Below are 55,624 nucleotides of genomic sequence, written 5' to 3' on the forward strand. Positions count from 1 at the left end.
CTTTTGTTATGTGGTTTTACTTTAAGTTCTTTTTGATGTATTTTATTGTTTTTCTGAGCTCGTTAGGATGGGGGCGACCAAATGGGCTTGTCTGTCTCTGCTGATATAGGACTTTTCCTTTCTCATCCAGTAGGAAATAAGCCGGTTCGCCGTGGGTACCATGATCTTCATAGGGAGCCTGCTCGTCATGGTAATGAACGCCGTAGGAGGATGCGAATTCCAGATCTTCGTCCACCAGAACGGGGAAAGTAAAGCCATGGTCTTCCACCATTTTCTCCAAATCTTCCACACGATCCTGTGTAATTGACACCACACGGACGTCATGCTTCTTAAAATAGTCCAGGCTGTCCTGGAATTCATCCAATTCGCTCATGCAGGCAGGGCACCAGGAACCACGGAAGAATGTAATCAGGTACCACTGATCCTGAGATTCCAGCGCCTCGGAGAGGCTGAAGCTGCCACCTGATATTTTCGGTAATTTGAAATCAGGCGCGTCCTGATTCAGTTTGAATGTTTGAGTCATTGAAATGACACTCCTTCCCTATTACGTACGACATCCTTTACCCTGTTTCTTTTATAGTTAACCTATGTAGTGTGGAAGCATGTCGAAGAGCGGAGCAGTAAAGACCGCTCCGCTTCATGGTTTACTTAACGTACGCTACTCCAACGATGATGAGAAGGATGAACAGCACGACAATCAATGCAAAGCCGCCGCCATAACCACCACAGCCGCCGCCATAACCTCCGCATCCGTATCCGCCGTAACCTCCCCAGCCGAATCCGCCATATCCGAAGCCCATGTAAAACACTCCTTCATTAATAGAATAGAGGCAATGAATACCAGCCTCACTACTCTTATACTATGTAGTCGCCTTCGATTCGGGTGTGTGCTCGTCTAGAAGTCTTCAAATAATTACAATAATTTTGGTATAATAGAAAAAAGAGGAATAGAAAGGGGCGTGGATGTTGGATATTAATCAAGCAAGAAGGGAATTGGCGGACTACAACAGGAAAGGGGTTCCTGTTTTATGGAGTGCACTCCTTTACTGGACGGCCCTGCTTCTTTTATCTTTCTTCATTACGGACGAAAAGCTGCTTGCCATCATTTATTTGTACGGCACCGGGTTATTGCTTCCGATCGGTGTCCTGTTTGCTAAATGGATGGGTATCGAGCTGTTTCGAAAATTAAATCCGCTTTCCGGACTTTCCGGTGTCCTGGCAGCTGTTCCTGCAATAATGGGACCTCTCACCGTGTACATATTTTTCTCAGATCCAGGGGCGCTTCCTTTTGCCATTGCTATTATCACAGGCGGCCATTTCTTTCCGTTTGCGTGGCTGTATGAATCAAAAGCTTATATTTTTCCCCCCGTCGCAATGATGATTTTCTGCTTATGCAGCATAATCGTTTACCCCGAGCTTCAATTTCTTCTTGTTCCAATCATTGTGATTGTATCTATCTCCGCTATCATTGTTGGAACAAAGATGGAGTCAAGAAACAAAAAGCTGGAAATGGACGGTTATTCTGCCGCTGATCCAAAAAAGGAGAGAAGGATATGACGTTAAAATATATTAAGGAGGAAAGCCGGACTCTGATCGGCTTCCATATTCTGTGTTCAGAAGCTGCTTATGGAAAGGAAATCGCTTCTGCCTCCCGTGTTCTTTCAAAGGAATTTCCAGCTTCCACATGTCAAATCGGAGCATTCATTCCTGGTCCGTGCGAAAAGGATGAGGATGGGTATTGGCTTGGGGTACCTCTAGAGGAGGCGGGAGAAAAAAGAGCTGGAATGTCGGTACTTACAATACCAGCCCAGACTTACGCCGTCATGACGCATACGGGCTCAGGTGTGGATATTCGACGTACATATGAAACTTTACATTCTATTATGGATGTAAACGGCTACGAAAGGATTTTTACTTCTTTTTGTATGGAAGTTTACCGGCGGTGGGGTAACCAAGAAGAGCTTGTTGTAGACCTGTATGAGCCCGTCGCGGCAAAGGGGGATATCTTACATGATTAAGTGGAAGGAAGAAAGGAAGGTACGTGAGAACATCGAGGACGTCTGGGTGTTGTTTTCCGATGAAAATATAAAGCGTATTATGCCTAAAGTGGTCGAACACCAGCTGATAAAAGGAACAGAAACAGAGGCAGGCGCAGTCCACCAACAGACATATAAAGAAGGAGATCGGTTGGAATCCTATGAAGTAAGGACGCTCGCATATGAGGACATTCCACAAAAGAAACATAAAAAATTCAATTTGTAATCAGCGGTATGTTTGAAGTGACGGCTGATTTTCAACTAAGTGAATCCGAAGACGGGCTAACGATGTTTCAATATTCGGGCCGAAATAAGGGAATCACCGTTTTATCAAAACTGATGTTATTATTCGCCAATAGAAAAGGGAATGCACGTGTTGTTAGGGAATTCATGGATCGTGTGGAAAGAGAAGCGGAGATGAAACATTAAAGAAGCTGCCTCAATGAGGCAGCTTCTTTCGTGTTAAACGGTAACGGCTTTGCCATGGTATGCAGCGGTGAATAGATCTTTCATTTCTTCTTTGGATGTTTCACGCGGGTTGGTGCCCGTGCACGGATCCTCCACAGCATTTTCGGCCATTTTGTCCACGTGGTCATGGAACAATGCTTCTTCAATGCCGAAGTCCTTCAAGTTGTTCGGCACTTCCATTGCCTTATTTAAATCCCGGACCCACTCAATGAGAGAATCAACAAGCTCTTTATCGTTACTTCCGACAAGGCCGATTCGTCGAGCGAGTGCAGCGTATCGATCTTCTACTACGGAGCGGTTGAATTGGATGACATAGGGAAGGTAGATACCATTTGCACAACCATGCGGGATTCCGAATGTAGGTCCGCTTTTATGAGCCATACTGTGTACATTCCCCAGCACAGCATTAGCGAATGCCATACCAGCCATCGCTTGAGCGTAATGGACTTTCTCACGTGCTGCTTCCTCCCCGTTATAAGAAGCCAGCAGATTCTGATTTAATATGTCCAGTGCTTCGATGGACAGGGAATCGGTGAATGTAGTCCGTGGTTTAGCTACATAGGCTTCAATACTATGGGTCACTGCATCCATTCCACTGTATGCAATGACCTCTTTAGGCATGGATTCCACCATGACCGGATCGATAATCGCAAGGTCGGGAGTGAGCTCGAAGCTTGCGAGAGGATATTTGACGCCGGTTTCTGAATCGGTAATGACAGATAGGTTGGATATTTCAGAGGCCGTTCCGCTTGTCGTGGGAATGCCTATGAATTTGGTTTTATTCCTTAGCTCCGGAAGCTGAAAAGGTTCTACAGCTTCTTGGAAGGTCAAATCCGGATGTTCGTAAAAGAGCCAAAGGGCTTTTGCTGCATCCATCGGAGAACCGCCGCCTACTCCAATGATCCAATCAGGGGCAAAATCATTCACCTCGTCCAGATACTTATTTATTAAATCAGTCGAAGGTTCTTCTGTGACGCCTTCCAAAACTTTCGTTTCCAAACCAGCCTCCGATAAGTATCCTTCAATTTGATCCAGGTTTCCGTTCTTCTTGACGGAGCCTCCTCCGATTACGATCAATGCTTTCTTTCCTGCTACCGTATTCAGCACTTCCAATGCGTTCTCGCCAAAATATATGTCTCGGGGTATGGTAAATCGGTTCATTATACATCCTCCTATGCTGAGTTTCTTGCCTACCTTCCTGTGCATTGCCGATTGCTGATACATGTAAACATAGCAATATGGAAAAAAGGAACATTCAGACCATTTGTCTACCATGTACCTAGGTAATAAGGGGTGAAATGAAGCTTATTATATCGTGATTGCGAGTATTTAACTTCCAAAACACGGAAAGTATTCGTATAATGTTCATTATAATTAACAAGTGAGGTGATGGGATGCTGCAACTTGTGTTCATCCTTGTTGGAGTCCTTTTTGCTCTTCAAGTTTTTTTGCTTTGCTATTTATTGGTTATGAAAGCAAACAGATTGAGGATCCAGGAACACCGGAATGATCTTTATGCTTTTTACTATGGTAGTTTTCGATCCTTCCTTGCCGGTGAGGAGGAAGAGCCGGAGTACATCATGTCAAAAACAGACAAGGTTAACCTGATCGAACGAATGCTCAATGATATCGTCGATCGCAAGGACCCGGCTGTTTCAGAAGAGCGGGTGGAAGAATCTTCTCATAAACACCTTGCCCAGTCCTACCAGCTTTTACTAAAGAAGGGAAGCTGGTCTCAGCGCGTAAACACTCTGTTCTACATAGAAGACTTTCATATGACCCAATTAAAGGATGACGTATGGGAACATTTCCAATCGTTAAGAAAAATAGATGAAGAATATCGGCAGACCCTAAGGACGGCTGCTGCACTTGGGGATGAGAGAGTCATTCGAGTTATTCTTGAAACTCCACACATGACTCAGAGGCTTGCAAAGCAAATGCTCAGGCGTATGCCCGCTGATTTTCTTAGTACATTAATCTATTTGATAGAGGAAGGAGCGGATACAAAAAGAGATGTAATTATTGGAATCCTTACCTACTGCGGAGAAACAAAAAATCAGGAACATGTCGCTTTTATTAAGGGATGGCTTCAGGATGAGGATAAGGAAATACGTTTAAAAGCACTTCGCAGCTATGCTGATGCGGATGCGGACGTGGAAATGAGCGTAATCGCCTCTTTCTTCCAATCAAATTATTGGGAGGAACGAATGTTAGTGGCACGACTTGCAGGCATGCGTAGAGTAAAGGAGAGCAGAGAAGCGCTTCATGATCTGACCGGGGACAGAGAATGGTGGGTGCGGTACACCGCATGTCAAGCTATCCGGCAGCTGCCTGCCGGACAGGATATGTTGGCTCGTATAGCGGAGGAGCATCCCGATGGTTTTGCTCGTGATATGGCTCGTCAATTTATGAGCATGAAAGTGAGGGAAAGCGTATGATGCAGGAAATATTATCGGTTATCGTAGATGTAACTGCGGTGTTTGTCATTCTCTATATGGTAATCGTTGCCGTATTATATGGGGTATTATTTCTTCTCGCCGGGCCGAAAATTAAAAAGGAGAAAGAGCTGGACAGGGAAGAATTGATTGAAGACACGGCTGTTAATACAGATACGTTCCCTGTATCTGTTCTCGTGCCGGCTTATAATGAAGAAGTGGGTATTCTTAATACGGTGGAATCGATGCTTGCTTTACACTATCCTCAATATGAAGTCATCGTCATTGATGACGGATCCAAAGACCGGACGGCAGAGAAAATGATCCATACGTTCGAGATGGAGCCGTTTAATCTAGCTACACGACGGCACTTTCAAACGAAGGATGTGACCGCTGGGTATCAATCCACTCTTTATCCTCATGTCTATCTATTAAGAAAAGAAAATGGAGGAAAAGCCGATGCCTTGAATGCCGGCATTAATTTCTCCAAGTATCCCTATTTTGCAGCAATCGACGGTGACTCTTTATTAGACAGGGATGCCTTACTTAAGACGATGAAACCGATCATTGACTCAAACGGGGAGGTGACCGCTACTGGGGGGACCGTCCGGATCGCCAACGGATCCCTTATCGTGAAAAGTGTGGTGGAAAAGATCGGTCTTGCCAGAGAACCGATGGTGCGAATGCAGATCATTGAGTATTTTCGAGCATTCCTGATTGGGAGACTAGGCCTCAGCCGTTTAAATATCCTGCTGATTATATCCGGTGCTTTTGGTGTGTTTGAAAAGAAACGGGTGATTAAAGCCGGTGGTTACGATACGAATACAGTTGGAGAGGATATGGAATTGATCGTTCGTATGCACCGTACTATTAAGGAAGAGAACTCAAAGCAGCGAATTGAATACATTCAGGATCCTGTATGCTGGACAGAGGCTCCATCTACGATTTCCTCTCTTTGTGCGCAAAGAAAGCGCTGGCAGCGTGGGCTTGCAGAGACAATATGGAAGCATCGGGACATGCTTTTTAATCCTAAATACAAAGGAATTGGAATGTTTTCTCTTCCCTATTATCTCTTCGTCGAATTGTTGAGTGCGGTTTTCGAATTACTGGGGTATGCCATTATCGTAATCGGTTTGATTTTTTCCTTTATATCTATTGAAGTGAGTATTGCTATGGGGCTGTTAACCATATTCTATGGTTCCATGTTGTCCTCACTGGCGGTCCTTCTTGAAGAGTGGACCTATCACAAGTACCCTGATTTGAAAAGTGTCGTCGTGTTATTTCTTTACGCACTTACAGAGAGTTTCTGGTATCGGCCTATGCTTGTTTGGTGGCGCGTCGCAGGCCTTTATCAAGCAATCTGTAAGAAAAAAGGAAGTTGGGGAGATATGAATCGGAAAGGTTTATCTCAAACCAATGCAGAGTCTTAGTCCCAAGACGGTGCTTTCCTTGGGGCGCTGATAAAACAAAGAACCACAGTGGTTTACTGTGGTTCTTTGTTTTATTTCACATCTTTAAATAGCTGCTGGATGATCGGGTAGGAGTCCTTCAGCCGCTCTTCATATTGTGGAAGGTCCCAGTTGTCCCACGTGTAAAGAGCCGGCCCGTCAGGGAATTTCTCTACGTTTGAATTGTCATCTGTAATCGCGGCAGCAACTTCCACCCCGTCCACTTTGATGGAGGCGTCTATTCCGTTCTTATATATATCCCCCATAAACTCTTTCTGACTGGGGTCTTTTGCGTTAACGAGCATCCACGGTATACGGATTTCTATTCGTCCATCCTTTGTGAAAAAGTAGTCGGCGAGGGAATCGTAATCATCTGCATTTGGATTTCCGTTTCCAAAGCGGAAGACGCCCGTTTCGTAGGATTCAAATGGAATCTCTTCTCCAGTATCCGGACGGACAAGTCCTTTGTTCAAGGCGAGATGGATGGGGCGGAAAATCTTCTCTTTCCTCTCCAGTTCTTTCTCCGGTACCTTGACCATGTTCAAATCTTCGGTGTAGTGAAACAGGAATGGATCATAATCTCCGGCTGTTTCGAGGACTGCCTCATCCTTTCCACGAATCGTCAGGCGGAAGTCTGCTCTCATCGATGCGTCACCAAAGACATCGATGCCCTTTTCCGGCCTTATGCTGAAATAAAGGTTGATGTGATGATTGTCCCAAAACGTATCGGAAAGTGTCTCAAGCTCGGTTTTTATGTAGAGGTAACGTTCATCATGGTCTACCGCTAAGCTCTGCAGGCTGCCTTCATTTTTGGAAAGGAGCGTTTTCGATGCATCCCAATCGTTCTTTCCGTCGACTTTAATTTTGTGTCTGTCAAAACTTAGTAGTCCGAATTGTTGTTCGTTAGTCTGCGCGTTGGACCAATAGGGGCGTCTGTCCGGGTTATCATAATCCATAGTGTTCCACGTCCGTTTAAACCACTCATCCTGCCAAGTAAAGATAAGTCCTCCCATCATATTTTCTTCCAGGATATCTTCATAGAGCCGTTTGACAATCTGCCCTTGCTCTTTTTCGGAGTGAAAGCCCTGGTTCCAACCGAAAGGGTTACGATGGGTTAGACCCCGGGATGCAGGAACTCCGAATTCCGCAATCAGGACCGGCATATCATTCGCTTCGGATAAATCATGCAGGTAGCCTGCATAATTATTACGTTCACCTCTGTGATCCAAATACTTTGTGTACTTTTCTTCCAGGTTCATAAAGTCAGGGTAATAGGGGTAGACGTGATAGGAAGCGAACATTCCCGGTTTTGTACCGGCTCCTTTTCGGTGAAAGTGATTGGGATCTATAGACGCCAAATCTTCTTCTTCCAACGGCTCTGCCGGCTGATCTATGTGATCTGTGGTTACCCAGTTCGTAAAACTGATGGGACGCATGCTTTTGTAATTTTCGCTTTCATAGGCTGTGAGGGTTTCCAGTTGGACGGCAAGCCAGTGTTCCATCGGACTCGCGCCTTCAGTGAAAACATACTCTCCGTCGAAGTCACCAAGATCAGGATACGCGCGATCCATAGAATCCACCATTTTAGGGTGCCATTCAATTCCGATAATCCAACCGATCACATATGGGGAAACATCGATGTCATAAACCCCGGATGCATGTCCAGGAGAAGGTTTTACTTCCGCTTGACCGTGAATGGCATCGGCTATTTTCTTCATTTCGTTCTGAAAGGAATCTGTTATTTCTTTATGAAAAGCATCCTCTGTTTCCTCTAGCGGAGTTTCATCGACCCATACGCCGTGCAGGACATAGAGCGGCTGTTCTGCCTGAGCATTATAGGCGGCCAGTGCTTTGTAAAAGCCCGGGGGATGAAGGGTATAAATCCGTATGGCGTTCGCGTTCATGTCCCCAATCTGCTGGAACCAACGCAGGTATTCATCCTCGTCAATGGCTGCTTCACCAGGAAAGTGCCCAGGCTTGCCCATACCAATGTTCACCCCTTTAATGGTAATAGGCACCCACTTTTCATCCTTATATACGTGCATTCGGTTATCTTCTATTTTGGATGGATAAGACAAGTCGTCGACAGAGGCCAGTTCCACTTTCTTCATCTCCTCATTCAAAGATTTGTTCGATGGAAGCTTACTTTCCGGCTCGGTTGAGAGATTCTGCCAAAAAAGAACGCCCCCTGTCACGATCATTACAGCCAAAAAAAGAATATAAGTAAGTTTTTCAAAAAAACAGCTCCTTAGAGGAAAAAATTTCTACTTTTATATGTTCATTATAATAGCTCGTGATAAAATTGGGTAGATGGATGGATGATTTTAAGTGTTCACGTAGTAGGGATAGATGGATGACAGGAGAGATTACAGGGATGGTGTATATATTGAAAGAATTAGTGGCTAATTTAGCAATTATGATAGCCGGGTTCTATCTGGCAGGAAAAATTATTAAAGAACCGATCGGCAGGCAGTCAGGCAGATGGGATCGATGTCTTATGAGTGTGTTAGCAGCGGGTATAGGCTTGGTTCTCATGTTCTTCTCTATAGAAGTTGGAGACAATATCATGATCGACCTCAGGCATATTCCGATCATTATTCTTGCTTACTATGCAGGGTTTGTCCCGACGATGGTATCTGCCGCGCTGATCGGCATATCACGGCTTTTATTCGGTTTTGATGAGACGTCGCTTTTCGCTTTAATGACTACTCTTATCTTCGGCTTGATCGTAGGAGTTGCCAGCAGATTTATTTCCTTAGGGACAACCAAAAAGATATCCGTCCTGAACATCATCAGTCTGCTGATCATCAGTACACATTTGTATGTAGTTATGGGAGGAGATAGGGAATATTGGGAAGTGTTGATATATTATTGGTTTATTGCTGTTCCAGCCGGCGTTTTTGCAGCAGTTTTCTTTCAGGACATCCAATATTCCAAGCGCATGTTTCAGCAGTTGAAAAATGATTCAAAGACGGACTTCTTGACCGGTTTAAGCAACGTACGTCACTTTCACTTTACCCTGAACGATTTATTTAAGAAGAGCGGTAATCAAGTGAAAGGTGTATCTTTACTGCTCATGGATCTTGACCATTTTAAACGCGTTAATGATACATACGGACATGACGCCGGGGATGCCGTCCTTAAACAACTGGGTGGGCTTCTGCAGGCAAATGCCAGACCGACAGACCAGATAGCAAGAAACGGGGGGGAGGAGTTTTCCGTGCTGCTTCCCGACTGTTCTAGGAAAGATTCCTTGGAAATTGCAGAAAGAATCCGGGCCGCGGTGGAAAGGCACCGTTTCGTGCTGCCGGAGGGAGATGAAATCAAACTTTCGATTTCAATAGGGGTCAGCCAATTAGAAAAAGAAATGAAGAAGCCGGATGATTTATACAAGAACGCGGATAAAGCTTTATATAAGGCAAAAACCACTGGCAGGAACCGGGTCGTTTACTGAATAAAAAAGGAGCCTCTATGGCTCCTTTTTTGTATGGATTTTATTTGAGTTTTTTAGAAGACTTTATCTCCGTTAAAGATCGAGTTCTTCACAATGACATAGTCGACGTGGCGGATAGCGTTTAAGTCCGTGCCTCCTGCGTAACTGACAGCTGATTGGAGATCCTGCTCCATTTCGTCAAGTGTATCCTGTAGGTTTCCTTTGTGCTCTACATGCATTTTCTTGCCTTCTACGTTCTTTTTCTCCCCTTTTTGGAACTCAGACGCAGATCCAAAGTATTCTTTATACAGTTTTCCATCTACTTCGATGGTATCTCCTGGAGATTCTTCGTGCCCGGCAAATAAGGAACCGATCATGACCATAGAGGCTCCAAAACGAACAGATTTTGCAATGTCTCCGTGGGTTCGGATTCCTCCGTCAGCGATAATCGGCTTCTTAGCAGCTTTGGCGCACCAACGAAGAGCTGCAAGCTGCCACCCTCCGGTACCAAAACCGGTCTTTAATTTCGTAATGCATACTTTCCCCGGGCCGATCCCTACTTTAGTTGCATCCGCTCCGGCATTTTCCAGTTCCCTGACTGCTTCCGGAGTACCGACATTACCTGCAATAACGAAAGTCGACGGTATATGTTCCTTTATGTGTTGAATCATTTCAATAACAGCTGTTGAGTGTCCGTGTGCAATATCAATGGTAATAAATTCTGGAACAAGACCTTTATTTGCAAGGCCTGTAATAAATTCATATTCTTCATCCTTCACCCCGACACTTATGGAAGCGATTAAATTTTTCTGCTTCATCGTGTGGATGAATGCTTCCCGTGTTTCCGGCTGGAACCGGTGCATTACATAGAAATATCCGTTTTCCGCGAGGGTCGCAGCGATGGATTCATCGATGATCGTCTGCATGTTTGCAGGTACTACAGGAAGTTTAAATGTGTAAGACCCTAAAGTAACGGAGGTATTACATTCTGAGCGGCTGTTCACTATACACTTAGCAGGAATTAATTGAATATCTTCGTAATCAAATACATTTTCCATTTAAAACACTCCTAAAACCGAATGTTATTCGATTTAATATCTTTTATCGTTCGTACATATTGTAATTTACAGCATTTTCTTTTGAAAGTCAAAATAAAAACCTCCAAGGAATGGGAGGTTTTTTATGATTTCATTCGCTTCATGAAGTTTTCCAGATGATCTCTCGATTTCAAATTCTTGTTGCACGTTTGACTGTCTACGCAAATATAGTTACCCCGACTCACCATTTCACCATTTGTTTGTCGTGATACGACGGATGTAAGAAGTCCCACATTTCCCTGTTCATGACAAATGGAACAGATTCCATGCTTAACGGATGATGAGAAATGTCCGGATAAACCAACCAGTCTGTCATCGATTGTAGTAACGATAAATTTCTTTACTGTTCCATAATCATTCCATCCTATATACGACAGTTCCGTCCACTCCAGCTTATTAAGGTCTGGAATAGTCAATTTCTTTGTTTTAGGAAAAAGCAGCTGGATGGTTTCCTCTGTGATATCTGCAAGTGGATTAACATATTGCTTGATACGAGAAAAATAAAGGATGGCATCCGTTTCATCCTGCACATTTTTTATTTGATCTATAATTTGCTTTTGAGGCAGTGTGAGGCTTTGAAAAGCTTCAAGAACTTTTTCATGGGTCATCTCTTTCAAAGCATTGGTGACGGCAGCATCTTTCGAGATGAGGTTGTTTTTATATAAATGATGTGCACAAGACTGAATGAAATGGTATTGGTCGGGACGAATGAATTTTTCCATGAATCCTGCCTCCGTTCATTGTGGTGACTCTTATTATTTCAGGTCAGGGACTTTCTATCAACTTATTCACCTTCTTAAAAAGAATAGTTTGTTTTATGTATGCAGAACAGGAAATTGAAACAAGCTAGGAAGAAAAACTGATGAAAGGGGAAGAACTATGATTTTTCGAAATTTCCGCAAGTTTAAAGAGGTGTGGTTTCTCCTGTTTCTGCTTTCTTTTACGATCTTACATAATATAGCAGATCGAATCTTTAAAGAGGACTGGAATTCTACTGCTTATCTGTTTACCTTTTTCCTGTCCTATGCTCTTTTTTTATGGATGAGGAATTCTGTTCATTGGTTGAGGCTCCCGCTCCCGATATCAGCATGGATCGGTTTATATGCAGCGGGGATGTTTCTGCTGGGAGTGGTTTTTATCTCTGTTTAAGATGGAAATTCCATTATAGAGGGAGGGAGAAGGCCGCGGCTTTCTTCCTTTTGTACGGTGAATGAGTGGGTATTGGAGGGAGTGTTTATGGTCCTTGTTGATTTCCTTTTGCGTGGTTTTATTATGTTTGCCCTATTGTATATACTGGCAAGAATTTTAAGTAAAAAGCTTATATCCCAACTGACCTTATTCGATTTTATTGCGGGTATTACGTTAGGATCTATGACTTCCAACACATTTCTTACCCCGGATCTCCCTTTATGGCACGGGATTGCTGCTCTCGTTTTGTTTTCCGCTCTGGTAATGATTATGGATATATGGACAATCAAGTCGTTCCGTGTAAGAAAATGGTTGAACAGTGAACCGACGCTGCTGATCGACAACGGAAAAATTTTAGAGGAGGGGATGGCGAAAGTGCGTTTCACGGTGGATGAATTGATTGGGGAGTTGAGGAAAAGTGGCGTATTTCACTTCCGTGATGTTCAAGTCGCAGTCCTGGAAACGGATGGAACCGTGAGCGTATTAAGAAAATCACAGTATACGCCATTGACTCAAGGGGATATTGGAATGAAGGGAAACGAACAATCTTTTCCGCAGGTAGTTATTATACAAGGGAATCTTCTGCCTAACAGTTTAGCTGCTACCGGTTACAGTGAGGAATGGATAGAGGATAAGATAGCAGAGAGGGGAATATCGGACTGGGCAGAAATCGTCACGGCACAGCTGGATACAGAAGGGAATCTTTATATAGATCGGAGCGAAGACAGCCTTGGTTTGACACGAAAAGACATGTAGAAATCAGTCTGTTATACCGATTTTTCTTTAGTACGGCGCTTTTGTGTGGCTTGCTTCTTAGATAAGTATAAGGCTTCCTCTAATAGATTAATCTGCGAATTGAGTATCGACAGGTGAGAGGAATCCTGTGTTTTTTGTTTCAGGCATCGCAAGGAATGCTTATCTCTTTCCAGCAGCAATATTTCTGTATTATCTAATGTTAGTTGATCCTCCATTCGGCAGAACTCCCGTCTCATTCATATCTGAAGATATCAATTCCCACGATTTCATAGAACTAAACGTAATAATTGCAGAGTCAAGTTTTAATATGCGGAAATTTCGATGTTTTTCGTTTTTTTGTCATTCTATCACCTAAAAATGTTTAATGATGTAATAATAAGGAAATAGGGACTTTGGTGGGGAAAGTGGATGCATCTTTTGTCCCTTACATACATAATGACTGCTGCTCTTTCACCAAATTTGATAGGGGAGTGTTTGGATGGCGAAAAAATGGGTAAGTCTGTCGTTGATTTTGGTGGTTTTGTTCGTATTACCGATGCAGATATCCGCAGAGGAGATGGAAGCAGAGGAGATTCTGAAGAAATCCAATAAGGCTATGATGGAACTTGATAGTTACAAAATCCATACCGTATCGGAAATGACGGATGGTTCAAGCGAAGAAGCCGTTAAGACAGAAATGTCGGCGGATGTTCAAAACAATCCGTTAGTCATGCATATTCAGACTATGCTTGATGGGGAGACGATCGAATCCTATCTATCGGAAGAGGGTTATTTTACAGAAATTCCTGGAGAAGGATGGGTTAAAGTAACGGATGGTACCATGATCAAGAATGCGATGATGGCACAAGCGCAGGTGGATCAGGCGGCCGGCCTTGCTAAAGACATGAGTGTGGAAGAGTCGGATGATGGCTATGTTTTAACTTATGAAGGAGATGGACAAGAACTTTTGGAAATGTCCATGAAGATGATGGAGTCCAATATGTCTTCCGGAGAAGACAGCGGGGAAATGCAGAAAATGATGGAACAACTGCAGGATCAGATGACAATCAATGATGTGTCCTATAAAATAACTGTAGATAAAGAAAACCATTATTTAACCAGTGTGGATATGATGATCGATATGAGCCTTTCCATGGAAGGCCAAACGATGAATATTTCCCAGTCATCTAAAACAACGGTCAGCGAGTTTAACAATGTCGGGACCGTAGAAATACCACAGGAAGTAATAAACGGAGCGGAGCCTTTGGAGGCAGCGGGCGGGGAAATGCCGGATACGGCTACATCCGAACCAGCGTTTACGCTTCTTGGAGCTATTCTTGCTTTAACTGCAGGCGGTGTGTTGGTGTTTAGAAGAAAACAGAACGCTTAATATGGAAGGGGAGACCGGTTTGTCGGTTTCCCCTCTATACATAATGGAAGGAGATCGACTTTTGAATAAGATACTTGCTGCTGTAATGGCTGCCGGAATTGTCATAGCATTCTTTTTCGGCTTCCAGTGGTGGAGCTCGATCCAGGCGGTGGAAGAAGTACCACTGGAGGAAATTGAGCAATGGGATCAGGTCAAAGATGCTCCATCTATGGAAAAACAAACAATCGAGAGGAAAGAAAAACCTCCTGTTTATACGGAAGATCTGGAGACGTTTAAGCAAGGGGATGAAGTGGGGAGAGTGATCATTCCCAAGCTGGAGAAAGGGTTCAAAGTTTATTGGGGAGCCGATGAAGAATCCTTGAAAAGAGGGGTAGGAATGTATGTTAGTCAATGGACAACGACTCCCAAAGAACAACGCCATACGGTTTTGAGCGGCCATAGAGAGACTGTTTTTACGGGGCTTGGAGAAGTGGAGGAAGGAGACAGTATATTTGTGGAATTCCAAAACAAGCGATACGAATACCGCGTGGCCAAGACTTGGGTCACCGATGCAAAAGATCGCACTGTCATTGTTGATAAGGATGAACCTGTCCTGACGCTTACTACCTGTTATCCCTTTGAATTCGTTGGAGACGCCCCGGACAGGTATATTATTGAGGCGACTCTCGAAAGTGTGAATAAAATAGAATAATGGTTTTTTATGGGGGAGAAGAATAGATGCCCGTTCTTATACATCATCAGTACATCCACGCACCTGTGGAGATTTGCTTTAATATGGCCAGAAATGTAGATGTACATACAGAAACAACGAAGAAGAGCCTGGAGAGTGCAATCAGTGGAGTGACCAGTGGCATTATGGGGCTTGGAGATCAGGTAACGTGGAGAGCCAAGCACCTTGGTGTTTGGCAGTCATTGACCGCTCAGATTACTGAATTGAACGAGCCGTGGAATTTCACGGACCAAATGCTGGAAGGCGCATTTCATTCTTTTACACATACACACCGATTCCAGAATACACAAAGCGGCGGTACAATCATGACGGATGTATTTGAATATGAAGCGCCGTTCGGATGGATAGGTAAGCTTGCCGATGTGCTTTTTTTGAAAAGGTATATGCGACGGTTATTGATGGAAAGAGCAGAGGCTCTCGCGGAGATTGCTTTGAGAAGACAATTGGAATGATGAGTGAGTAATGAAAAACCCGGCAGTTATGCCGGGTTTTTTTAGACCACTGAAGGGACCCAACCATTTCAGAATCGTTCGCGATCCTGTGGTGAAAAGCTGATCGGAAGGATTCTTGCTTGTGAATCCGTTTCCTGTTGTGCTTTTTCCCTTCAAGCGTGTAATGACTCTTTCCACTTCCTGTTCGGCTTCATCAGGGCTCTGCCTATACCCATACACGGGAGATGTTCCCTTTATCCGCCAATGATTCGTTCCTTGGGAAACGAACTCGCAATGGTTGAGCCTCTTCAATGGTCTTAGTGAGTATATACCCTGAAGCAATGTGACATAAACCTCTCCCCACCCTGTTTTTTAAAAAAATAAAAAAATATTGCAGCATTTATTTTGTATTTTTATGGAATGGTGTACCTTGCCGTCCTAGGCGCAGGTTTTTATTGGGAAAAAGGAATTTGGATACTGCCGGCTCTTTCTTATGCACCCTTATCGAAGTTTGGATTGGCTGGGGGCAGGTTTGCCGCGTGCTGAAGTTTCAATATTTAAAGTACATGAAATTGTGATTTCACCCCAAACTAACGAAAAAGAAGGAGAAAATCATGACTTTATTTAGACTGGGATATGTAGCAATGAGCCTGGAGCTTGAAAATGCTTCACCGTCACAGACGTTAACCTTCAAGCGATTTTCTGGGATGAAAGACCGGGAAGCAGCGTTAAGAAAGCTTGAAAGCATCGCTGTATCCAACATTCATAATTGTCTGCGTATCTTAAAACATAATCTCGTGGAACAAATTGAATTTTTCCGGTTCAGTTCACGACTTGTTCCCCTTGCTACTCATAAAGAAGTGACCGACTGGGATTATATCTCCTCTATTAAGAAAGAGCTTAACATGCTTGGAGACTATGCCATTTCACATGCGATGCGCGTAGACTTTCATCCAGATCATTTCGTCGTTCTTAACTCTCCAAGTGAGGATGTCTTTCGTAATTCCATGGAAGTATTAAAGCACCATTACCTGCTGCTTCACTACATGGGGATCGATCCTATGCACCGCTGTGTACTTCATCTGGGAGGAAAGTATGGGGATAAAGAAAAGTCTCTGGAAAGGTTCCTTGACCAATGGGCGCATGTACCGAACGGACTGCAGAAGCTTGTGATGATTGAGAACGATGATACTTCCTTCACTCTTTCCGATTGTTTGTATATATGCGAAAAGCTGGGTATCCCTCAAGTGTTTGACCTTCACCATCATTTGGCTAATAACGATGGGGAAGATTGGACGTCACACTGGTCGAGGGTGATCGACACGTGGCGGGGATCCCAGCTTCCAGTTAAAATGCATATATCCAGTCCGAAAAGTGAAAAAGCTTTTAACAGCCATGCTGATTTCATTGATAGGGACATGTTCTTAAATTTTATAAAAAATGTAGATGGGTCGACTTCGATGATAGACTGTATGATTGAGGCGAAACAAAAGGATCAGGCACTGAAAAAGCTGATGAGGGAATTACAGACTCATCCCAATATCCTTATTGAAACACCTTCCACTTTTCGTTGGAAAGGAACAGGTGTTTAGGTTTAAATCTTAGGTTCATAGGGAGGGAGCTTGTTATGAAGCGGCTTATCCTTCCTGTAACCAAGGACGTATTCCGCCTGCATGATCGTATGGATTTCCCTCGTTCCCTCATAAATGACAGGGGCCTTCGAATTCCTTAAATACCGCTCTACTGGATATTCACCGGAGTAGCCGTACGCTCCGTGGATTTGAACGGCATCGTCGGCAGCAGCATTTGCGAAGTCACAGGCCTGCCATTTGGCGAGGGAGGTTTCCCTGGTATTTCGAACACCTTTGTTTTTTAGTTCTCCAGCCTTATAGACGAGTAATCGGCTCATCTGAAGACCTGCTTCCATCCTGGCGATCATTTGCTGAACGAGCTGGTGTCTTCCTATTTCTTTACCAAAGGTCTTTCTGTCCTTGCAGTATTGAACACTTGCTTCGAGGCATGCCATGATTTGCCCGCAAGCTCCGGCTGCCACAGTGAATCTGCCGTTATCAAGGGAAGCCATGGCTATTTTGAAACCATCTCCCTCTTTACCTAGCAGGTTCTCTTTTGGAACTCGGACGCCATCAAAAAACAACTCGCCTGTATTTCCAGCCCGTATCCCCAGTTTTCCTTTAATCGCTTTGGAAGAGAAACCCTCCCACGTCCTCTCCACAATAAACGCAGATATCCCATGATGTTTTTTGCTTTTATCTGTGTAGGCGAAAACAAGAAAGTGATCAGCCGTATCACATAGGGATATCCACGTCTTCTGACCGTTTAAAATATAGTGATCCCCATTCTTATGCGCGGTCGTTTGAAGGGCAGCCACGTCCGATCCTGCTCCCGGTTCCGTCAAGCCGAATGCCCCTATTTTCTCGCCTTTCGCCTGTGGGATGAGGTATTTCTTTTTCTGTATGTCATTCCCCCATTGGAGCAGCGACATGCTGTTGAGTCCGGTATGTACGGAAACAGCTGTTCTAAATGCCGTGTCTCCACGTTCGAGTTCTTCGCAGACGATGGCCAGCGCATTATAATCCATGCCGCTCCCGCCGTACTCTTCCGGGATGCATACCCCCATTAAACCTAAATCCGCAAGTTTTTTATAGATACCGGCATCTATAAATCCTCTCGCATCCCATTCCTGAATGTAAGGCATAACTTCCTTATCTACAAAATCCCTTACTGTTTTTTTCAGCATTACCTGTTCATCACTATAGTCGAAATTCATTAGTAAGCCTCCTTATATGATGCGCTTTTTTTTCCATTCATCGATAATTTCTCTGCTGTAACCAAGCATGTTTAAAATTTCTATTGTATGTTCCCCGGGTTCTGGCGGGGCATGGTTGACACGGAAGGATGATCCGGATAACTTCAGCGGGCTTCCGACCATCCGAATGGGGCCTGCCGCCGGATGGTTCGCAGTCACGAACATATCCCTTGCCATCAGCTGTTCATCCTGCACAACGTCGGTAAGCGTATGAACAGGTCCTATTGGTATTTGAGAATCCCGGCATATTTTCAACCAATAGGCTGTTTTTTTCTCCTCCATAGTTTTTTGCAGAATAGCGGTCAACTCTTCCCTGTTCTTAACCCGGACAGCATTCGTGCAGAAACGGGGATCTTCGGAGAGTTCCGGCTTTTGGACAGCATTGCAAAAATGATAAAACTGCCTGTCATTACCGACTGCAACTATAACCTCCCCGTCTTTTGTTTTGAACATCTGGTAGGGGGCTATGTTTGCATGATGATTTCCCATGCGGGTCGGTTCTTCTCCTGTCATCAGAAAATTGCTTCCGATATTCACTAAAGCACTGACCGCTGAGTCGAGCAGGGATAAGTCTATTTTCTGCCCTTTATTGGTGTGTTGCCTCTCGAGCAGCGCTGCCTGAATTCCAATAGCTGCGTACAGACCTGTGAGAATATCGGAAATTGCAACACCTGTTTTTTGAGGGCCGGACTGAGGCGTACCTGTAACGGCCATCAATCCGCTCATGGCTTGGATGATAAAGTCATATCCTGGTAAATGGCTGTAGGGACCGGTTTCTCCAAAACCTGTAATGGAACAATAGATGAGAGCGGGATGAAGCTCGCTCATACTCTCATAGTCCAGTCCGAATTTTTCCATCGAACCGGTTTTGAAATTGTGGAGAAGAACATCACTCCGGCTCGCCAGCTCCCGTATGATTGCTTGTCCTTCGGCTGTTTTCAAGTCAACAGTTAAGCTTTTTTTGTTCCTGTTTGCACAGAGATAATAAGCGCTGACCCCCTGTTGGAACGGCGGTCCCCAAGTCCTCGTGTCATCACTTCCACCGGGCGCTTCCACTTTGATTACTTCCGCCCCTAGATCTCCTAGGATCATAGAGCAGTAGGGACCGGCAAGGACTCTCGATAAATCCAACACACGTATGCCGCTTAGTGCGGTTGTCATACCACCACATCCTATCTGGATTGGGATTATATGGGCGTACCCTCATGGGAAAAGCCAGAAGAACCCATACGAAGTATGAATCCGACTGGCTTGGGAACAACATGATCATTTCTTGAAACAAGGGAGGGAAGTTGTCCGGATGTACACTTTAATTTATGCCGGTCCCCTATTATTTATGATTCTTAAAATCAATGATCATGAATCAGAACGGCAGACCATAGAATGAGATAGTGGGCAGTTCATTTGATCAATTATGGTTCAGCTTGGAGGTTTGAATGGTATGATGCATAGCTCGAAGTTAGTGGATCGTTTACCTACCTATTTATTTTCTATTTTTCAAAAGAAGAAGCAGGCGCTTCAGGCGCAGGGGATAGACGTGATTGATCTTGGAATAGGGGCTCCGGACCTGCCGACGCCTCCATTCATCATCGACCGGTTGGTGGATGAAGTCCACAAACCGGCGAATCACAAATATTCTCCATACAGCGGCTGCGAAGAGTTTAGACAAGCGGTCGCTGATTTCTATGAGAAACGCTATGATGTTCAATTGGATCCGGAAACGGAAGTGCTTGCCCTGATTGGTTCCAAGGAAGGGTTGGCCCATATGCTGGAAGCCGTCATCGACCCGGGAGACGGTGTCCTTATGCCGGATCCCGGGTATCCTGTTTATCAATCCGCCATTCACTTGGCTCATGGTGTAGGGATTAAATACCGGCTGTATGAGGAGAGCGGGTACAAGCCCCTTTTTGAAAGGCTCCTTGGTCAGGAGGACCAGCGATTAAAACTGATGCTCATGAACTATCCAAACAACCCTACCGGAGCAACCGTGGAACGGAAAACATTCGAGCAAGCTGTAACCTTTGCGCGTAATAAAGGAATCTTTCTAATTCAAGATGCCGCCTATGACCTGGTTACTTTCGGAAGCTATCGTGCACCAAGCATTCTTCAGGTAGAAGGAGCGAAAGAAGTCGCGGTCGAGTTCGGTTCTCTGTCAAAGAGTTTCAACATGTCGGGGTGGAGGATCGGATATGTCGTAGGTAACGCTCGATTGATCCAGGCGTTGTCGGTAGTAAAGAGCAATAAAGACACTGGTCAGTTCCTCCCGATTCAGAAGGCAGCGGCAACTGCGCTTCAAAGTGATCTATCGGAAGTTATAAAGAACAACTGCATCTATGAAAAACGTTTGGAGATGATGATGGGTGCTTTAGAATCTCTAGATATGAGAGCTTTGAAACCGAAGGGAACGCTGTTTATATGGGCAAAGGTACCGGCGGGAGAAACATCTGCAGAGTTTTGTGAGAAGATGCTCGACAATGCGGGAGTCATTATTACCCCTGGCACGGCTTTCGGCGAAGGTGGAGAAGGGTATGTAAGGATCAGTTTGTCTGTTCCTTTAGATAGGCTGGAACAAGCGGTCATTCGTATGAAGAAAGCGAGGAAGGGGGGATCTGTATGAAAGAAGAAAAAACAATGACAAGCGCAGAGGCCATCGTTGAATGTCTAAACAGGGAGAAAATATCCAAAGTGTTTTGCGTTCCCGGAGAGAGTTACCTTCCTGTGATGGACGCCATAAAGAAGAGGCAGAATATCGAGCTAATCTCTGCGAGACATGAGGGTGGAGCATCCTTCATGGCAGAAGGTTATGCCAAGGCAAGCGGAAAACCCGGGGTGGTTCTGGCTACGAGAGGGGTCGGGGCATCGAACTTAACCATTGGGGTTCACACCGCGTACCAGGATTCTACACCAATGGTCGTTTTGCTTGGTCAGGTACACTCAGGTTTTCGTGGCCGTGAAGGCTTTCAGGAAGTGGATCTTGAGGCTTTTTTGCGTCCGATTTCAAAATGGGTGGCTGAAATACGTGAGCCTCCAAGGACAGCGGAACTTGTACAAAGAGCATTCCGGATTGCAAGGACAGGAAGACCGGGGCCTGTGGTGCTTTCTCTGCCGGAAGATGTATTAAAGCAGACGTCCTCCATGGTATTTCAAAAGGCCCTGTAAAGATTCCGAAACCGAAGCTCTCGGACAGTCAAATCCAAGACATCCTCGATCTGCTGAAGGGGGCAGACCGGCCGGTTATCATTGCCGGTGGTGGAATCGTTGCATCAGGGGCCGAAGCTTCATTAAGAACATTTGCGGAGAAATTTGATATTCCGGTGCTGGCTGCATTTCGGAGGCACGATGTGTATCCAAACGACTCCATTCACTATGTCGGCCACTTAGGTTTAGGGCTGGACCGCGGTGTCAAAGAAACCGTCCAACGTGCGGATGTGATTCTTGCGGTCGGAACGAGACTTTCCGAAGTGACCACCCAGGATTATTCCTTAATTCAGCCGTGGCAGAAACTCATACACATCGATATATCCTATGATACTCTCGGAACAAGTTTTGCGCCGGATGTCGGTTGTGTAGCGGATGCAAAGGAATCATTACATTCGTTAAATGCTCTCTCTCTTAATAGAACGTGGGAGGAATGGAGGAAGGAACGAAGGTTGGTTTATGAAAGAACGCTTACGTCGAGAGACGAAACGCTGAATGGTCAAATAATCGGTCATCTGCAAGCAACGGTTCCAGAAGATACGATTATAACCAATGATGCAGGGAACTTTGCCGGGTGGCTTCACTCCTTTTTTCAATTCAGGAAGGATCGGACTTATATCGGCCCTACTTCAGGAGCTATGGGATATGGTCTGCCGGCAGCGATTGGAGCAAAGCTTGCTTCCTCTACAAAGAAAGTGGTATCCCTGTCCGGTGACGGTGGATTTATGATGACGATGCAGGAGTTGGAAACAGCGGTAAGGTATCACATCCCTGTCATCAGTATCGTATTTAACAACCGCATGTACGGTACTATTCGGATGCATCAGGAAATGCATTATCCAGGTGAAGTCATCGGTACAGAACTGGGACAAGTTCCATTCCATGAATGGGCAAACAAAGTTGGAGCAAAAGGGTTTTATGTCAAAACGGCTTCCCGATTCCGTGAAGTATTGGAAGAAGCCCTGCAGATAGATGGACCGGTCCTCATTGAAATTGAAGAGGACCGCGAGCGGATATCGGTAGGAGCAACGATCGACCAAATTAGAGAGCGTCATATGGAGGAGGAATAGTATGAGTCATATTCAAACGGAAACACTGCGTAACTTTATAGGTGGTAAATGGGAGGAAATCAAGTCAGGAGCCGCGGTGCCGGTTGTCAATCCAGCTACATCCGAAACGATCGTTCATGTTCCGTTGTCGACGCGCAAGGAAGTCTCCGATGCGGTGAAGGCTGCAAAGAAGGCTCAAAGAAAATGGGCACTAGTACCCGCACCACAGCGTGCAGAAATTCTATACAAAGTCGGTCAGAGGATGAAAGAAGAAAAGGAACGTCTTTCTCAATTATTAACGATGGAAAACGGAAAGGTGATTGAGGAAGCCCGCGGTGAAGTGCAGGAAGGAATTGATATGGCTTTTTACATGGCCGGTGAAGGAAGACGACTTTTCGGTCAAACAACACCATCTGAGTTAAAGGATAAATTCGCAATGAGTGTCCGCGCGCCCGTCGGTGTTGTCGGCATCATCACCCCCTGGAATTTCCCTATTGCCATTGCTACATGGAAATCATTTCCGGCAATTGTAGCTGGAAATGCAGTCGTTTGGAAACCTGCGACGGAAACACCGATTATGGCTTTCGAACTGGCAAGGATCTTTGAGGATTGCGGACTTCCGGAAGGCGTACTTAACGTCGTCTTCGGCTCTGGTTCGACAGTGGGAGAAGCCATGATCGAAGAAGAGGACATCCGCGTCATCTCTTTCACAGGGTCCAACCAGGTCGGGCGCACCATTGCAGGGAAATGCGGGGAGCGTCTGAAGAAAGTATCCCTTGAAATGGGTGGAAAGAACGCGGTTATTGTCATGGATGACGCAGACTTGGACCTTGCCGTAGAAGGGATCTTGTGGAGCGCCTACGGAACAAGCGGCCAACGTTGCACGGCGTGCAGCCGTGTGATGGTACATGAGAAGGTGAAAAATGAGCTGGAAGAGCGCCTTCAGAAAGCAATTGCCAGGCTTTCCATCGGCAACGGCTTGGATGAATCGATCAAAGTAGGACCGATTATTAACCGGTCCGGCCTCGAAAAAATAAAAGGCTATGTTGATGTTGGGAAAGCGGAGGGAGCCAAGCTGCTTACGGGCGGCTATATTATGGAAAACGGCAGCCATAAAAAAGGCAACTACTTTGCCCCCACCCTGTTCACAGATGTCACAAAAGACATGCGTATAGCCAAAGAAGAAATTTTCGGACCGGTCGTTTCGCTTATTCCTGTCCAGAGTTTTGAAGAAGCCGTTGATATCAACAACAGTGTAGAATATGGTCTCTCCAGTTCCATTTTTACAAAGGATGTCAACAAAGTCTTTACGGCTCAAAGAGATTTAGATACAGGAATTGTTTACGTAAACGCCGGAACGACAGGAGCTGAAATCCATCTTCCTTTTGGAGGTACGAAGGGGACAGGCAACGGCCATCGAGACTCCGGGGTTGCTGCGTTGGATGTATTTACAGAGTGGAAAGCCGTATATGTCGATTTCAGCGGAAAGCTCCAAAGGGCCCAAATCGACGTGGATTAAGATCAATATATAAAAGGGGATGGGACAATGAGAGTAGCTGTTCTAGGGTCTGGTTTAATGGGAAAAGAAGCAGCGCGTGATTTAGTGCACAGTCCCGGCGTGAAGAAGGTCGGGCTTGGAGATATCGACCTTAAAAGAGCAGAAGCGGTCTGTAAATCGCTGAGCAGCGGTAAAATCAGTGCTCATGTCGTCGATGCCGGGAATACGAACGAGCTAGCGGCCTTTCTCAAGGACTATGACGTCGTCATCAATGCTTTGTTCTATTCTTTTAATGAAATAGTAGCGAGGACAGCAATCGATGTTGGTGTTCATTCGGTGGACCTTGGAGGGCATATCGGGCACATAACCGATAAAGTGCTCGAACTTGATGAACGGGCTAAAGAGGAGGGTGTGACTATTATACCGGATCTAGGTGTAGCTCCGGGGATGATAAATATTCTCTCCGGATTCGGTGCTGGAAAGCTTAATCACCTGTCTTCGATCCGGCTGTTCGTAGGAGGGATACCGGTTCGTCCAGAACCCCCGCTTGAATATAATCATGTCTTCTCCATGGAAGGTCTGCTCGATCATTATTCGGATCCTTCTACAATCATTCGTGGTGGAAAACTTACGGAGGTGGAATCCCTTACAGAAGTGGAAAAAATCTATTTCGCAAAGTTCGGGCCGCTGGAAGCTTTCCATACGTCGGGCGGGACTTCGACGCTGTTGAAATCCTACCCGAATATAGAGACGCTCGAGTACAAAACGATCCGCTACCCGGGCCATGCTGAAAAAATGAAGCTGCTCGTAGATTTGAACTTAACCGGAGCCGACAATACAGTCGAAATAGGCGGAACACTGATAAAGACGAGAGAGGTCTTACTAAAGTCCATTGACCCAATAGTCGACTTGAAAGATAAAGAGGATGCTGTGCTCCTGCGCGTGAGCGTTGGTGGAAACAGGGCAGGCGTCGAGAAGACATACGAGTACGAGATGGTGACGTATAAAGACCCGGAAACAAAGGTGACAGCAATGGCCCGTGCGACTGCTAATACGATATCTGTTGTCGCACAAATGATCGGAAGCGGTGCCATATCCAAGCGAGGTGTATGTCCGCCGGAGTCCATCGTTCCAGGTGCGTTGTATATCGAGGAAATGGCGAAGCGCGGAGTCATGATTAATGAGGACCTAAAGTAAGAAGGAATAGGGCGGCAGAGACCGCCCTTTCCTGTTTTAAGAAAACCTTCACACTAACTTTACAGTCACTGTAGATGGAAGGGTAGGATTTCAAGTAGAGGATGTGGAATGTTATTATAGGCCTAATAAAATTCTGTAAAAATGCGGAGGTGGTTTGTTGTACTTGGAAGAAATAAATAATCTAACGTTTCACAGCCAGCTTTCTTTGAAGCAGGTAGAAGATCGATTGTTGATCACCGCGCAGTTTCCAAAAAATTACCTCAGACAGATTGAAATGAGGGACCCGTTCCTCTATGTGACTCTTTATGTAAGGGGAGGAGAGCGGATCAAAATCATTGACGAGGATAGTGCTAAACTTTATATCCCTTTAAAGAAAGAGATTCATCCGGATGTTTACCGCCGTATCATCGCCTTTGCCAAGATGCATGCGCGACAATTCAAAAACCAGGGAAACCGCCTTTGAGCTGAGTTTCTCTGGTTTTTATAGTTTATTTATTCTTCCACTTTGAGTTTTGTTCCATCTTCGAAGGTCACTTCCATGGAGAATTCCTTATAATCTGTGGAAATCGCAAACATCTCAAGCACAGCATTTTTATAGAAGGATTCGTCCAATTCTTTAGATAAGATAAGGCTTTCAAGAACGCCATCGAGTTCCCTCCATGCCTCTTCCCCTTTCCAGTTGATCAGGTTCCGGTCGTCTCTATAGGCTGCAGACTGCTGATTGCCGGAATGGAATCGAATGCGCACGACCTTATTATTTGGATAAATGACTCCTATATGGATTTGTTCCACGTGTTGGGGAGAGGAAGAAAGGGACTGTTTCAGGACCCTATCTTCCTTTTTTGCTGTTTCCGGGCTGGACATCCATCCACTTAAAAGTAGAAATCCTGTCAATAGGCAAATGAAAACGACTTTCATTCTTCCTGCCGCCTTCCTTTATCGGATTTGATCTTAGTTTATGCTGAAAAATCATTGACTAAACGTCGCAGTAAAAGTTTTATTCCTTTGTAACTGGGGAAACTACGTGTCATGGATTCGGAGGTGCAGTCATGAAAAAAACAACAACTAAGGCCATCCTTGCTGTATTAGTCGTCTTCGTCCCTATTATTCTGATAGGTGCGGGAAATGATTGGTTCGGTCCAAAAGAGGAGCGAATTGTCGCATTGGGAGATTCATTGACCTATGGAATTGGAGATGACAGCGGACAAGGGTACGTGGAAAACCTTAAACAGTGGTTTGAAACGAATGGAGAAGATGTGAAAGTAGATAATTACGGAATTCCTGATCAGCAGACGGACGGGATGCTAACCCAGATGAATGATCCGGAAGTTCTGAAGTCATTGCAGAAGGCAGACTATATCCTGTTATTCATTGGAACCAATGACTTGATTGAAAGTAACGGGGGAGACTTGTCAGAAATCAATAAGGAGGCAATCGCTGCGGGTAAAAAGGATTATGTAAAGAATTTAAAATCAATCTTGAAAACGGTGAGGGGTTCGAACGGAGATGCTCCCATCCTCTTTCTCGGTCTTTATAACCCTTACCCGGATAATGGAAAAATAGATGAAATTATTAAGGAATGGAATAGCACGAGCAAGGGTCTGATCGATTCTTATACAGGTATCACGTTTGTAGAAACCAATGATCTTTTTGAAGAAAAAACGACACGTATTTTCAGTGACGAACTTCATCTGAATGAAAAAGGGTACGAACGATTGACGAAACGGATTATCCAGGCATATGATTTTGATGAATAAAAACTCGGGCACAAGGTTCAGTATACGAACCATTGCCCGAGTTTTAGTCCTGTAAACGCAAAGAGCAAGCCGCCTGCGTAGCTGAAGGTAAGATACACGTAGAATGTTATCCGCTTCTCCTGCGCAAGTAATTTAACAGCCTCAAACTTAAAGGTGGAAAAGGTTGTAAAGGCGCCCATCAATCCTGTTCCGGCGAATAACAATACCAACGGGGGCGTATCCCTGCCTATTAAGAATCCCAACAGGAAGGAACCCAGGAGGTTCACTGTGTACGTTCCCCATGGGAAGTCCCCATTCATCCACCCTTTCATACGCTCGCTTGCCTCATACCGAAGGATGGCACCGAGGAAACCTCCCGCACCCACTAAGAAAATTTTTAAGAAAATCAAGATGCGACCCTCCTTCTTCCGAGTTCGAAACCGAATTTAGATAATAGAAGCCCCCCGGCAAGGCTGATGATAATATAAGTAATGGAAAGAATAGACGCGCCTGTTCCGTAAAGAGCCAGTGCATCTGTCGTCAAAGTCGAGAAAGTCGTATAAGATCCGACTAATCCTGTACCAATTGCGCTCTTCCATTCTCTTGAAATATCATGCTTCTCTAAAAAGCCTATCGTCAGGACGGGCAGCAGGAAGCTGCCGGTCAAATTGGCAAAAAGCGTGGCGTACGGGAAACCTGTAACCGGCCCCATCAAAAACAACCCGACGAGGTAACGCAGGACAGCCCCGATAAAACCACCCATACCGACATAAAGGTATACCATCTTACAAAACACCTGCCTATCTATATGACATTATAATTACTTTCGAAGTTATTTGAAAGGAATGCTTTTTTACGGGAAGATAAGCCTTATAATTTAAGGGAAGGAACAGATGAAAGAGGGTTACCAATGATTCTGAAGATTTTAAAAAACATGGATTTTTCCATCCTATTCGCAGTTCTGGCCCTTTCCGCTTTCGGTACAGTGATGGTGTACAGCGCGAGTATGGTCAGTAGTGTGATGGTGTACGATGTAACCCCTGATTTTTTCTTTAAAAGGCAGGTGGTTTCGTGGATAATAGGCTTGTTCGCTTTGTTCCTCGGAATTGTCCTTCCTTACAGGAATTACAGGAAGTTGTTCAAACTACTGCTTTTATTGACCATCGTGCTTCTGCTGCTTGTATTTGCCATCGGGCATACTTCCAATAACGCCCAATCCTGGCTGCCGATCCCGTTTTTGGGGCGCTTTCAGCCTGCGGAGCTGGCCAAGATGACATTGATTATCTACCTTGCAGCTATTTACACGAAGAAAAAAGATTACATTGAAGATTTTGCACGCGGATTGCTGCCGCCTATCATCATGACCATGCTCATCATCGGTATGATATTTAAACAGCCTGACTTAGGGACAGCCGTTATTGCGCTTGCTGTATCCGGACTAGTTATTATGTCAAGCGGCCTGAAGCGGTCCCACCTTATATTCCTGTTGACACTTGCTAGTGTAACAGCCGTCTGTTTGTATATGTTCGGACTTAGTGAAGAGCAGATGTCGCGCTTTGAGGGAGCCTATCAGCCCTTTCAAAACGCTGATGATTCCGGCTATCAACTGATCAATTCCTACCTTGCAATACATAATGGCGGTTTGATTGGTACGGGTCTCGGAGCAGGTGTCCAGAAGCTCGGTTATCTGCCGGAAGCACACACGGATTTCATCATGGCTGTTGTGGCAGAAGAACTTGGCATTATTGGAGTAACTGTGGTACTCGGATTGATTGCCTTGATTGTACTCAGGGGACTTTTCATTAGTATGAAGAGCCATGATATGTTCGGGCGTTTATTGGCAATAGGGATATCGGGTCTGATAGGAATACAAACAGCTGTAAACCTCGGAGGGTTGACGGGAATGATTCCGCTCACTGGAGTTCCACTTCCTTTTGTGAGTTACGGTGGAACGTCATTATTGATGATGATGTTTTCTGTGGGTATCCTGATCAATATTCACGCTGTATCGAAAGTAAAGAAAAACCAGGAAGACAAAATAGCCGCATAACGGAAAACGCCGGCCCTCAAAGGGACGGCGTTTTTTTATTCGTGTCTCGGAATGATATGAATCATATCCGTATCGGATGTTTTCTTATCGTTCGTAAAAACAAGACGTGTTTTTAGTTCATATGTCAGAGCCGGATTGGAGCAGTCGATGTTATCTGGTATCTCAAAGCTGAATGGATACTCTTCACGGGTCCCTGATTCCATCGTGCGGGCCATTAAAATGGTTGTGACGGCTTGGATCCATACGGGGTTTTCCCCGGGTTCTTTCTTCATCAGATCACATTCAAGCCGTTTCACAGTTTGTGTACTAATTCCTCCCCGGAAATGGAATGCACCGGTTACCGTATCCCCAGGGTGAAAATTCGTTTTCGATAACACAAGATCAACATTTGGGGATCCAACTCCAACCAGGTTCAGTAGTTTCGCAATCATAGGTAAGACCTCCGAACAAAAGTGATAGCTGCTCAAAATTATAATTCCCGACGGAGAAATAAAGGTCCATCGCCATTCCTGTGAAAAAGAGGCAGATCCATCACGAACAGCTCCCACTGAGCCTTCGCCTCGCTGCACAAAAATCAATGATCTTTCTTTTTCTAAAGACTGTAGCCATATATTACCTAACGCTTCACTCCTCGTCAACATTTTTTCGAAATTTCTTTATTCTTTTCTCTAAGGGTGTGGTATGGTTGATTTTATCAGGAGGGATGGAGATGGAATTTCCCATTTTGGAGACAGAAAGATTGTCACTTACTAATGTATCAAGAAAGCATTCTGCTGCATATTTAGACATCATGTCCAGAGAAGAAGTGACCAAATATTATGGGATGGATGCATTGAAAACTCCGGAGCAGGCGAGAGAAATCATCCGGTCTTTCCAATCCACTTGGAAGGAAAAGCGGGGAATCCGCTGGGGCCTTACAGTGAAGAACGAGTCAAGATTTATAGGTACAGTTGGTCTCAACAATTGGAATCCAAGAGCCATGAGGGCGGAGATCGGTTATGAGATTCATCCTGACTTTTGGCGTCTCGGATTGGGATCTGAAGCAGTAAAAGAGATTATCCGTTTTTCCTTTCTTGAGCTGAAGATACGTAGGCTCGGGGCTGTCACTTTTCCTGATAATATTCCTTCCAACCGTATGTTGGAGAAGTTCGGATTTAAGAAAGAAGGGACGCTGCGGAACTATTTAGTCCGTGAAGATCAAAGTCACGACGCTTTCATTCACTCGCTATTAAGTGAGGAATACGATCTGTCTTCGTAGTGTTGGAAAGGACGGTATTCTTCATGAGAGGAAAGAAACTTTACAAGATTGGAACGATACGATATCATGTAAATCGTAATCGTTACTAAAAAACATCCTCGAGGGTGTTTTTTTTAACGTTTTTTAAATCGTAATAATTACTTTTTAGGGAGAGATACAGGATGGCTAAAAAATCGAAGATTGCCAAGGAAAGAAAACGTCAGGAATTAGTCGCGAAGTATGCGAGCTTGAGAAGAGAACTAAAGGAAAGGGGTGACTATGAGGCCCTTCGTAAACTGCCGAGGGATTCTTCTCCTACAAGGTTGACTGGAAGGTGTGCAGTCACAGGAAGGCCCCGCGGATATATGCGAAAATTCAAAATGTCACGTATCACGTTTAGAGATTATGCCCATAAAGGCCAGATTCCCGGCGTGAAGAAATCAAGCTGGTAATCTCAAAACAGAGGAATAAGAGGTGAAAATGATGTTTGAGTGGGTGATTATTGGGGGAGGGGTACACGGTTGCAGCGTTGCCACAAGGCTTTTACTTCAGGAGAAAACGCGAAAGGAAGATGTAGTAATTATCGACCCGCATGATCATCCAATGGAAAAATGGAAAACATTAACTTCTAAAGTGGGGATGAAATATCTTCGGTCCTCTTCCGTTCATCATCTTCATCCCGACCCTTACAGCTTGAGAAAATACAAGAAGCAGAAGGAATATACGAAAGGGTTTGTCGGTCGATATGACCGCCCGATGCTTGAAATGTTTAATAATCACTGTGAAGATATGTTTCATGCTGTTGATCTTAAGTCGTGTTGGGAAAAAGGGAAAGTAAGAGGTCTCTGGAAGCTGAACGATGTTTGGAAGATCCAGCTTGACGACGGGGAAGAGATGATAGCTGAAAATGTCGTTCTTGCTGTTGGTGCGACGGAGTATCCATCTATACCTGCCTGGGCGGAGGGGTTGAAAAGAAAGCCTGTCCACGTCTTTTCCCACGATACGTTTCAAAAGGAAGGGGAAGTGGCGGTGATTGGTGGTGGAATGTCAGCCGTTCATTTGGCGGCATCGCTTGCTGAGACTTCAGAGAAGCCGGTCCATCTTATCAAACGTCACCCGTTCAGAATCAAGGACTTTGACAGTGATCCCGGATGGTTAGGTCCAAAATATTTAAATAAATTTAATGAAAGCACCTGCTATATAAAGCGAAGAGATATGATCCGTCATGCCCGTAATAAAGGGTCGATAACAAGGGATCTTCACATAAAGGCTAACAGGTTGGAAAAAAAGAAGATGCTGACTGTTCACACAGGTGAAATAGAGAAAGTAGAGGATAAAGGGATGGAAATCCAGCTGTCCTTGGACTGTTGTACGATCGAAGTGAACGAATGCATTTTTGCTACTGGATCAGAGCAGAAGCTTCCTCTCTGGTTAAAAGAGACCATATGCCAAGCCGACCTGCCTTGTGCCCCGTGTGGGTTTCCAATACCCGATAAAAATCTGGCGTGGGCATCGGGCCTTTTTGTCACAGGTCCGTTAGCTGAGCTTGAAATTGGTCCAGCTGCAAGGAATATTGCAGGTGCAAGAAAAGTGGCAGAGCGCATCTCTGCTTTATAAGAAAGGAAAAGGATGAATGAGAGTACCTGTTACGGTATTAAGCGGTTTCTTAGGTTCGGGTAAAACTACAGTTTTAAACCATATTCTGCATAATAAAGAAGGGGTCAAAGCAGCCGTTATCGTGAATGATATGAGTGAAGTGAATATAGATGCTTCTTTGATTAAACACGGGGCGTTTAAGCGCACGCAGGAAAAATTGGTGGAACTTCAAAATGGGTGCATCTGCTGCACATTAAGAGAAGATCTTATTATAGAAGTGGAAAAATTAACTAAATTGGATATCGATTATATTATCATTGAATCGACAGGAATTTCCGAACCTATCCCCGTCGCACAGACATTCACTTATAAAGATGAGGAAACTGGAATTGATTTGAATTCTATCTGCAGACTGGATACGATGGTCACAGTTGTTGATGCCTATCGCTTCTGGCATGATTATCAATCTGGCGAGTCACTGATAGACAAAGGGGAAGGGTCAGGTCAGGAGGATGAGCGGGAAGTAATCGATTTACTAATAGACCAAGTCGAGTTTGCCAACGTAATCGTCGTCAATAAAGTGGATCTTGTTAGGGATGAAGACAGGGAGTATCTTTCTGCCGTGTTGCGTCGATTGAACCCGGATGCCAAAATTGTCGAAACATCCTTTGGGAAACTGGATGTAAAAGAAGTGTGGGGTACTTATTCATTTGATTGGGAGCAGGCCAGTCAGTCTGCAGGCTGGATCAAAGAATTGAATGAAGTACACGTGCCGGAAACGGAGGAATACGGAATCGCATCGTTTCTTTATAAAAGGAAAAGACCCTTCCATCCGGAAAGGTTCCATCAATGGCTCGAGAAATGGCCGGATACAGTCATCCGTTCTAAAGGTTTTTTCTGGCTTGCTTCCAGGAATGAAGCCATTGGTCTGCTTTCCCAGGCCGGCCCGTCTTTATCCATCCAGAAGGCAGGTTCCTGGATAGCGTCCTACCCCGCAGAGGAGCAGTCTGCTTTGTTGGAAGAAGATCCGGCTCTCTATGATGAGTGGGATACTATGCATGGGGATCGATTGACGGAGCTGGTATTCATTGGTGCAAATATGGACAAGGAAACCATTCAAAAGGAACTGGATGGATGTCTGCTGAGTGAGGAAGAGATGCAGATGGATTGGAGGTCCTTTCCAGATACTCTTCCTTCCTACCAATAGCACAGAAAATGGGCATTCTTTTTGGACCATTCACATGCTTAATTCATTCCGTGTTCAGAAAGCTTCTGAAGTTGATTTATTAATTATCCACTTTCTTCTTTTGGAGGCGTAGTCTTCATATGACTTCGGATCAATGCAGCGGTCTGTAAGATTGCTTCTGGAGAAGGGCGCCCGAATGGACCTGTCTGTTTCTGCTGGTACATAAGCGTCCCGCCTTTATTGAAAAGAAAGTATGCTGGTTCGCCATGCGCGCCGTGATCTTCATAGGGGGCTCCTGTCTTATGAATGTAGACACCGAAAGCGTCGAGAACGGAAAAGAATTCATCGGATAGAACAGGGAATGTCAGGTTCTCTTTTTCCTTCATTCTTTTCAATTTATTCAAAGGCTCTGCGCTTATGGCAGTTACTTGTATATCGTTCTTATGAAGCTCTGCATGGTACACTTCCAGTTCCTTAAGGGTTTCTATACACACAGGCACCAGACCCGCGAAAGAAAACAATGAGATGCCACGATTCTTCATAGTGTTTCCGCTGTGTTTCAAAGAGAAAATTACTTCCATCTACAGAGGGAAGGTAGAAATTTGGAGCAGGATCTCCAAGGGTGATATCAGCCATATGGTGACCTCCTTTATGATTCATTGCATCTCTTACCAAACGTATGCGGCTCCTTGTTCAGTGGTTCTTAAAATAATGGATCATCCATAAGCATAACCAATTGGGGTTAATATCAAACCATCTTCCAACTGGACAATCTCCATCTATATCTTATAGAATCATTCTATTAATCCAAGGTACAGATGAAGGTGGAGGGTATATGAAGAAAAGGTGGAAATATATTGGTATTAGTCTTCTTGTCTTAGCTGCAGCTGGAGTAGCAGCTTTTCTGATTTGGACACAGCAGACATATAAAGCATCTCCGGAATTGAAAGAAAGGACGGAAATTCCGTCCCGTATAGATGGGTGGATCACTTACATTCCGCAAGGTGCCGTCAAAGGAGGAATCGTCCTTTATCCAGGAGCGAAAGTAGAGCCGGAAGCATACAGCTATATTGCCGAAAATTTAGCAGATGATGGATATGTAACAGGAATTCCTGAAGTCACCCTTAATCTTGCCATGTTGGACAGCGATAAAGCAGAGCAATTGATCGATGACTATCCGAATGTTAAGCACTGGTATGTTGGCGGTCATTCCCTTGGGGGGGTCGCAGCTGCATCTTTTGCCTCCAGGAATATGAATGAGGTCGACGGGTTAATTTTACTGGCCTCCTACCCTGCCGGAGATGATTTGTCCGGAACGGACTTTCCCATCCTTTCGATATACGGGGAGAGGGATGGACTGACGACGCTTGATAAGGTCGAAGAGACAAAACAGCTGCTTTCCAATCAGACGACTTGGAAGGAAATACCTGGTGGTAATCACGGTCAGTTTGGTGTTTACGGTCCTCAAAAAGGAGATAAGGAAGCTGAAATAACCGTATGGGAGCAGCAGGACATCATTATAAACGATATGACGGACTGGATACAGGACATGGAAGAGTAAGCAAATGCATGTCCCAACCAGGAAATATAACACTAAAGAAAATCCGAACAGACCTGAATTGGTCGTTCGGATTTTCTTTAGGAGTGGGAATGATCATTTACCTATATGAGAATCGATCCCATAAGGATGGCCGTCATGAGGAGCGGAAACATCCAATCTTTCTTACGGATAGTCATGGGTCTGTAAAAGGTACGATTCCAACTACCTGTAAACCCTTTGGATTCCATTGCGACAGCCGTACGTTCTGCCTTTCGGATGGCTCCTGCTAGTAGAGGTATGAGATAACGTTGGTATTGCATCCATCTTCCTTGCAGGCTGGAAGCGTATTCGATGCCCCGGATCCGGTGGGCTGCACGGATTTGTTGGAATTCGTCCTTCATCATGGGAAGAAAGCGGTAGCCTGCCAAAATGCCATAGGCGAGTTTTGGTGGCAGCCGAAGCTGCTGCATCAAGCTTAATAAAAACTCCACCATATTTGTCGTAAAGACAAACAATAAGGAAAGCGATGCAAATGCGATGATGCGGAAGGATAAAGATAATGCCATTAGCCAATCTTCTTTTGGGACGACCCATCCGAACAAGGAAACCGTTTCCTTAGCATCTGCAGGAACGTCCGCGAATGCGATGGTTGTCCATAACATCCCAAAGGCGAAGATGGAAAATATCATTAAATAGATCACATACAACTTCTTATTTACATTTCCGAACAAAAAAGTGACGGCAATTGTTGCAGCAGAGAAAACCGCCGGGGTGACAGGATCGTATCGTAAAGCCAGCACGAAGACAACGGCGAGGATCGTCAATGCTTTCACTGTCGGGTTAACGTTATGAAAAGACATGAGTCCGCTCCTTTGCGTCCCTTGAGGATGTCAGTTTCAGCCTCGGGGGTGTTTCCAAATGGTAATCTTCCAATGATTCTATTTCCCATAGTTCTTCCGTAGGTCCGTCCCATTGAATACCGCCTTCCTGGATAACGATGGTCCTTGTTGCAAAACGGTCGACAAGCTCCATGTCATGAGTGATCATGATGATGGAGGTGCCCTGGTCGTGTTTTTCTTTCAGGATCTGCATAAGACTTTCGGTAGAACCAGCATCCTGACCGAATGTCGGCTCGTCCAAAATAAGTAGATTGACATCCAAAACGAGCATGGTGGCGACACTGAGTCTCCGTTTCTGTCCTTGACTCAAAAGGAATGGATGAGAATGTTCCAAGCCTTCCAATTGACAGAGTCGAAGCGTCTTCCGGACTATTTCCTTCGTCTCTTGTTCATCCATTTCTCGCTCTTTCAAACTGTAGGACACTTCCTCAAATACAGAATCTGTTATGAATTGGTGTTCGGGATTTTGAAAAACATAACCGATTTCGCGGCGAAGAAGCTTCTCTTTCCAGCGTGTGATCGATCTTCCTTTGAAAGCAACATCTCCGTTGGACGGCTTTATAATACCCGCTAAAAGCTTGGAAAGACTGCTTTTTCCACTTCCGTTCGCTCCAACGACGGCCACCCATTCCTCAGGATGGATATCCAAATGGATATTATGAAGGACTTCTTTCCATGCCACGTTATTTGCTGACAATAGCGTTCCCTCAGTCGCCGGCTTTTTTATTTCGGGAGCTGGTAAAGGAATTGGCAGCGATACATACTCATCTATGCTCAGCGGTAGCTTTCCCTTCCATCCAAGAGCCATGGCAGTGCGGGCAGAGTAGGGGAGCCAGACGCCTTCTTTCATCAAGGTAGGCCCATAGGTTTTCAAATTTTCCAGAAGTGGTCCCTCACTAAACATATGTCCATCTTTCTCAAGGACGATTACGCGTGTAAGAAGAGAAAGCCAGCCTTCCAACCGGTGTTCGATGACTACTAAAGTCAGTTTACGCTTACGCTTTATTTCTGAGAGGATCTCGATGAATTCTCTAGCCGAAACCGGGTCCAGATTCGCTGTTGGTTCATCTAATATCAGCACATCCGGCTCCATTACGAGTGTACAGGCAAGAGCCAGTTTCTGCTTCTGGCCGCCGGAAAGGACGTGGATTTTTTCTTTCTTGTATTGTTCCAGACCAACCCAGGAGAGCGCCTGTTCGATAAGATCCTGCATTTGCGAAGGAGGTACGGCTAAATTCTCAAGACCAAAAGCTACTTCCTCCTCTACTGTAAGCATACAAAACTGCGTTTCAGGATCCTGAAATACGACGCCTACTTTTTTTGCTGCTTCTCCCGGTTTATAGGTGCACGCATCTTTTCCTGCTATCTTGACGGTACCGGTCATGGTGCCGTCAAGTTCTTCAGGATAAAGTCCCGTCAGGCAATGCACCAGGGAACTTTTTCCCGAGCCACTTGGACCAAGTACCAAAACGCTGTCTCCTTGTGCGACATTTAAGTTTATATCCTTAAGTACCGGCTGCGGGTGTTGGTCATAAGTCAACGATAAATGGTCAACTTCAAAAATCATTTTCATTATGCCGCCCGCTTCCTACGACGTTCTTTACCCAGAGCAAATCCTGACAGCACTCCTGTTTTGGCAAGGGCATCGGCAATTGCTTTTCCTGCCAGCCCGGAGATGAGAGCTCCACTTAGAAGTCTAATGATGAACATAGCTGCTACGTAATCCGTACTTAAGGCGCTGTACCCCAGGCGGAAATATTCCCAGAAAAAGCTGAACACGGCAGCCATCATACCGGAGAGCATAAGTGTAAGGAGTTGGTAACTCTTATAACGGGTGATGGCGAAGGCGGTCTCTGCCCCAAGTCCTTGAATGACGCCTGTCAAAATGAGCATCGGTCCGGACGCATTCCCGAGCAGCATTTCCACAGTGGCGGCAATGGTTTCCGATAAGAATGCAGCGCCTGGTTTCCTTAGTATGTAGGCGGCGATAATGGAGACAATGAACCATATTCCATATATGAAGTCATATCCAATCGGACCCATTAATCCGGACAGAACTTTGCCTACAGGTAGAAAAGCTAAGTAAACAACAGCGAATACGACGGCAAGTACAGACATGACGACGATTTCTTTTAATTTCCAGTTCTTCATTCCTCCTCCTCCTTTTTAGATGGGCTGTTTGCAGAAATGCTCACAGTCATCACGGTGTGGGAGGATCCACCGGCTTCTGTTTCCTTAAACACGTTTTCCAAACCGTGAAAGATGTCGTGGATATCCCCCTCCAGCCTGGTAGAATAGTGGGCAGGTGTTACAGAAATGCCTTGTTCTCTCATCCTTTCAATCTTTTCGTAAATCGTTTCCATATACTTACCTCCACCTAAAGGGTATAGAGAAAACTTAGCTGCCACCGCCTGTTTGACAGCTGCTGTATTCCTGTTCATCACGTTAGATGTTTCATCCAGGTACACATCACCAGTAGAATCGCCCGGGCAGCCGATGGAAAACGTCCCCTGAAATGCGGCATGAACCCCTGTGACGGCGGTATGGTGAAAGACGGCTTTGGCTACGTCAAAGACGTGTTCCAAGCGTCCGCGAACCGTCGTCGTAACATGATCCGTTTTCATCCATACTTTGGATGTGTCGGTCTGTTGAAGGCTTGTCATGATCATATCCTGAAAGTCATTACACATAGGATGGACAGAAAAAGAGCAGCCGGCAATTTTTGAATTTCCACATACTTGAGTCATTTAATTTCCTCCTTTTTTAAACACAAAAAAACTGCATTCCATGGGAATGCAGTCCAACAATCGAAAAGAAAAGCCAAAAAAGAAGTCTGATCGCGAGAGTCAGGCTGCACTTCCCCACGCTAGTATTATCTAGTTCGGGTGCTAAGGGTCGGATAAACCTCTCAGCCGCAAATGCAGCTCCCCCAGTGCAAGTTCCACGTTATGCAGTTGTCTTGGATGCCTTCATCTTAGCGAATATTTTAATTTTTGTAAATGGTTGTTTTTCTTGAAACGTATGCAGGGGTCCGGTCGTAGAATGTAGTAGTATAAAATTTCCATAAAGGAGAGATGGTATGAGCAATCAGCAATCCCTTCGATTCACGTCAAAGAAAAGCAAGTGGTTATCCGTCTTCTTGGTTCTGGTAATGGGAGTGGTACTTATTGATGCGATAGGCGGCCTGGAGTGGGGGGTATTTATGATTCCCGGCCTTTCGAATTCTTACATTGCCAAGGTGATCTTTGCAGTTGTTATAAGTGCGCTCGTCGGCTGGATATATTTTGGGACACGATATATCATCGATCACGAGGAGTTGAAAATCGTCTACGGTCCTTTCCGGAAGCGTGTACCGCTTGACCAAATCAGGAGAGTGGAGGAAGTGAAAGATATACTTCAGGCACCTGCCCTTTCCTTTGACCGCCTGGAAATTCACTATGGAACAGCGGAGTCCATTAAAGTATCCCCGAAAAATAAATCGCTGTTTCTGAAGGAGATTGGGAGTAGATGAGAAAGTACGGAGCACTTTCATGAATATATACAAAAAACAGGAGACAGCTAAGGGAAAGTGGGATTCCTTTTTTAAGGATAACTGGGACAGTCCATATATGATCGTATCAAGCGGGATCTACGATTGCAGGAAGTTAGATGGGTTCACATATGTGGGGGAAAAAAGAGAAATTATCGGTCTCATCACATACGTGGAGAGTGAGGAGGAAGTGGAAATCGTATCTCTGGACAGCTTGAGGGAAGGAAGAGGGATAGGTTCTCTTCTGATTGATAGAGTCGAGAGTGTTGCAGATGGTCGAAGGATTAAGGTAATCACGACGAATGAAAATATTCATGCTATCCGTTTCTATCAGCGCAGAGGCTTCCGATTGAAGTCCGTCGTTAGAGGAGCGGTTGAAAAAGCGAGATTAGTAAAACCATCCATCCCCCGCTTTTCTTCTACAGGGATACCAATTTTGGATGAAATCGTTTTGGTGAAAGGAGATGGGGAAAGATGAGTGAAATGACTCTGGTGAAGCCTGCCTTGAAGTGGAAGGATGCTTACATAAATTATTATAAGGAATGGCTGGAATGTGGAGAAACGATGATACCATGGGTCATAGAGAAAGATCCGTATGCTTTTGACGAGATGATAGAATTCCTGGAAAATAATGAACGAGGAGTCTATCTTCCTCCCGGGTGGGTACCGGACACCACCTATTGGATGATGGATAAACAAGAACGAATAATCGGTGTTACCAACATACGCCACAAATTGACAGATCGTCTGAGAAAAGAAGGCGGTCATATAGTATCCGACCTTCGGAAAGAAGGAATGGTTATGCAACGACATTACTGCGCCTTTCATTGGAGAAAGCCTGGGAAATGAAGATAACGGATGTCCTTGTCGTATGTGATCAGTGGAATACAGGGTCTTGGAAAGCTATTTTGAAAAATGGGGGGAAGGAAGACCAAGACTTCGTGGAAGAGGACGGCAACGTAGTCAAGCGGTTTTGGATAAGCAGAAAATAAAAAGAAAGCAGGCCGGTGAATAAGGTCTGCTTTCTTATATGGTTATAATTTAATAAGTTTAATTTTGTAGGATTTTTCCCCGTCATTGAGGGCGATATATGGGACTCTTTCAAAGGGGAAATACTCAATTGCCCGTGGAATAATCTCCATCTTATCAAAGAGCTCCTTACTGCTTATCAAGTCATGGAGGTCAACGTGGAATTCTTTCCCGCTGACAGAGGAAAACCTGGCGGAACCATAGCCTTCTTCCAACATATGTTTCAAAATATCCATGGAATGCTCCTTATAACGAAAAGAATAGATGTAACTACTTTTATACTTTCCCGATATAATTTTTCTCAAACCTACCCATAAAAAGATCCAGGAACTGCAGGTTCCTGGATCTTTTTTGCGTTTAATAATATGGGGAGATCATTAGGTAAACAATGACGCCTGTCAGGCTGACATACAGCCAGAGGGGCATCGTCCAGCGGGCAATCTTCCTGTGTTTGTCGACGCGCATGGAAAGCCCACGGAATAGTGTAACAAGTGCTAATGGTACGATCAGCGCTGCAAGAACGATATGGGTGATCAGGATGAAGTAATAGATAGGTACGATTATTCCTTCCCCACCAAAATGAGTAGACTCAGCCATCGAATGGTAGGTCAGGTAAGAAATTAAGAACAATGCTGTTGTTGTGAAAGCGGCGAAAATGAACCGTTTATGCCATTTAATATTCTTTCGAATAATCATAAACAACGCTGCCAATAGAAAAACGAACGTAAAGGAATTGAAAACTGCATTTAGAAGAGGTAGCAGTTTCAGATCAAAACCTGTATCTCCTTCAATTTCAGGAGCGAATAATAGTGCCACAACAATGGCGTTAATGACAATTGAAAGCCCCACGACCCAAGGGACGTAATTGAAATCTTTTTTAATCTCCATGTGAAATTCACCATCTCTCTTTAAGTTGTCCAATCTAAGTATATTAAAAAAACCCGAGAAATTCACTAATGAAGATACAGCTGTCGTGACAAAAATAGTAACTTTATGGGTTCTCTGTGTAGAAATTTCTGAAAATAATGATTGTAAAACGCTTACAAAGGCATTATACTATCACTAAACCGATTTACTAAACCGATTTATTAAACTTAAAAGAAAGAGTCGATGTATAAAATGACAGTGACAATAGCCGATGTGGCAAAGCATGCAGATGTATCGAAGAGCACGGTCTCTCAATATTTGAATAAACGCTACACGTACATGGGGGAAAAGACAAAGGAAAGAATTGAAGCTTCGATTCAGGAGCTTGGTTACCAGCCTAATATCGTAGCGCGGAGTTTAAAGCAGAAATCCACAAAGACAATAGGTGTCATTGTAGCGAATATCCTGCACACATTTACTACAGAAGTAACAAGAGCGATCGAAGACTATTGCCACGGGGAAGATTTCCATACGATTATTTGTAACGCAGATGATGATCCTGTCAAAGAAAGGCATTATATTGAAATGCTGCGGGCGAAGCAGGTGGATGGCCTGATCATTTTCCCTACAGGGAACAATCTTAGCTTGTATAGACAAATGAAGGACGCTTCGTACCCGGTCGTGTTTCTCGACCGCACGATAACCGACGTCCACATCCCGACCGTATCGCTTGATAATCGAAAAGCATCCAAACTTGCAGTCGACCACCTAGTAGAAGAAGGGTATGAGCGGATCGCTGTTATTACGACATCCATCCTTGAGCATATTTCTACTAGGATAGATAGAATCGAAGGTTACAAAGAAGCGATGAGTAACCATGGCATCGCGGTTTCAGAAGATTATATTGTCAGCGCTGAACCTCAGGGCCTGACAGACCAATTGGAAGAGCTGTTGAGATTGGATACACCTCCGGATGCTCTCCTGGCCGGTAACGACCTCGTTTTGATCGAAATCTTGAAATATGCCAAAAGGAAGAATGTGGTTATACCGGATGAATTGGCGTTGATAGGAATTGACGATGTTTCCTTCGCAGGATTTTACTCTCCGGCCATTACCACCGTTGCTCAACCAACTTTTAAAATGGGGAAAAAGGCCGCGGAACTGCTTCTCAATCAAATTACTAAAAAAGAGATACGGGAGTCTGATCTTCGGTTCCAGCCGACTTTGATGATCCGAGACTCTCTAAAGAAGGGGAAAGGAGATGGTGATGGGAAATGAAAGATGTTGCGACGATAGGAGATGCAATGATTACATTTGACCCTTTGAAAAAAGGACCGCTGAGGAATGTTCATACGTTTGAGCGTAAAGCAGGGGGCGCTGAGTTTAACTTCGCCATTGGCTGCGCAAGACTTGGGCTTGAAACTGCTTGGATCAGCCGACTTGGAAAGGATGAATTCGGAAAGTATATTCGCAATTTTGCAAGAGGGGAAGGAATTGACGTATCAGAAGTGAAGCTTGTGGACGGACACCCTACCTCCATTAATTTCAAGGAGATCAAAGAGGATGGAAGTGGCAGCACGTTCTATTACAGGAGTAATTCCCCTACACAGACACTCACAGAACAGACGTTCAATATGGATTTCATCCGCGATACGAAGGTGCTCCACATAACAGGAGTATTTGCTGCGATCAACCCGGCAAAAAACATAAGATTGTTGAAGCGGGTGATTACATATGCCAAAGATCATGGGGCATTAATTTCCTTCGACCCGAATATCCGTTTGAAGCTATGGAGCAGAGAAGAAGCAAAAGAGTCCTTAAAGGAGTTGCTGCCTTATGTAGATATCATGCTTACCGGTGTCGAAGAGGCGGAACTGTTATTTGGAGTGACGGACCCACGTGATATTGCCGCTGCGTGTACCGCTTATGGAATAACTACTGTGGCTGTAAAACACGGAGATTTAGGTGCTTATGCGTTTAAAGATAATCAATCCGCTACTATGCCTGCCGTACCTCCAGCCAAAGTGGTTGATACGGTAGGCGCCGGGGATGGATTTGATGCCGGCTTCATTTATGGTCTGCTTCAAGGATGGTCCTTGGACCGAACGTTAGCATTTGCTAATACCATTGGATCCATGGTGGTAAGTGTACACGGGGATAATGAAGGATTGCCTGAATTGGAAGATGTATTTGTTCAGCTTGGGGAGAAAGAAATGATAGAGAGGTAGGGGAGCTTATGAAGTTACAGCTTGCATTGGATAGAATGACCAAAGAAAATTGCATCGATCTTATCGAAGAAACGAAGGCATACGTGGACTGGATTGAAGTCGGGACAGGTGTCATTAAAGAGTACGGTGTTTCTTTTCTCGCTGAATTAAAAGCCGCGTATCCTGAATCGACTTTGGTTGCAGATATGAAAACATGTGATGCCGGCAAGCACGAGTCGGAACAAGCTTTCAGGGCAGGTGCAGATGTCACTACGGTTATGGCCTTTTCTGCGGATCAAACAATTAAGGATTCTCTTCTAATGGCAGAAATATACGGAAAGCGAGTCATGGTCGACCTGTTAAATGTTCAAAATGAAACCAGGCTGAAAGAGCTGTCGAACCTTGGTGTCGACTTGGTTGGTCTTCATTATGGAAAAGATATGCAGAAAAAGAAGGGCGCGGAGATGGATGAGTTATTTTCGTTAGTTAAAGAGTATCCAGACTTTGATATAGCGGTAGCTGGTGGGATAAGCATAGATAAAATAAAGACCTTGTCCGAGTACGAACCGCAAATCGTCATTGTGGGCAGTGCACTAACGAAAGCAGAGAATCCAAAAGCGGAAGCGGAAGCTATAAAGGGGGCGATGAAGGTTGAAGGAAATTATTGTTGAGGTAGCCAAGGAAGTCACGGATGTGCTTCGTAATATAAATGAGGACCAAGCCTTGAAACTTGCAGCGGAATTAGGCAAAGCAAATCGGATATTCGTGACGGGAGAAGGCCGGTCGGGTTTGATGGGAAAAGCGTTTGCGATGAGGCTTATGCATGGAGGATTTGAAGTGTATGTAACCGGGGAAACAATTACACCAACTATCGAAAAAGGGGATCTCCTTATTGCCATAACTGGTTCCGGTACGACCTCAGGTCTTGTCCAATATACGGAAACGGCGGCTGGAGCAGGAGCGAGAACCGCTGTTGTTACTACTAATTCGGATGCGCCAATTCTGGATAAGTGCGATACATATGTTCTTGTTCCTGCAGCGACGAAGAGAAGAAACGCGGGTGAACCGGAAACCATTCAGCCTCTTGGTAACCAGTTTGATCAATCCGTCCACCTCTTTTTGGATGCTGTGGTTATACAGGTAGTGGGTGGCGATCAAGAAGAAATGGCGGCAAGACACGCCAATTTAGAATAGGAGGGGAAACTGTGCAGGAAGAGATCTTAAATAAGCTGTGCCTGACTCCTGTCATCAGAGGGGTAGAACGAGATAAGATTGTTCCCATTACGGAAGCCTTGCTTATAGGTGGTATAAAAGCAGTGGAGATTACGGCAGAGACACCTGGAGCGGCAGCCATGATAGCTGATGTGAAGAAAGAGTTCGGAACTAGGATGCTGGTTGGTGCTGGTACGGTGCTTGATCCAGAAACGGCGAAGGAAATGATTGCTTCAGGAGCAGAATTCATCGTATCTCCGGGATTGAACATCGACACAATAAAGCTTACCCACCGATACCGGAAACTGTGTGTTCCGGGAGTCCTCACTCCAACGGAAATCAGCCAGGCGCTAACGTATGGAGTTGCAATGGTTAAAGTATTTCCAGCGCATGTTATGGGCCCGCAATATATTAAAAGTCTAAAAGGTCCGTTCCCTGACATTAAAGTTATGGCTACAGGGGGGATTCATCTCGGGAATATGGAGGAATATTTGACAAGCGGCGCGGATGCTGTCGGGATTGGAAGCCAATTGGTCCGACCCTCTGCCTATCAAAAGACCGAAGATTACACGTCGTTGGAACAGTTAACCGAGGATTATGTCTCGATGGTGAAGAAAAAAATAAATCTATCTTTTTCTACTATGTAAGCGCATCCAATAGGAGGAGGACATTTAATGAAGAAATTACTAATGGCTTTTTGTTCTTTTGCAATCATCGCTTTTGTCTCAGCAGGCTGCAGCAATGGTGAAGCTAAGAATCCTTCCGGAGAAGGAAGCATCAAAATCGTAGCCGCTCATAACCAAACGTCTCCGGAAAACCCTTATCAAATTGGGATGGAAGCTTTCAAAGAAACGGCTGAAAGTGCAGGCGCGGGAATTGAAGTAGAAGTTCATGCAGGCACATTGGGAACAAGTGAATCAGAGTTGGTGGAGAAATTAAAACTTGGCGGAGCAGATATCGTTCTTGTTTCTCCCGGCTTTATGTCTAAAACGGGAATTGAAGAGATTGACCTTTTTGCAGTACCCTATGTATTTAAAAATTATGACCATTGGGAAAAGGTAGTTGACGGTTCCATAGGAAAGGAAATGGCCGATATCATCAATGAGAAATCAAAGAATGATTTTAAATTGCTGGGATATTGGTCGGCGGGTGTACGACATTACTATGGAAAGAAACCTCTTAAAACAATCGAAGACATTAAGGGCATGAAATATCGAACACAGACCTCCGGTGCAGTAGCGGATTATTGGGAACAGGTCGGCGCGGTTCCTACGTCTGTGGCATGGGGAGAGCTGTACCAGGGAATGCAGCAGGGCGTTGTAGATGCGGCTGAAAACTCCTATCCGTATTTCGTGCAGCAAAATCATCACAAAGTAGATAATGGTAAATATATTACTGAAACAGCCCATGACTATACGACACGTTTTCTTTTGATTAACGGCAATAAGTTCGATAACTATTCAGAAGAGCAGAAGAAAGCAGTCTTAGAAGCTGCCGAAGCATCCGTAAAGGCAGAAAGAGAAGCGGTAAATGCCCAGGAAGAAGAGTATAAGGAGCAGGCAGTAAAAGATGGGGCGGAAGTGAACGAAATTGATCGCCAACCATTCATGGATGCGGCTGAACCGATCCAAAAGGAGACGGCGGATAAAGTTGGTGCGCAGGATATCCTTAAGCAAATCAAAGAATTGGAATAGAAAGGAAGGGAGCCGGCCGATCCCGGCTTCCTAATTTCATCAGGGAGGCCAAGTGTAGATGATAAAACTACTGGAAAGAGTCCAACTGACCATCGGTGTTGTGTTCCTTCTTACTTTCTTCGTTACGATTGTCATTCAAGTAGTCACTCGATTTATGGGCATTTCCGCTATATGGACCGAAGAGCTCGCTACGTACTCCTTCATATGGTCTGTATTCATGGGGGCTGGTGTCATGGTGAACCGGAGGGAACATTTTCAGTTTGATTTCTTATTAAGGAAAGCAAAAGGGAAATACAAAAACGTTCTGTATTTGATTAATGATCTTATCATTCTATTATTCAGTACAGCTATCGTATATTTTGGATGGCAGGCAGCCGTCAGCTTCTGGGATTATGAATGGGTATCTATAGAGGCTATGAAAATGGGCTATGTGTGGATTTCCGTTCCTGTTATGGGAGCTACGATGGCAGTTTACACGCTTGGCCACGTTATTAAAAACATTAAGGAATTCTCCAAAGAGGAGGCAGCACTATGATCGGTCCATTATTAGTCGGCATTTTTATTTTATTGATGGTCATAGGGATTCCCATCGCTTTCGTCATTGGAATCGTTGCTCTCGTGGGCATATTTAATATCCCTTATATTCCTGAAGTCACCATCCCGGTTAAAATGTTCAACGGCTTGGATTCATTTGTCCTGCTGGCAGTTCCCTTGTTCATCCTTGCAGCGAATCTAATGAACAGTGGAAAGATATCCCAGAAACTCATTGATTTTTCTTTGTCCATGGTCGGGCATATAAAGGGTGGACTGGCCCATGCCAACATCCTTGTATCTATGTTGTTCGCCGGGGTGTCTGGAGCTTCCCAGGCAGACACAGCAGGAGTTGGGAAAATTTTAATTCCCAATATGAAAAAGCAGGGGTATGATACCAGTACGGCTGTCGGAGTTACTGCAGCCTCTTCTACTATTGGAGTTATCATCCCGCCCAGCATTCCTATGATTATATACGCTGGACTTACGAATGTTTCTGTAGGTGCTCTATTCCTGGCGGGCATTATCCCGGGGATCCTCGTAGGCATTTCCATGATGGTCATTGTTTATTTCCTGGCTTTAAAGAAAGGATACCCGACCTATCAAAAAGCCTCAATATCAAATTTCTTCAAGCAGTTTTTTGATGCGGTCCCGGCATTAATGACTCCTGTCATCTTGATTGGAGGGATCATCACAGGCATCTTTACAGCTACAGAAGCAGCAGCTTTCGCCTCTATTTATACGGTTATCGTGGGGATGTTTTATTACAAGACATTGAAAATCAAGGATTTTCCTAAAATTCTTGTTGATACACTTACATTAAGTTCCCTTTCCTTGTTTGCGTTAGCAGCTGCAAATGCGCTTGGAGAATTGATGAGTTATTACCAGTTGTCCACTTGGGCGGAGCAATTCTTCGCAAACAACATTGACAGCAAGTGGGTCTTCCTGTTAATTGTTATCGCTTTCTTTTTATTTGTTGGAACATTTATGGATGCCATACCTGCCATGATTCTGTTTATCCCTGTCCTGCTTCCCGTGGCATTGACTTTCGATGTAAGTCCGGTACTGCTGGGGATCGTTACCGTTATGACGCTTGCTGTAGGATTGGTTACCCCGCCTTACGGACTATGTCTCCTACTAGCTGCGAAGATCGGAAAGCTGCCTGTGGAGCGTTCGTTCAAAGCAGTTATTCCTTATATAGCAGTGGTGGTTGTCGTGTTGTTATTCGTGGCATTTCTACCTGACATCGCCTTTTATCTGCCGGAAAAGATGAGCCCTGACATCTTCTCCGGTCAATAAATACTGACAACAAAAGAGTAAGGGTTATAAAACCGCGATATTCTTCCATATTTGGAGGAGGTCGCGGTATTTTTTACTATGTACATTTAAAAAAGGAAATTATAAATACCTATAAATTCATACTGTATGAGTCATTGGCCGTCTCCGGTTCAGATATTAACTAATACGATATGACTGTAGTTCTTATTTATGGCGAACGGAGGTTAAAAGAATGGCGAGTTGTTCCGATTGTTTTGATTGTTTCAATACGGATACTACGGTATCTTGTGATTTTGTTAAGGATAAAGTCTGCGTAGGATGGAGCATGCCGCAGGGAGTCAACCAAGATATATATGTGACAAGTGGAGTGAACGTTTTTAGTTCCGGTTTCGTTGCGTATGACTCTGGTGCTGCCGAGTTTATCAGCGTCACTTTTTATAATGATGGAACGCAGGTAGGCACGCCTTTAATTGTATATGCGGGGGGCAGTGTAAGCTTTACCGCAACGAACTTTACGCGCATTGAAGTCACTGTACCTGATAGCGAAGAAGGAGATATTTCCTCCGGGTTAGTTTGTTTGACGCCGCGTTATCAAGTCAATTGTGATGCAGTGTAAAAAATTCCGGCTATGGGCAGGAATTCTTACTATTATGGAAGGGAGAAACAGAGTAATGGCTATAAACTTTTATGATGGAAGTGGAGATTGTGTCCGCGGTTTAAGAGGACCTGAAGGCCCGGCAGGTCCGGCAGGTCCACAGGGAGAGGCAGGTCCGGCAGGTCCACAGGGAGAAACAGGTCCGGCAGGTCCACAGGGAGAAACAGGTCCGGCAGGTCCACAGGGGGAGGCAGGCCCGCAAGGAGAAGTAGGACCCGCTGGTCCAGCAGGTCCTGTTGTTACGGAAACATCTGGATTCGCGGCTAATACAGAAGGAGCTCTAATTGCTGTGGTACTTGGAGGAACAACCGTTCCATTACCGAACTCACAGAATGTAAAAAATATCACAGTAGATCCTACAGACACGGTATTTACTATCACACTTTCCGGGCGTTATTATTTGTCCTACAAAGTAAATACAACAGCTGCATTACTATTGGGAGCAAGACTTACGGTCAATGGTACTCCATTGGAAGCCTCTGAGACCAACCCTGTGTTAAGTGTCAGCAGTTTTAATGCGGATATTATAGTATCCCTGGATGTGGGAGACACGATTAGCCTTGAACTATTCGGCCTCCTGGGTGCAGCAACTTTGCAGGATGGTCAAGGAGCTACTCTTACAATCATCCGTATTGATGACGAATTAGTATAACGAGAAGTATTTCGCCAGCTTCTTTTAAGAATTAGGGGAGCCGGCAAATGCTTCTTGTAATACGCATAGAAATATACGCACGTATTAACAGATGGGTACAGGTGGGGGAGTACATGGAAGAGGAATGTCTTCTCTAGGTGAACATAGTGCTCCCCTTATAGCTGCTGTTCGGTCACCGAAGGCTTTCATGCGATGGGAGATACATAAGGATAGATGGATATCCAGACATACGCATCCATTTTCTTCTGCAGGGATGACGTATGCGTTGGGAAGAAATTCAGTAACATATCCCTCGAATTTGCAACCATCCGGTGCACATAGATAGTACGTCTCTTCTATTTCTACGGGGAAGGTACAGGGGGTAACGACGTCACCAGCACGATCATAAATATCTACGGTAACGTGTGTGCGGAAAGCTGCTGAAATTTTATTAAGCAGAACCCGGCTTCCGTCCCTCAAAGGGAAAGAGCGCTGTTCGGATGTTTTCTCAATCTGCCAGTAGAACGTATCTGGACCAGCAGACGTTAGGATAGTTCCTTCTGCGGTGGTTAAATAACAGGGGAGCTCCCTCCGTTGAAACTCGCGAGCCGGGGAGCCGGCGGAGTAAGAAATATCCAAGGTCAAAGTCCCCTTGCATCCTTGCCCATAAGGATCTGGAAGAATGGTGATCGATTCTAAATGCTCCTTTTCAGCCAGGTGCGTATCCCCGGAAGCGAGGGAAGCCTCTTCCCTTCCATTGACTAATATAGTCAGCTCACAGTTCCCGGTGCATGTATGGGTTACAGCATAACAGCTTTCTACAGCATTAAGTCCGACGGTTGTATAAATGGGCGAAGGGTCTTCTGAATCATTTCTTACATAATAAGGAATACAAATACACTCTTCTGCTTCGAAAGTGGAATTAGGAACGAGTACGCGGCGCACCAATTCTTTACATGTACGGGTTTCCATCCAGTCATATACTTCTTTAACACGAACGCAGGTTGATTCCATCTCTTTCATACCCCGCCCTCCTCCAAAAGTCACTTGTTTTGATAACGTATGTGCGAATGCCCAGATCGGTGAACTATTTTTGCTGTATTTACACATACGGCGCCGGTTTGTTTAGAAAGTGGAAAGCATGCCGAAAATATCGCTGCGATTGCTCCCTGAGGTTGCGGGGAGATGGGTAGAAAAGGTGGAAATGTTCTAGATCATAGTCAGAATTGTTGTATAATGTGGGAAAAGGATAAGAGGAGGAGGACACATGGACCCGTTCGATGTCATTGGGAATTTACATAATATCAAGCCTGTCTTCCAACCGGTGATTGGAGCAATCGATCATGATGTGATCGGATATGAGGTATTGGGACGTATCCAGGATGAAGACCGCTGGAAGTCATTGGGCCCTTTTTTCCAAGATGAAGATGTGCCGGAAGAATTCAAAGAGGAAGTCGATCAACACCTGTTGAAACTTGCAATGGACGAGATGTTGGAGAAGGAGAAGGACGGAATGCTGTTCATCAACCGGAATGCCAGCCAGCTCCTCGTGAACGATGGAGAAGCTCTTCTGGAGACGCTTCTTTTGTATGACCAAAAAGGTTTTCACTTGAACAGGGTCGTGATTGAAGTGACGGAGCATGATTTTGATGAAGATTTCGAAACGCTCGGTCACCTTCTCCTATATTACAAGACGTACGGTATTCAAGTAGCCGTAGACCACGTCGGAGCAAAAAGTTCGAACATTGACCGAATCCGTCAATTAGAGCCGCATATTCTTAAAATAGATTCAGGCATTATCCGTAAGCATAACGGGGACGAATTCCAGGATGTCATGTTTTCCTTGTCTATGCTGGCCCACAGGATAGGAGCAGCCCTCTTATTTGAAAACATAGAGGATGATTTCCAGCTTTATTTCGCATGGAAAAATGGGAGCAGGTACTACCAAGGGTATTACTTAGCGTATCCGTCGTTTGACCTTGTTGAAAAGGAGTCACTGGCTGTCGATCTGTCCGAAAAGGTAAAAAGATATGTCCATAGACAGCGCACACTTATAGAAGAACGGCTGCTATTTGTAAGGCAATGGGAAGAAAAGGTGAAAGGACTGCTGGTAAAATGGGAGGGCCCTAAAAAAGCGGATACTTTCATTGCAGAAGTGACGGATCTTTTTGATGAGGAGAGTTTTCGGATGTTCGTTTGTAATGGAGAAGGGCAGCAAGTATCTGCCAACTTTCGGAAGCGTGACAGTGAATGGCAGATGGAGCCGCACAAAAAAGGATCTAACTGGGCTTTTCGTCCATATTTCCTTGAGAACGTTATGCGTATGAAGGCTTGGAATACCGGGCTGTTGTCCGACCTTTATTCCGATATTGAAACGAAGGAAATGGTTCGTACCTTTAGTTTTCCGCTTACGGACACTCATTTTCTCTTCATCGATTTACGCTATGCTTATCTCTATAATCATGAGTGTTTACTGCAATGACGTCCATCACTTTTCATCCAATGACGAAGAAGCTGGCGATAGAATCTCTTTGTTTCGCTTATGAGCCGCCCTATGATTTTTATAATGTAGCTGTAAACGAAGAAAATGTGAAGGAGCGTTTGGATGGAAGCTATGTGGCAGCGTTTGTAGGGGAGAACCTCATCGGCTTCTATTGTACTGGTCCGAGTGCCGCGTCCCCGCTGGGTATCCTTTTGGAGCCTATGAGCGCCGTTGTACGGATATTGGAGTAGGGTTGAAGCCGTCCTGGACGGGACAGGGAAAAGGAACACCGTTTTTCAAAGCTGTACTGGATGAGGTGGAAAAAGACTCCGAAAGCTGTCTGCGTCTATCTGTTGCCACGTTTAACAGGCGTGCCATCCGTCTTTATTCACAGATGGGTTTTGAGGCAGATCAAGCCTTCTATAGTGGTCCGGACAAGTTTATAACTATGGTGAGAGAAGCGACTGGAAAGAAGGAATAAGGCGGGTGAAAGATATTCTTTTTTAAGGGGTGTTACTTTGAATCCGGTAATGGTGGATGTGAAAGAGAAGTTAGAAACGGATCGGTTAATCTTAAGGATACCTGAACCAGGGGACGGGGCTGAGATCAATGCGTCGATTCGCAGATCAATAGAGGAACTGCGTCCTTGGCTTGGTTTCGTGCAGCAGCTTCCCACAGTAGAAGAAACAGAAGCGAACGCGCGCGAATCCCGTGCGAAATTCTACCTTCGCACAAACCTCCGGTACCTTCTGTTTGAGAAAGAAAGCGGCAGCTATGTCGGGACGTGTGGATTCCACAGGATCAATTGGAATGTCCCGGCAGTAGAGATCGGGTACTGGTTGGATAAGCAGGCAACAGGTAAAGGGTACATGAGGGAAGCGGTATCGGTGCTGACAGATTATGCATTCAGAGGATTGCATTGTGCACGGGTGGAAATACGGTGCGAGTCCGGCAATCGACGGAGCAGAGCTGTCCCGGAAGGGCTGGGGTTTGATCTTGAAGGGATCTTAAGGAATGAAGACAAATCTGTTGATGGATCGAAACTTACGGATACGTGTGTGTACGCAAAGGTGAAGACCGATGTATGACGTCACCATCATTGGTGCAGGTGTAAGTGCTGCCTTCCTTGCTTGTCGTCTGGCACAGAAAAGAAACCCTTTATCCATCAAAATAATAGATAAAGGAAAACCTCTTGCCAATCGTTTTTGTGGGTCGGAGATTGGACAATCGTGTACGTGCGCTCAGTTATGCGATCGTTATTTCGGCTTTGGCGGTCTCGGAAAATCCGAAGGGAAATTCAATTATACCAATGGTTTTGGAGGAGAACTGTATAAGAAAATCGGCTCCAGAAAAGCGATGGAATACATGAAGGCTGTTGATGACATTCTTTGTGATTATGGTGGGGACGTGAAGAGGATCTATCACACGTGGAATAAGGAATTGGCAGCAGAAGCGCGTGAACACTCCCTGGAGATGCTGACCACCTCTGTCCGGCACTTGGGAACAAAAGTATCAAAACGTGTTTTTCAGAACATGTTTGAAACCTTGAAGAAATCCATCAGCTTCTCTTTCCAGACCGATGTATATGAGGTCACGTCGAATGAGAACGTTTTTCTTCTCCGCACGAGTGAAGGGATCATCCGAACAAAAAAGGTGATTTTCGCAACAGGAAAAAGCGGGAGTGACTGGATGCTCAATCAGGCAGCGGAACTAGGATTAAAATCTTCGAAAACAAGGCTTGATCTCGGGCTTAGAGTGGAGATGAAGCGTGGCCAGCTAGACAGCATTCTGGATCGCACATTTGAAACAAAATGGAGGATAGCAGCGGACGAATGGGAGGCTACGACCTACTGCATGAACCCGGACGGAAGGATTATTAGAAAGTTTCAGCACGGATGGACGATGGCAGATGGGCAGAATCAATACGAGGGAGGCGGTCCGAGCGGCAATTTAAATTTCACCCTTTTCGTTCCTCAGTATTTCCATACATACGAAGCTGCTATGAAAGCAGCATCCAAGGTGCTGGGAGGAATTAATCGAAAGGATGAAAGAATTCTCGTCCAGCGGCTCGGGGATCTTCGGCAGAACAAACCAACGTCAACATTGACTTACAACCGGGTCAAACCTTCCCTTGCGGCGGACCCTGGTTTTCTTAAAGATGAAGTTCCCGATCTTTATATTTCAGCGATGGAAACGCTGCTCCGAAGGTTAGAGAATTGGACTGGTGTAACTATGGATGAGGATACCCTTCTTTATGGAATGGATGCTAAATTTTATGAACCGAAAATGTCGACAGACCGCTGCTTTGAAACGGAGATTTCCGGACTTTATCTGGCTGGAGACTGCTCTGGCGAAACGCATTCTCTCTCCCAGGCAGCTGCCTCCGGTGTATACATCGCGGATGTGATTTCAAAACAATTAAGCCCATGAAAAACGGTGTCTTTAATCAGTAATCCTATAAGAAAAGCGGGAATAAGAAAGGGAAATCAAAACACCTCTCATCAATAAAATGAGAGGTGTTTTGATTTAAAATGGATTGGTTGCCCATTGAAGCGATTGTTTAATGAAAATACGCTGCTCCAGTTTCAACTGGGAAATTATGAATTCTGCCAGGTCTTCCGGCTGCATGAATTTGTCTTCGTTCTTCTCCTCCAGCTCGTCACCAAAGACAAGTTCTGTTGCGACAAGACTCGGGTTCATGGTGAAGACGCGAATGTTATGGCGGCGAACTTCCTGCATTAATGCTTCCGTCATCCCCTGGACAGCGAATTTAGAAGCGCTGTAGGAAGTTGAACCTGCTGTGGCTTTGAGACCGTTGCTGGATGAGATCATGATGACATCTCCCTTATTCTTATCCACCATGTGAGGAAGGACGGCTCTAGTGACATGGTAAGTACCATAGACATTTATTTCAAACGTCCGTTTCCACTCTTCAGGCTCCAGCTCAAGGAACGATCCGTTCAAGCCGATCCCCGCGTTATTAATGAGGATGTCCGCTTTTCCCAAATCTGCCTCCAATGTTGCTACGGCTTTATTTACCGCTTGGATGTCCGAAATATCTACAGGAGCTGTGACGGCTTTTACACCATACTTCGCGGCTTCCTCAGCCACCTCATGGAGAGAACTCTCCGTTCGGGCCATCAAGCCAAGGTGAACACCCTCTTCTGCCAGTGCCAAAGCAGTGGCCTTACCAATCCCTCTTCCTGCACCGGTTATGTACGCAATTTTATTACTTATCTGTTGTGCCATATTCATCCTCCTTTCTTTTGATTTTACGACGTATACAGCCTTCTTGCAAAAAGGAAGCACGATAAAAAATCATTCCCACACATTTACTATACATAAAAAAATTATGGTAAACAAAAAGCTTACCTGAAAAACAACTCAGGGAATCGAAAGAATAATGTAAAGTTACCTTGACGTAAAGGTGGCTTTACATTATTCTTTTTATAGAAAGGGCGGTAGGGTAATTGTGAAAAATCATTTAGTAGCCTATAGAAAAAAACATCAATTATCACAGGATCGTCTGGCAGAAAAGTTAGGGGTTTCCAGACAGACGATTATATCCATCGAGAAAGGAAGATATGATCCGTCCCTGCCTTTAGCATTTAAAATTGCACGTATTTTTCAGGCTGCCATTGAAGATATATTTATTTTTGAGGAGGAAAAATAATGGATTATTATCCACTGGCGTATAAAGTAGCAGGTGGACTATTCAGTGTACAGGCGCTGTTCTTCATTCTTATATCTGTTCTTGCAGGAACGCTGCCGTCCATGCCTGCTTATTTAATGGTATCGATGGCGGTCATGAGTTTTTCCATGGCGTATCTGCACCCACAGTTCAAACAGAAGGACGAGCGTATGCAACTGATTCGTTATAAAGGATTGTTCTATTCTTTTTTTGCCATGCTTATCTATATGTTTGCTTTACTTACGCTGCTGGAAGCAGGAGTTAACCTTACGGCCTCCATGGTCATCCAGATGTTGATTGCGTTGAATATTTGTACAGTATTCCTTTCCTGGGTAATTCTATCCAAAAAGATGTAAAGGAGGGATTGGAGATGGAATGGTTTTTTCCGGTAGCCTTCCTCGTCACATTTGGAAT

Annotated in this window: 65 protein-coding genes, 2 pseudogenes and 1 riboswitch (1 of these 68 cut by a window edge); of the genes and pseudogenes, 45 read left to right on the top strand and 22 right to left on the bottom strand. The window is 44.8% G+C overall.

Translation table 11 applies throughout. The features are described 5' to 3' along the window. Positions 1-16: 16 nt before the first annotated feature. Together D479_RS17485 and D479_RS21100 are read right to left on the bottom strand one after the other, a co-directional pair. Entirely contained in the window at positions 17-523 is a 507-nt protein-coding gene (locus D479_RS17485; protein ID WP_008639674.1) for a peroxiredoxin family protein, read from the bottom strand. 121 nt (positions 524-644) lie between these two features. Next, positions 645-725: pseudogene (locus D479_RS21100) on the bottom strand (YjcZ family sporulation protein); the annotation flags it as partial. Between the two features lie 241 nt (positions 726-966). On the opposite strand from D479_RS21100, the gene D479_RS17495 reads away from it, so the two are divergent. Genes D479_RS17495 through D479_RS21105 form a run of 3 tightly spaced genes read left to right on the top strand, consistent with a single transcriptional unit; the run spans position 967 to position 2,262 of the window. Continuing rightward, a complete protein-coding gene (locus D479_RS17495; RefSeq protein WP_152413422.1) occupies positions 967-1,557 on the top strand; it encodes a hypothetical protein in 591 nt (196 codons plus the stop codon). Further along, a complete protein-coding gene (locus D479_RS17500; protein WP_008639680.1) occupies positions 1,554-2,018 on the top strand; it encodes an effector binding domain-containing protein in 465 nt (154 codons plus the stop codon). The genes D479_RS17495 and D479_RS17500 overlap by 4 nt, the downstream gene beginning before the upstream one ends. Further along, complete coding sequence (locus tag D479_RS21105; protein ID WP_008639681.1) at positions 2,011-2,262, top strand: hypothetical protein; 252 nt, start codon at positions 2,011-2,013, stop codon at positions 2,260-2,262. The genes D479_RS17500 and D479_RS21105 overlap by 8 nt, the downstream gene beginning before the upstream one ends. Before the next feature lie 236 nt (positions 2,263-2,498). Here D479_RS21105 and D479_RS17510 read toward each other — a convergent pair whose 3' ends face one another. After that, the gene (locus D479_RS17510) at positions 2,499-3,665 is read right to left on the bottom strand and encodes an iron-containing alcohol dehydrogenase (RefSeq protein ID WP_008639683.1); all 1,167 of its coding nucleotides are present in this window, start codon (positions 3,663-3,665) and stop codon (positions 2,499-2,501) included. Between the two features lie 233 nt (positions 3,666-3,898). Here D479_RS17510 and D479_RS17515 point away from each other — a divergent pair, with 233 nt between their 5' ends. Both D479_RS17515 and D479_RS17520 read left to right on the top strand, forming a co-directional pair. Beyond that, entirely contained in the window at positions 3,899-4,942 is a 1,044-nt protein-coding gene (locus tag D479_RS17515; RefSeq protein ID WP_008639685.1) for a HEAT domain-containing protein, read from the top strand. After that, positions 4,942-6,369 (top strand): glycosyltransferase, encoded by a 1,428-nt coding sequence (locus D479_RS17520; protein WP_152413425.1) that lies wholly within the window; start codon positions 4,942-4,944, stop codon positions 6,367-6,369. The genes D479_RS17515 and D479_RS17520 overlap by 1 nt, the downstream gene beginning before the upstream one ends. A 71-nt stretch (positions 6,370-6,440) precedes the next feature. On the opposite strand, the gene D479_RS17525 is transcribed toward D479_RS17520, so the two are convergent. Beyond that, positions 6,441-8,489, bottom strand: coding sequence for a hypothetical protein (locus D479_RS17525; protein ID WP_241210946.1), 2,049 nt, complete (start codon positions 8,487-8,489; stop codon positions 6,441-6,443). A gap of 272 nt (positions 8,490-8,761) precedes the next feature. On the opposite strand from D479_RS17525, the gene D479_RS17530 reads away from it, so the two are divergent. Then, on the top strand, positions 8,762-9,841 hold the full coding sequence (locus tag D479_RS17530; protein WP_008639691.1) for a diguanylate cyclase: 1,080 nt from the start codon (positions 8,762-8,764) through the stop codon (positions 9,839-9,841). Between the two features lie 53 nt (positions 9,842-9,894). Here the strand turns inward: D479_RS17530 and guaC are convergent, their stop codons facing one another. Continuing rightward, entirely contained in the window at positions 9,895-10,878 is a 984-nt protein-coding gene (gene guaC, locus D479_RS17535; RefSeq protein WP_008639693.1) for a GMP reductase, read from the bottom strand. A 122-nt stretch (positions 10,879-11,000) separates the two neighbouring features. Then, positions 11,001-11,639 (bottom strand): elongation factor G-binding protein, encoded by a 639-nt coding sequence (locus tag D479_RS17540; protein ID WP_008639695.1) that lies wholly within the window; start codon positions 11,637-11,639, stop codon positions 11,001-11,003. 514 nt (positions 11,640-12,153) lie between these two features. Here D479_RS17540 and D479_RS17550 point away from each other — a divergent pair. After that, positions 12,154-12,861, top strand: a complete 708-nt coding sequence (locus tag D479_RS17550) for a DUF421 domain-containing protein (protein WP_008639699.1) — start codon at positions 12,154-12,156, stop codon at positions 12,859-12,861. A gap of 11 nt (positions 12,862-12,872) precedes the next feature. Here the strand turns inward: D479_RS17550 and D479_RS17555 are convergent, their stop codons facing one another. Further along, positions 12,873-13,076, bottom strand: coding sequence for a hypothetical protein (locus D479_RS17555; protein WP_008639707.1), 204 nt, complete (start codon positions 13,074-13,076; stop codon positions 12,873-12,875). A 263-nt stretch (positions 13,077-13,339) separates the two neighbouring features. Between D479_RS17555 and D479_RS17560 the strand changes: the two genes are divergently transcribed. The 4 genes from D479_RS17560 to uvsE all read left to right on the top strand — a co-directional run bounded on the left by D479_RS17560 (position 13,340) and on the right by uvsE (position 16,983). Continuing rightward, positions 13,340-14,230: an LPXTG cell wall anchor domain-containing protein gene (locus D479_RS17560; protein WP_008639726.1), complete on the top strand. Its 891-nt coding sequence runs from the start codon at positions 13,340-13,342 to the stop codon at positions 14,228-14,230. A 61-nt stretch (positions 14,231-14,291) separates the two neighbouring features. Next, entirely contained in the window at positions 14,292-14,921 is a 630-nt protein-coding gene (locus tag D479_RS17565; RefSeq protein WP_008639727.1) for a class D sortase, read from the top strand. Positions 14,922-14,947: 26 nt separating this feature from the next. Next, entirely contained in the window at positions 14,948-15,412 is a 465-nt protein-coding gene (locus D479_RS17570; RefSeq protein WP_039871747.1) for an SRPBCC family protein, read from the top strand. 593 nt (positions 15,413-16,005) lie between these two features. Next, positions 16,006-16,983, top strand: a complete 978-nt coding sequence (gene uvsE, locus D479_RS17575; RefSeq protein ID WP_008639732.1) for a UV DNA damage repair endonuclease UvsE — start codon at positions 16,006-16,008, stop codon at positions 16,981-16,983. A gap of 2 nt (positions 16,984-16,985) precedes the next feature. Here the strand turns inward: uvsE and D479_RS17580 are convergent, their stop codons facing one another. Both D479_RS17580 and D479_RS17585 read right to left on the bottom strand, forming a co-directional pair. Then, positions 16,986-18,179 (bottom strand): acyl-CoA dehydrogenase family protein, encoded by a 1,194-nt coding sequence (locus D479_RS17580; protein WP_008639734.1) that lies wholly within the window; start codon positions 18,177-18,179, stop codon positions 16,986-16,988. Between the two features lie 12 nt (positions 18,180-18,191). Then, positions 18,192-19,379, bottom strand: a complete 1,188-nt coding sequence (locus tag D479_RS17585) for a CoA transferase (RefSeq protein ID WP_008639735.1) — start codon at positions 19,377-19,379, stop codon at positions 18,192-18,194. Between the two features lie 280 nt (positions 19,380-19,659). Between D479_RS17585 and D479_RS17590 the strand changes: the two genes are divergently transcribed. From D479_RS17590 to D479_RS17610, 6 genes are all read left to right on the top strand, one after another. Continuing rightward, entirely contained in the window at positions 19,660-20,835 is a 1,176-nt protein-coding gene (locus D479_RS17590; protein WP_008639739.1) for an aminotransferase class I/II-fold pyridoxal phosphate-dependent enzyme, read from the top strand. Continuing rightward, positions 20,832-21,377, top strand: coding sequence for a thiamine pyrophosphate-binding protein (locus D479_RS21345; protein WP_346773263.1), 546 nt, complete (start codon positions 20,832-20,834; stop codon positions 21,375-21,377). Before D479_RS17590 ends, D479_RS21345 begins: the two co-directional genes overlap by 4 nt. A gap of 80 nt (positions 21,378-21,457) precedes the next feature. After that, on the top strand, positions 21,458-22,486 hold the full coding sequence (locus D479_RS21350; RefSeq protein WP_346773264.1) for a thiamine pyrophosphate-dependent enzyme: 1,029 nt from the start codon (positions 21,458-21,460) through the stop codon (positions 22,484-22,486). 1 nt (position 22,487) lies between these two features. Next, entirely contained in the window at positions 22,488-23,984 is a 1,497-nt protein-coding gene (locus D479_RS17600; protein ID WP_008639741.1) for an aldehyde dehydrogenase family protein, read from the top strand. Positions 23,985-24,011: 27 nt separating this feature from the next. Beyond that, positions 24,012-25,160: a saccharopine dehydrogenase C-terminal domain-containing protein gene (locus D479_RS17605; RefSeq protein WP_008639743.1), complete on the top strand. Its 1,149-nt coding sequence runs from the start codon at positions 24,012-24,014 to the stop codon at positions 25,158-25,160. A gap of 163 nt (positions 25,161-25,323) precedes the next feature. Next, positions 25,324-25,623 carry a hypothetical protein gene (locus D479_RS17610; RefSeq protein ID WP_008639745.1) on the top strand — a complete coding sequence of 100 codons (300 nt, stop codon included), beginning with the start codon at positions 25,324-25,326 and terminating at the stop codon, positions 25,621-25,623. A gap of 29 nt (positions 25,624-25,652) precedes the next feature. On the opposite strand, the gene D479_RS17615 is transcribed toward D479_RS17610, so the two are convergent. Continuing rightward, on the bottom strand, positions 25,653-26,078 hold the full coding sequence (locus D479_RS17615) for a YusW family protein (RefSeq protein WP_008639747.1): 426 nt from the start codon (positions 26,076-26,078) through the stop codon (positions 25,653-25,655). A gap of 131 nt (positions 26,079-26,209) precedes the next feature. On the opposite strand from D479_RS17615, the gene D479_RS17620 reads away from it, so the two are divergent. After that, on the top strand, positions 26,210-26,917 hold the full coding sequence (locus tag D479_RS17620) for a GDSL-type esterase/lipase family protein (protein WP_008639749.1): 708 nt from the start codon (positions 26,210-26,212) through the stop codon (positions 26,915-26,917). Between the two features lie 17 nt (positions 26,918-26,934). Here the strand turns inward: D479_RS17620 and D479_RS17625 are convergent, their stop codons facing one another. Both D479_RS17625 and D479_RS17630 read right to left on the bottom strand, forming a co-directional pair. Further along, on the bottom strand, positions 26,935-27,306 hold the full coding sequence (locus tag D479_RS17625) for a CrcB family protein (protein WP_008639750.1): 372 nt from the start codon (positions 27,304-27,306) through the stop codon (positions 26,935-26,937). After that, positions 27,303-27,680, bottom strand: coding sequence for a CrcB family protein (locus D479_RS17630; protein WP_008639752.1), 378 nt, complete (start codon positions 27,678-27,680; stop codon positions 27,303-27,305). The genes D479_RS17625 and D479_RS17630 overlap by 4 nt, the downstream gene beginning before the upstream one ends. Before the next feature lie 126 nt (positions 27,681-27,806). On the opposite strand from D479_RS17630, the gene D479_RS17635 reads away from it, so the two are divergent. Continuing rightward, positions 27,807-28,946 (top strand): FtsW/RodA/SpoVE family cell cycle protein, encoded by a 1,140-nt coding sequence (locus tag D479_RS17635; RefSeq protein ID WP_008639754.1) that lies wholly within the window; start codon positions 27,807-27,809, stop codon positions 28,944-28,946. A gap of 35 nt (positions 28,947-28,981) precedes the next feature. On the opposite strand, the gene D479_RS17640 is transcribed toward D479_RS17635, so the two are convergent. Further along, positions 28,982-29,377: a sporulation protein gene (locus D479_RS17640; RefSeq protein ID WP_008639755.1), complete on the bottom strand. Its 396-nt coding sequence runs from the start codon at positions 29,375-29,377 to the stop codon at positions 28,982-28,984. Between the two features lie 278 nt (positions 29,378-29,655). On the opposite strand from D479_RS17640, the gene D479_RS17645 reads away from it, so the two are divergent. The 4 genes from D479_RS17645 to D479_RS17660 all read left to right on the top strand — a co-directional run bounded on the left by D479_RS17645 (position 29,656) and on the right by D479_RS17660 (position 32,986). After that, positions 29,656-30,204 carry a GNAT family N-acetyltransferase gene (locus D479_RS17645; protein WP_008639757.1) on the top strand — a complete coding sequence of 183 codons (549 nt, stop codon included), beginning with the start codon at positions 29,656-29,658 and terminating at the stop codon, positions 30,202-30,204. A 161-nt stretch (positions 30,205-30,365) separates the two neighbouring features. Further along, positions 30,366-30,635, top strand: a complete 270-nt coding sequence (gene rpsN / locus D479_RS17650) for a 30S ribosomal protein S14 (RefSeq protein ID WP_008639759.1) — start codon at positions 30,366-30,368, stop codon at positions 30,633-30,635. A 31-nt stretch (positions 30,636-30,666) separates the two neighbouring features. Continuing rightward, entirely contained in the window at positions 30,667-31,800 is a 1,134-nt protein-coding gene (locus D479_RS17655) for an FAD/NAD(P)-binding protein (protein ID WP_008639762.1), read from the top strand. Between the two features lie 16 nt (positions 31,801-31,816). Then, complete coding sequence (locus D479_RS17660) at positions 31,817-32,986, top strand: GTP-binding protein (protein ID WP_008639764.1); 1,170 nt, start codon at positions 31,817-31,819, stop codon at positions 32,984-32,986. Between the two features lie 83 nt (positions 32,987-33,069). On the opposite strand, the gene D479_RS17665 is transcribed toward D479_RS17660, so the two are convergent. Next, on the bottom strand, positions 33,070-33,507 hold the full coding sequence (locus D479_RS17665) for a redoxin domain-containing protein (protein ID WP_241210947.1): 438 nt from the start codon (positions 33,505-33,507) through the stop codon (positions 33,070-33,072). 293 nt (positions 33,508-33,800) lie between these two features. Between D479_RS17665 and D479_RS17670 the strand changes: the two genes are divergently transcribed. Then, the gene (locus D479_RS17670) at positions 33,801-34,526 is read left to right on the top strand and encodes an alpha/beta family hydrolase (protein WP_008639770.1); all 726 of its coding nucleotides are present in this window, start codon (positions 33,801-33,803) and stop codon (positions 34,524-34,526) included. 101 nt (positions 34,527-34,627) lie between these two features. Here the strand turns inward: D479_RS17670 and D479_RS17675 are convergent, their stop codons facing one another. The 4 genes from D479_RS17675 to D479_RS17690 are packed head-to-tail and all read right to left on the bottom strand — an operon-like array spanning position 34,628 to position 38,151. Then, entirely contained in the window at positions 34,628-35,365 is a 738-nt protein-coding gene (locus tag D479_RS17675; RefSeq protein WP_008639773.1) for an energy-coupling factor transporter transmembrane component T, read from the bottom strand. Beyond that, complete coding sequence (locus tag D479_RS17680; RefSeq protein WP_008639775.1) at positions 35,352-36,977, bottom strand: ABC transporter ATP-binding protein; 1,626 nt, start codon at positions 36,975-36,977, stop codon at positions 35,352-35,354. The genes D479_RS17675 and D479_RS17680 overlap by 14 nt, the downstream gene beginning before the upstream one ends. Next, positions 36,977-37,555 carry an ECF transporter S component gene (locus D479_RS17685; protein ID WP_008639777.1) on the bottom strand — a complete coding sequence of 193 codons (579 nt, stop codon included), beginning with the start codon at positions 37,553-37,555 and terminating at the stop codon, positions 36,977-36,979. The genes D479_RS17680 and D479_RS17685 overlap by 1 nt, the downstream gene beginning before the upstream one ends. Beyond that, on the bottom strand, positions 37,552-38,151 hold the full coding sequence (locus D479_RS17690; RefSeq protein WP_008639779.1) for a YkoF family thiamine/hydroxymethylpyrimidine-binding protein: 600 nt from the start codon (positions 38,149-38,151) through the stop codon (positions 37,552-37,554). Before D479_RS17690 ends, D479_RS17685 begins: the two co-directional genes overlap by 4 nt. 94 nt (positions 38,152-38,245) lie before the next feature. Beyond that, a riboswitch (TPP riboswitch) is annotated at positions 38,246-38,345 on the bottom strand. 138 nt (positions 38,346-38,483) lie between these two features. Between D479_RS17690 and D479_RS20020 the strand changes: the two genes are divergently transcribed. The 3 genes and pseudogenes from D479_RS20020 to D479_RS17705 all read left to right on the top strand — a co-directional run bounded on the left by D479_RS20020 (position 38,484) and on the right by D479_RS17705 (position 39,925). Then, positions 38,484-38,915 (top strand): PH domain-containing protein, encoded by a 432-nt coding sequence (locus D479_RS20020; RefSeq protein WP_008639781.1) that lies wholly within the window; start codon positions 38,484-38,486, stop codon positions 38,913-38,915. Positions 38,916-38,934: 19 nt separating this feature from the next. Beyond that, complete coding sequence (locus tag D479_RS17700; protein ID WP_008639783.1) at positions 38,935-39,411, top strand: GNAT family N-acetyltransferase; 477 nt, start codon at positions 38,935-38,937, stop codon at positions 39,409-39,411. Beyond that, positions 39,408-39,925: pseudogene (locus D479_RS17705) on the top strand (GNAT family N-acetyltransferase). Before D479_RS17700 ends, D479_RS17705 begins: the two are co-directional and overlap by 4 nt. 42 nt (positions 39,926-39,967) lie before the next feature. Here D479_RS17705 and D479_RS17710 read toward each other — a convergent pair. Together D479_RS17710 and D479_RS17715 are read right to left on the bottom strand one after the other, a co-directional pair. After that, a complete protein-coding gene (locus D479_RS17710) occupies positions 39,968-40,198 on the bottom strand; it encodes a hypothetical protein (RefSeq protein WP_008639793.1) in 231 nt (76 codons plus the stop codon). A gap of 121 nt (positions 40,199-40,319) precedes the next feature. Continuing rightward, the gene (locus tag D479_RS17715) at positions 40,320-40,850 is read right to left on the bottom strand and encodes a DUF420 domain-containing protein (protein ID WP_008639794.1); all 531 of its coding nucleotides are present in this window, start codon (positions 40,848-40,850) and stop codon (positions 40,320-40,322) included. A 222-nt stretch (positions 40,851-41,072) separates the two neighbouring features. Here D479_RS17715 and D479_RS17720 point away from each other — a divergent pair, with 222 nt between their 5' ends. The 10 genes from D479_RS17720 to D479_RS21245 all read left to right on the top strand — a co-directional run bounded on the left by D479_RS17720 (position 41,073) and on the right by D479_RS21245 (position 49,058). Next, entirely contained in the window at positions 41,073-42,107 is a 1,035-nt protein-coding gene (locus D479_RS17720) for a substrate-binding domain-containing protein (RefSeq protein ID WP_152413423.1), read from the top strand. Continuing rightward, on the top strand, positions 42,104-43,057 hold the full coding sequence (locus D479_RS17725) for a sugar kinase (protein WP_008639796.1): 954 nt from the start codon (positions 42,104-42,106) through the stop codon (positions 43,055-43,057). The genes D479_RS17720 and D479_RS17725 overlap by 4 nt, the downstream gene beginning before the upstream one ends. Positions 43,058-43,065: 8 nt before the next feature. Next, a complete protein-coding gene (hxlA, locus tag D479_RS17730; RefSeq protein WP_008639797.1) occupies positions 43,066-43,707 on the top strand; it encodes a 3-hexulose-6-phosphate synthase in 642 nt (213 codons plus the stop codon). Beyond that, positions 43,688-44,230 carry a 6-phospho-3-hexuloisomerase gene (gene hxlB, locus D479_RS17735; RefSeq protein ID WP_008639798.1) on the top strand — a complete coding sequence of 181 codons (543 nt, stop codon included), beginning with the start codon at positions 43,688-43,690 and terminating at the stop codon, positions 44,228-44,230. Before hxlA ends, hxlB begins: the two co-directional genes overlap by 20 nt. Before the next feature lie 11 nt (positions 44,231-44,241). After that, positions 44,242-44,895, top strand: a complete 654-nt coding sequence (locus D479_RS17740) for a bifunctional 4-hydroxy-2-oxoglutarate aldolase/2-dehydro-3-deoxy-phosphogluconate aldolase (protein ID WP_008639799.1) — start codon at positions 44,242-44,244, stop codon at positions 44,893-44,895. A 27-nt stretch (positions 44,896-44,922) separates the two neighbouring features. Further along, entirely contained in the window at positions 44,923-45,942 is a 1,020-nt protein-coding gene (locus D479_RS17745) for a TRAP transporter substrate-binding protein (RefSeq protein WP_008639800.1), read from the top strand. Between the two features lie 58 nt (positions 45,943-46,000). Then, complete coding sequence (locus D479_RS17750) at positions 46,001-46,477, top strand: TRAP transporter small permease (protein ID WP_008639802.1); 477 nt, start codon at positions 46,001-46,003, stop codon at positions 46,475-46,477. Further along, on the top strand, positions 46,474-47,772 hold the full coding sequence (locus tag D479_RS17755) for a TRAP transporter large permease (protein WP_008639804.1): 1,299 nt from the start codon (positions 46,474-46,476) through the stop codon (positions 47,770-47,772). Before D479_RS17750 ends, D479_RS17755 begins: the two co-directional genes overlap by 4 nt. Positions 47,773-47,983: 211 nt before the next feature. Then, on the top strand, positions 47,984-48,367 hold the full coding sequence (locus D479_RS17760; protein WP_008639805.1) for an S-Ena type endospore appendage: 384 nt from the start codon (positions 47,984-47,986) through the stop codon (positions 48,365-48,367). A 55-nt stretch (positions 48,368-48,422) separates the two neighbouring features. Beyond that, complete coding sequence (locus D479_RS21245; protein ID WP_008639806.1) at positions 48,423-49,058, top strand: collagen-like triple helix repeat-containing protein; 636 nt, start codon at positions 48,423-48,425, stop codon at positions 49,056-49,058. A gap of 84 nt (positions 49,059-49,142) precedes the next feature. Here the strand turns inward: D479_RS21245 and D479_RS17770 are convergent, their stop codons facing one another. Further along, on the bottom strand, positions 49,143-50,060 hold the full coding sequence (locus D479_RS17770) for a hypothetical protein (RefSeq protein WP_008639808.1): 918 nt from the start codon (positions 50,058-50,060) through the stop codon (positions 49,143-49,145). A gap of 244 nt (positions 50,061-50,304) precedes the next feature. Here D479_RS17770 and D479_RS17775 point away from each other — a divergent pair, with 244 nt between their 5' ends. The 5 genes from D479_RS17775 to D479_RS17790 are packed head-to-tail and all read left to right on the top strand — an operon-like array spanning position 50,305 to position 53,949. Next, positions 50,305-51,519 carry an EAL-associated domain-containing protein gene (locus tag D479_RS17775; protein WP_008639809.1) on the top strand — a complete coding sequence of 405 codons (1,215 nt, stop codon included), beginning with the start codon at positions 50,305-50,307 and terminating at the stop codon, positions 51,517-51,519. Continuing rightward, positions 51,516-51,770: a hypothetical protein gene (locus tag D479_RS20025; protein ID WP_051989409.1), complete on the top strand. Its 255-nt coding sequence runs from the start codon at positions 51,516-51,518 to the stop codon at positions 51,768-51,770. The genes D479_RS17775 and D479_RS20025 overlap by 4 nt, the downstream gene beginning before the upstream one ends. Before the next feature lie 2 nt (positions 51,771-51,772). Next, positions 51,773-52,000: a GNAT family N-acetyltransferase gene (locus tag D479_RS20030; protein ID WP_051989410.1), complete on the top strand. Its 228-nt coding sequence runs from the start codon at positions 51,773-51,775 to the stop codon at positions 51,998-52,000. Between the two features lie 37 nt (positions 52,001-52,037). Next, positions 52,038-52,607, top strand: a complete 570-nt coding sequence (locus D479_RS17785) for a GNAT family N-acetyltransferase (protein WP_008639811.1) — start codon at positions 52,038-52,040, stop codon at positions 52,605-52,607. Beyond that, complete coding sequence (locus D479_RS17790) at positions 52,600-53,949, top strand: hypothetical protein (protein WP_008639813.1); 1,350 nt, start codon at positions 52,600-52,602, stop codon at positions 53,947-53,949. The genes D479_RS17785 and D479_RS17790 overlap by 8 nt, the downstream gene beginning before the upstream one ends. A 96-nt stretch (positions 53,950-54,045) precedes the next feature. Here D479_RS17790 and D479_RS17795 read toward each other — a convergent pair whose 3' ends face one another. Next, positions 54,046-54,768 carry a 3-ketoacyl-ACP reductase gene (locus D479_RS17795; RefSeq protein WP_008639815.1) on the bottom strand — a complete coding sequence of 241 codons (723 nt, stop codon included), beginning with the start codon at positions 54,766-54,768 and terminating at the stop codon, positions 54,046-54,048. Between the two features lie 223 nt (positions 54,769-54,991). On the opposite strand from D479_RS17795, the gene D479_RS17800 reads away from it, so the two are divergent. The 3 genes in view from D479_RS17800 to D479_RS20860 are tightly spaced (at most 14 nt apart) and all read left to right on the top strand, a layout consistent with a single transcriptional unit that may run on beyond the window. Beyond that, positions 54,992-55,192 carry a helix-turn-helix transcriptional regulator gene (locus D479_RS17800; RefSeq protein WP_008639817.1) on the top strand — a complete coding sequence of 67 codons (201 nt, stop codon included), beginning with the start codon at positions 54,992-54,994 and terminating at the stop codon, positions 55,190-55,192. After that, positions 55,192-55,566 (top strand): hypothetical protein, encoded by a 375-nt coding sequence (locus D479_RS17805; protein ID WP_008639819.1) that lies wholly within the window; start codon positions 55,192-55,194, stop codon positions 55,564-55,566. The genes D479_RS17800 and D479_RS17805 overlap by 1 nt, the downstream gene beginning before the upstream one ends. 14 nt (positions 55,567-55,580) lie before the next feature. Next, on the top strand, positions 55,581-55,624 hold the start of the coding sequence (locus tag D479_RS20860; RefSeq protein WP_161484898.1) for a hypothetical protein. 130 nt of this gene lie beyond the right edge of the window; 44 of the gene's 174 nt are visible here — the first part of the coding sequence; it begins with the start codon at positions 55,581-55,583; the stop codon falls past the right edge of the window.

Origin of the sequence: Halobacillus sp. BAB-2008, from assembly GCF_000328325.1 — a bacterium.
Taxonomy (GTDB): domain Bacteria; phylum Bacillota; class Bacilli; order Bacillales; family Halobacillaceae; genus Halobacillus.

Excerpts from the sequence above, each read along its gene's own strand:
- D479_RS17660 (WP_008639764.1), top strand. The coding sequence starts at position 31,817 with ATGAGAGTACCTGTTACGGTATTAAGCGGTTTCTTAGGTTCGGGTAAA.
- D479_RS17630 (WP_008639752.1), bottom strand. The coding sequence starts at position 27,680 with ATGGTATACCTTTATGTCGGTATGGGTGGTTTTATCGGGGCTGTCCTG.
- guaC (WP_008639693.1), bottom strand. The coding sequence starts at position 10,878 with ATGGAAAATGTATTTGATTACGAAGATATTCAATTAATTCCTGCTAAG.
- D479_RS17560 (WP_008639726.1), top strand. The coding sequence starts at position 13,340 with ATGGCGAAAAAATGGGTAAGTCTGTCGTTGATTTTGGTGGTTTTGTTC.
- D479_RS20020 (WP_008639781.1), top strand. The coding sequence starts at position 38,484 with ATGAGCAATCAGCAATCCCTTCGATTCACGTCAAAGAAAAGCAAGTGG.
- D479_RS17725 (WP_008639796.1), top strand. The coding sequence starts at position 42,104 with ATGAAAGATGTTGCGACGATAGGAGATGCAATGATTACATTTGACCCT.
- D479_RS17520 (WP_152413425.1), top strand. The coding sequence starts at position 4,942 with ATGCAGGAAATATTATCGGTTATCGTAGATGTAACTGCGGTGTTTGTC.
- D479_RS17655 (WP_008639762.1), top strand. The coding sequence starts at position 30,667 with ATGTTTGAGTGGGTGATTATTGGGGGAGGGGTACACGGTTGCAGCGTT.
- D479_RS17635 (WP_008639754.1), top strand. The coding sequence starts at position 27,807 with ATGATTCTGAAGATTTTAAAAAACATGGATTTTTCCATCCTATTCGCA.
- D479_RS17590 (WP_008639739.1), top strand. The coding sequence starts at position 19,660 with ATGATGCATAGCTCGAAGTTAGTGGATCGTTTACCTACCTATTTATTT.
- D479_RS21345 (WP_346773263.1), top strand. The coding sequence starts at position 20,832 with ATGAAAGAAGAAAAAACAATGACAAGCGCAGAGGCCATCGTTGAATGT.
- D479_RS17550 (WP_008639699.1), top strand. The coding sequence starts at position 12,154 with ATGGTCCTTGTTGATTTCCTTTTGCGTGGTTTTATTATGTTTGCCCTA.
- hxlA (WP_008639797.1), top strand. The coding sequence starts at position 43,066 with ATGAAGTTACAGCTTGCATTGGATAGAATGACCAAAGAAAATTGCATC.
- D479_RS17665 (WP_241210947.1), bottom strand. The coding sequence starts at position 33,507 with ATGAAGAATCGTGGCATCTCATTGTTTTCTTTCGCGGGTCTGGTGCCT.
- D479_RS17510 (WP_008639683.1), bottom strand. The coding sequence starts at position 3,665 with ATGAACCGATTTACCATACCCCGAGACATATATTTTGGCGAGAACGCA.
- D479_RS17795 (WP_008639815.1), bottom strand. The coding sequence starts at position 54,768 with ATGGCACAACAGATAAGTAATAAAATTGCGTACATAACCGGTGCAGGA.
- uvsE (WP_008639732.1), top strand. The coding sequence starts at position 16,006 with ATGACTTTATTTAGACTGGGATATGTAGCAATGAGCCTGGAGCTTGAA.
- D479_RS17715 (WP_008639794.1), bottom strand. The coding sequence starts at position 40,850 with ATGGAGATTAAAAAAGATTTCAATTACGTCCCTTGGGTCGTGGGGCTT.
- D479_RS17745 (WP_008639800.1), top strand. The coding sequence starts at position 44,923 with ATGAAGAAATTACTAATGGCTTTTTGTTCTTTTGCAATCATCGCTTTT.
- D479_RS17770 (WP_008639808.1), bottom strand. The coding sequence starts at position 50,060 with ATGAAAGAGATGGAATCAACCTGCGTTCGTGTTAAAGAAGTATATGAC.
- D479_RS17675 (WP_008639773.1), bottom strand. The coding sequence starts at position 35,365 with ATGTCTTTTCATAACGTTAACCCGACAGTGAAAGCATTGACGATCCTC.
- D479_RS17720 (WP_152413423.1), top strand. The coding sequence starts at position 41,073 with ATGTATAAAATGACAGTGACAATAGCCGATGTGGCAAAGCATGCAGAT.
- D479_RS17620 (WP_008639749.1), top strand. The coding sequence starts at position 26,210 with ATGAAAAAAACAACAACTAAGGCCATCCTTGCTGTATTAGTCGTCTTC.
- D479_RS17585 (WP_008639735.1), bottom strand. The coding sequence starts at position 19,379 with ATGACAACCGCACTAAGCGGCATACGTGTGTTGGATTTATCGAGAGTC.
- D479_RS17775 (WP_008639809.1), top strand. The coding sequence starts at position 50,305 with ATGGACCCGTTCGATGTCATTGGGAATTTACATAATATCAAGCCTGTC.
- rpsN (WP_008639759.1), top strand. The coding sequence starts at position 30,366 with ATGGCTAAAAAATCGAAGATTGCCAAGGAAAGAAAACGTCAGGAATTA.
- D479_RS20025 (WP_051989409.1), top strand. The coding sequence starts at position 51,516 with ATGACGTCCATCACTTTTCATCCAATGACGAAGAAGCTGGCGATAGAA.
- D479_RS17540 (WP_008639695.1), bottom strand. The coding sequence starts at position 11,639 with ATGGAAAAATTCATTCGTCCCGACCAATACCATTTCATTCAGTCTTGT.
- D479_RS17700 (WP_008639783.1), top strand. The coding sequence starts at position 38,935 with ATGAATATATACAAAAAACAGGAGACAGCTAAGGGAAAGTGGGATTCC.
- D479_RS17580 (WP_008639734.1), bottom strand. The coding sequence starts at position 18,179 with ATGAATTTCGACTATAGTGATGAACAGGTAATGCTGAAAAAAACAGTA.
- D479_RS17640 (WP_008639755.1), bottom strand. The coding sequence starts at position 29,377 with ATGATTGCGAAACTACTGAACCTGGTTGGAGTTGGATCCCCAAATGTT.
- D479_RS17500 (WP_008639680.1), top strand. The coding sequence starts at position 1,554 with ATGACGTTAAAATATATTAAGGAGGAAAGCCGGACTCTGATCGGCTTC.
- D479_RS17685 (WP_008639777.1), bottom strand. The coding sequence starts at position 37,555 with ATGAAGAACTGGAAATTAAAAGAAATCGTCGTCATGTCTGTACTTGCC.
- D479_RS17805 (WP_008639819.1), top strand. The coding sequence starts at position 55,192 with ATGGATTATTATCCACTGGCGTATAAAGTAGCAGGTGGACTATTCAGT.
- D479_RS17570 (WP_039871747.1), top strand. The coding sequence starts at position 14,948 with ATGCCCGTTCTTATACATCATCAGTACATCCACGCACCTGTGGAGATT.
- D479_RS17645 (WP_008639757.1), top strand. The coding sequence starts at position 29,656 with ATGGAATTTCCCATTTTGGAGACAGAAAGATTGTCACTTACTAATGTA.
- D479_RS17600 (WP_008639741.1), top strand. The coding sequence starts at position 22,488 with ATGAGTCATATTCAAACGGAAACACTGCGTAACTTTATAGGTGGTAAA.
- D479_RS17555 (WP_008639707.1), bottom strand. The coding sequence starts at position 13,076 with ATGGAGGATCAACTAACATTAGATAATACAGAAATATTGCTGCTGGAA.
- D479_RS21105 (WP_008639681.1), top strand. The coding sequence starts at position 2,011 with ATGATTAAGTGGAAGGAAGAAAGGAAGGTACGTGAGAACATCGAGGAC.
- D479_RS17755 (WP_008639804.1), top strand. The coding sequence starts at position 46,474 with ATGATCGGTCCATTATTAGTCGGCATTTTTATTTTATTGATGGTCATA.
- D479_RS17690 (WP_008639779.1), bottom strand. The coding sequence starts at position 38,151 with ATGACTCAAGTATGTGGAAATTCAAAAATTGCCGGCTGCTCTTTTTCT.
- D479_RS17790 (WP_008639813.1), top strand. The coding sequence starts at position 52,600 with ATGTATGACGTCACCATCATTGGTGCAGGTGTAAGTGCTGCCTTCCTT.
- D479_RS17515 (WP_008639685.1), top strand. The coding sequence starts at position 3,899 with ATGCTGCAACTTGTGTTCATCCTTGTTGGAGTCCTTTTTGCTCTTCAA.
- D479_RS17530 (WP_008639691.1), top strand. The coding sequence starts at position 8,762 with ATGGTGTATATATTGAAAGAATTAGTGGCTAATTTAGCAATTATGATA.
- D479_RS17710 (WP_008639793.1), bottom strand. The coding sequence starts at position 40,198 with ATGGATATTTTGAAACATATGTTGGAAGAAGGCTATGGTTCCGCCAGG.
- D479_RS17750 (WP_008639802.1), top strand. The coding sequence starts at position 46,001 with ATGATAAAACTACTGGAAAGAGTCCAACTGACCATCGGTGTTGTGTTC.
- D479_RS17605 (WP_008639743.1), top strand. The coding sequence starts at position 24,012 with ATGAGAGTAGCTGTTCTAGGGTCTGGTTTAATGGGAAAAGAAGCAGCG.
- D479_RS17760 (WP_008639805.1), top strand. The coding sequence starts at position 47,984 with ATGGCGAGTTGTTCCGATTGTTTTGATTGTTTCAATACGGATACTACG.
- D479_RS17615 (WP_008639747.1), bottom strand. The coding sequence starts at position 26,078 with ATGAAAGTCGTTTTCATTTGCCTATTGACAGGATTTCTACTTTTAAGT.
- D479_RS17680 (WP_008639775.1), bottom strand. The coding sequence starts at position 36,977 with ATGAAAATGATTTTTGAAGTTGACCATTTATCGTTGACTTATGACCAA.
- D479_RS17485 (WP_008639674.1), bottom strand. The coding sequence starts at position 523 with ATGACTCAAACATTCAAACTGAATCAGGACGCGCCTGATTTCAAATTA.
- D479_RS17670 (WP_008639770.1), top strand. The coding sequence starts at position 33,801 with ATGAAGAAAAGGTGGAAATATATTGGTATTAGTCTTCTTGTCTTAGCT.
- D479_RS21245 (WP_008639806.1), top strand. The coding sequence starts at position 48,423 with ATGGCTATAAACTTTTATGATGGAAGTGGAGATTGTGTCCGCGGTTTA.